58 protein-coding genes (2 of these 58 only partly in view) are annotated in these 55,554 nt (G+C 57.3%); 21 read left to right on the forward strand and 37 right to left on the reverse strand.

The window, feature by feature from the left end:
• On the forward strand, positions 1-572 hold the end of the coding sequence (gene pheS, locus H6G07_RS11300; protein ID WP_073609942.1) for a phenylalanine--tRNA ligase subunit alpha. Its footprint begins 898 nt before the window's first position; only the last 572 of its 1,470 coding nucleotides appear in the window; its start codon lies beyond the left edge, outside the window; it ends in the stop codon at positions 570-572.
• A 23-nt stretch (positions 573-595) separates the two neighbouring features.
• Here pheS and H6G07_RS11305 read toward each other — a convergent pair whose 3' ends face one another.
• The 8 genes from H6G07_RS11305 to H6G07_RS11340 form a co-directional block, all read right to left on the reverse strand.
• Positions 596-907, reverse strand: a complete 312-nt coding sequence (locus tag H6G07_RS11305; RefSeq protein ID WP_073609941.1) for a hypothetical protein — start codon at positions 905-907, stop codon at positions 596-598.
• A 75-nt stretch (positions 908-982) separates the two neighbouring features.
• Entirely contained in the window at positions 983-1,600 is a 618-nt protein-coding gene (locus H6G07_RS11310) for a hypothetical protein (protein WP_244901948.1), read from the reverse strand.
• A 169-nt stretch (positions 1,601-1,769) separates the two neighbouring features.
• The gene (locus tag H6G07_RS11315; protein ID WP_073609939.1) at positions 1,770-2,945 is read right to left on the reverse strand and encodes an MSMEG_0565 family glycosyltransferase; all 1,176 of its coding nucleotides are present in this window, start codon (positions 2,943-2,945) and stop codon (positions 1,770-1,772) included.
• A 2-nt stretch (positions 2,946-2,947) separates the two neighbouring features.
• Positions 2,948-3,940: a sll0787 family AIR synthase-like protein gene (locus H6G07_RS11320; RefSeq protein ID WP_073609938.1), complete on the reverse strand. Its 993-nt coding sequence runs from the start codon at positions 3,938-3,940 to the stop codon at positions 2,948-2,950.
• A 6-nt stretch (positions 3,941-3,946) separates the two neighbouring features.
• Positions 3,947-4,465, reverse strand: coding sequence for an MSMEG_0567/Sll0786 family nitrogen starvation N-acetyltransferase (locus tag H6G07_RS11325; protein ID WP_073609937.1), 519 nt, complete (start codon positions 4,463-4,465; stop codon positions 3,947-3,949).
• 5 nt (positions 4,466-4,470) lie between these two features.
• Positions 4,471-5,559, reverse strand: coding sequence for an MSMEG_0568 family radical SAM protein (locus H6G07_RS11330; protein ID WP_073609936.1), 1,089 nt, complete (start codon positions 5,557-5,559; stop codon positions 4,471-4,473).
• Positions 5,560-5,659: 100 nt separating this feature from the next.
• Positions 5,660-6,709 (reverse strand): Nit6803 family nitrilase, encoded by a 1,050-nt coding sequence (locus tag H6G07_RS11335; RefSeq protein WP_073609935.1) that lies wholly within the window; start codon positions 6,707-6,709, stop codon positions 5,660-5,662.
• Positions 6,710-6,771: 62 nt separating this feature from the next.
• Complete coding sequence (locus H6G07_RS11340) at positions 6,772-7,254, reverse strand: MSMEG_0572/Sll0783 family nitrogen starvation response protein (protein WP_073609934.1); 483 nt, start codon at positions 7,252-7,254, stop codon at positions 6,772-6,774.
• A 369-nt stretch (positions 7,255-7,623) separates the two neighbouring features.
• Between H6G07_RS11340 and H6G07_RS11345 the strand changes: the two genes are divergently transcribed.
• Positions 7,624-8,904 carry an MSMEG_0569 family flavin-dependent oxidoreductase gene (locus H6G07_RS11345; protein ID WP_073609933.1) on the forward strand — a complete coding sequence of 427 codons (1,281 nt, stop codon included), beginning with the start codon at positions 7,624-7,626 and terminating at the stop codon, positions 8,902-8,904.
• A gap of 77 nt (positions 8,905-8,981) precedes the next feature.
• Here H6G07_RS11345 and H6G07_RS11350 read toward each other — a convergent pair whose 3' ends face one another.
• The 10 genes from H6G07_RS11350 to H6G07_RS11395 form a co-directional block, all read right to left on the reverse strand.
• A complete protein-coding gene (locus tag H6G07_RS11350) occupies positions 8,982-9,308 on the reverse strand; it encodes a DUF2442 domain-containing protein (RefSeq protein WP_073609932.1) in 327 nt (108 codons plus the stop codon).
• Entirely contained in the window at positions 9,289-9,525 is a 237-nt protein-coding gene (locus tag H6G07_RS11355) for a DUF4160 domain-containing protein (RefSeq protein WP_073609931.1), read from the reverse strand. The genes H6G07_RS11350 and H6G07_RS11355 overlap by 20 nt, the downstream gene beginning before the upstream one ends.
• Positions 9,526-9,583: 58 nt before the next feature.
• Positions 9,584-10,396 (reverse strand): pyrroline-5-carboxylate reductase, encoded by an 813-nt coding sequence (proC, locus tag H6G07_RS11360; protein ID WP_199312035.1) that lies wholly within the window; start codon positions 10,394-10,396, stop codon positions 9,584-9,586.
• 119 nt (positions 10,397-10,515) lie between these two features.
• Positions 10,516-11,118, reverse strand: coding sequence for a cell division protein SepF (locus H6G07_RS11365; RefSeq protein ID WP_073609929.1), 603 nt, complete (start codon positions 11,116-11,118; stop codon positions 10,516-10,518).
• A 532-nt stretch (positions 11,119-11,650) separates the two neighbouring features.
• Positions 11,651-12,337, reverse strand: coding sequence for a YggS family pyridoxal phosphate-dependent enzyme (locus H6G07_RS11370; protein WP_073609928.1), 687 nt, complete (start codon positions 12,335-12,337; stop codon positions 11,651-11,653).
• On the reverse strand, positions 12,334-12,606 hold the full coding sequence (gene pipX / locus H6G07_RS11375) for a transcriptional coactivator PipX (protein WP_073609927.1): 273 nt from the start codon (positions 12,604-12,606) through the stop codon (positions 12,334-12,336). The genes H6G07_RS11370 and pipX overlap by 4 nt, the downstream gene beginning before the upstream one ends.
• A gap of 137 nt (positions 12,607-12,743) precedes the next feature.
• On the reverse strand, positions 12,744-14,201 hold the full coding sequence (locus tag H6G07_RS11380) for an anthranilate synthase component I (protein ID WP_073609926.1): 1,458 nt from the start codon (positions 14,199-14,201) through the stop codon (positions 12,744-12,746).
• Positions 14,198-15,112: an energy-coupling factor transporter transmembrane component T family protein gene (locus tag H6G07_RS11385; protein WP_073609925.1), complete on the reverse strand. Its 915-nt coding sequence runs from the start codon at positions 15,110-15,112 to the stop codon at positions 14,198-14,200. The genes H6G07_RS11380 and H6G07_RS11385 overlap by 4 nt, the downstream gene beginning before the upstream one ends.
• Before the next feature lie 149 nt (positions 15,113-15,261).
• On the reverse strand, positions 15,262-16,626 hold the full coding sequence (gene der / locus H6G07_RS11390) for a ribosome biogenesis GTPase Der (RefSeq protein ID WP_073609924.1): 1,365 nt from the start codon (positions 16,624-16,626) through the stop codon (positions 15,262-15,264).
• Between the two features lie 355 nt (positions 16,627-16,981).
• The gene (locus H6G07_RS11395; protein WP_073609923.1) at positions 16,982-17,911 is read right to left on the reverse strand and encodes an NAD-dependent epimerase/dehydratase family protein; all 930 of its coding nucleotides are present in this window, start codon (positions 17,909-17,911) and stop codon (positions 16,982-16,984) included.
• Between the two features lie 255 nt (positions 17,912-18,166).
• Between H6G07_RS11395 and H6G07_RS11400 the strand changes: the two genes are divergently transcribed.
• Entirely contained in the window at positions 18,167-19,279 is a 1,113-nt protein-coding gene (locus tag H6G07_RS11400; RefSeq protein ID WP_073609922.1) for a pentapeptide repeat-containing protein, read from the forward strand.
• 84 nt (positions 19,280-19,363) lie between these two features.
• Here the strand turns inward: H6G07_RS11400 and H6G07_RS11405 are convergent, their stop codons facing one another.
• Together H6G07_RS11405 and queA are read right to left on the reverse strand one after the other, a co-directional pair.
• A complete protein-coding gene (locus tag H6G07_RS11405) occupies positions 19,364-20,164 on the reverse strand; it encodes an alpha/beta fold hydrolase (protein ID WP_338420693.1) in 801 nt (266 codons plus the stop codon).
• Between the two features lie 128 nt (positions 20,165-20,292).
• Positions 20,293-21,426 (reverse strand): tRNA preQ1(34) S-adenosylmethionine ribosyltransferase-isomerase QueA, encoded by a 1,134-nt coding sequence (queA, locus tag H6G07_RS11410; RefSeq protein ID WP_073609920.1) that lies wholly within the window; start codon positions 21,424-21,426, stop codon positions 20,293-20,295.
• 119 nt (positions 21,427-21,545) lie between these two features.
• On the opposite strand from queA, the gene H6G07_RS11415 reads away from it, so the two are divergent.
• Positions 21,546-21,935 (forward strand): hypothetical protein, encoded by a 390-nt coding sequence (locus H6G07_RS11415; RefSeq protein WP_073609919.1) that lies wholly within the window; start codon positions 21,546-21,548, stop codon positions 21,933-21,935.
• 93 nt (positions 21,936-22,028) lie between these two features.
• Here the strand turns inward: H6G07_RS11415 and H6G07_RS11420 are convergent, their stop codons facing one another.
• Positions 22,029-22,613 (reverse strand): hypothetical protein, encoded by a 585-nt coding sequence (locus tag H6G07_RS11420; RefSeq protein WP_073609918.1) that lies wholly within the window; start codon positions 22,611-22,613, stop codon positions 22,029-22,031.
• Between the two features lie 227 nt (positions 22,614-22,840).
• Between H6G07_RS11420 and H6G07_RS11425 the strand changes: the two genes are divergently transcribed.
• Both H6G07_RS11425 and H6G07_RS11430 read left to right on the forward strand, forming a co-directional pair.
• Entirely contained in the window at positions 22,841-23,734 is an 894-nt protein-coding gene (locus H6G07_RS11425) for an ABC transporter permease (RefSeq protein WP_073609917.1), read from the forward strand.
• Positions 23,735-23,828: 94 nt separating this feature from the next.
• Positions 23,829-24,461, forward strand: a complete 633-nt coding sequence (locus H6G07_RS11430; RefSeq protein ID WP_139297128.1) for an SH3 domain-containing protein — start codon at positions 23,829-23,831, stop codon at positions 24,459-24,461.
• Here H6G07_RS11430 and rarD read toward each other — a convergent pair.
• The 5 genes from rarD to H6G07_RS11455 form a co-directional block, all read right to left on the reverse strand.
• Positions 24,439-25,359 (reverse strand): EamA family transporter RarD, encoded by a 921-nt coding sequence (gene rarD / locus H6G07_RS11435; RefSeq protein ID WP_073609915.1) that lies wholly within the window; start codon positions 25,357-25,359, stop codon positions 24,439-24,441. The two genes, H6G07_RS11430 and rarD, sit on opposite strands and share 23 nt — an antisense overlap.
• Positions 25,360-25,395: 36 nt before the next feature.
• Positions 25,396-26,898 carry an ATP-binding protein gene (locus tag H6G07_RS11440; protein ID WP_073609995.1) on the reverse strand — a complete coding sequence of 501 codons (1,503 nt, stop codon included), beginning with the start codon at positions 26,896-26,898 and terminating at the stop codon, positions 25,396-25,398.
• Between the two features lie 144 nt (positions 26,899-27,042).
• Positions 27,043-28,548, reverse strand: coding sequence for a UDP-N-acetylmuramoyl-L-alanyl-D-glutamate--2,6-diaminopimelate ligase (locus tag H6G07_RS11445; RefSeq protein ID WP_073609914.1), 1,506 nt, complete (start codon positions 28,546-28,548; stop codon positions 27,043-27,045).
• A 31-nt stretch (positions 28,549-28,579) separates the two neighbouring features.
• Positions 28,580-28,879 carry a glutaredoxin family protein gene (locus H6G07_RS11450; RefSeq protein WP_338420694.1) on the reverse strand — a complete coding sequence of 100 codons (300 nt, stop codon included), beginning with the start codon at positions 28,877-28,879 and terminating at the stop codon, positions 28,580-28,582.
• An 11-nt stretch (positions 28,880-28,890) separates the two neighbouring features.
• Positions 28,891-29,805, reverse strand: a complete 915-nt coding sequence (locus H6G07_RS11455; protein ID WP_242026736.1) for a helix-turn-helix domain-containing protein — start codon at positions 29,803-29,805, stop codon at positions 28,891-28,893.
• A gap of 118 nt (positions 29,806-29,923) precedes the next feature.
• Here H6G07_RS11455 and H6G07_RS11460 point away from each other — a divergent pair, with 118 nt between their 5' ends.
• The 6 genes from H6G07_RS11460 to H6G07_RS11485 all read left to right on the forward strand — a co-directional run bounded on the left by H6G07_RS11460 (position 29,924) and on the right by H6G07_RS11485 (position 34,124).
• Entirely contained in the window at positions 29,924-30,481 is a 558-nt protein-coding gene (locus H6G07_RS11460) for a Uma2 family endonuclease (RefSeq protein ID WP_073609913.1), read from the forward strand.
• A 99-nt stretch (positions 30,482-30,580) separates the two neighbouring features.
• Positions 30,581-31,213 (forward strand): FMN-dependent NADH-azoreductase, encoded by a 633-nt coding sequence (locus H6G07_RS11465; RefSeq protein WP_073609912.1) that lies wholly within the window; start codon positions 30,581-30,583, stop codon positions 31,211-31,213.
• Positions 31,214-31,300: 87 nt separating this feature from the next.
• Positions 31,301-31,777, forward strand: a complete 477-nt coding sequence (locus H6G07_RS11470) for an anthrone oxygenase family protein (RefSeq protein ID WP_073609911.1) — start codon at positions 31,301-31,303, stop codon at positions 31,775-31,777.
• Between the two features lie 206 nt (positions 31,778-31,983).
• Positions 31,984-32,853: a class D beta-lactamase gene (gene blaOXA / locus H6G07_RS11475; RefSeq protein WP_139297127.1), complete on the forward strand. Its 870-nt coding sequence runs from the start codon at positions 31,984-31,986 to the stop codon at positions 32,851-32,853.
• A gap of 46 nt (positions 32,854-32,899) precedes the next feature.
• The gene (locus H6G07_RS11480; RefSeq protein ID WP_073609909.1) at positions 32,900-33,478 is read left to right on the forward strand and encodes a dihydrofolate reductase family protein; all 579 of its coding nucleotides are present in this window, start codon (positions 32,900-32,902) and stop codon (positions 33,476-33,478) included.
• Between the two features lie 100 nt (positions 33,479-33,578).
• The gene (locus H6G07_RS11485; RefSeq protein ID WP_073609908.1) at positions 33,579-34,124 is read left to right on the forward strand and encodes a GNAT family N-acetyltransferase; all 546 of its coding nucleotides are present in this window, start codon (positions 33,579-33,581) and stop codon (positions 34,122-34,124) included.
• A gap of 103 nt (positions 34,125-34,227) precedes the next feature.
• Here the strand turns inward: H6G07_RS11485 and H6G07_RS11490 are convergent, their stop codons facing one another.
• Positions 34,228-35,802, reverse strand: coding sequence for a sensor histidine kinase (locus H6G07_RS11490; protein WP_244901951.1), 1,575 nt, complete (start codon positions 35,800-35,802; stop codon positions 34,228-34,230).
• 151 nt (positions 35,803-35,953) lie between these two features.
• Positions 35,954-36,310 (reverse strand): hypothetical protein, encoded by a 357-nt coding sequence (locus H6G07_RS11495; protein WP_073609906.1) that lies wholly within the window; start codon positions 36,308-36,310, stop codon positions 35,954-35,956.
• A gap of 442 nt (positions 36,311-36,752) precedes the next feature.
• Here H6G07_RS11495 and H6G07_RS11500 point away from each other — a divergent pair, with 442 nt between their 5' ends.
• The 4 genes from H6G07_RS11500 to H6G07_RS11515 all read left to right on the forward strand — a co-directional run bounded on the left by H6G07_RS11500 (position 36,753) and on the right by H6G07_RS11515 (position 42,101).
• A complete protein-coding gene (locus tag H6G07_RS11500) occupies positions 36,753-37,424 on the forward strand; it encodes a hypothetical protein (RefSeq protein ID WP_073609905.1) in 672 nt (223 codons plus the stop codon).
• Positions 37,425-37,648: 224 nt separating this feature from the next.
• The gene (gene ilvB, locus H6G07_RS11505; protein ID WP_073609904.1) at positions 37,649-39,499 is read left to right on the forward strand and encodes a biosynthetic-type acetolactate synthase large subunit; all 1,851 of its coding nucleotides are present in this window, start codon (positions 37,649-37,651) and stop codon (positions 39,497-39,499) included.
• Positions 39,500-39,674: 175 nt separating this feature from the next.
• Entirely contained in the window at positions 39,675-40,202 is a 528-nt protein-coding gene (locus tag H6G07_RS11510) for a hypothetical protein (RefSeq protein WP_073609903.1), read from the forward strand.
• Between the two features lie 33 nt (positions 40,203-40,235).
• Positions 40,236-42,101, forward strand: a complete 1,866-nt coding sequence (locus H6G07_RS11515; protein ID WP_073609902.1) for a peptidoglycan D,D-transpeptidase FtsI family protein — start codon at positions 40,236-40,238, stop codon at positions 42,099-42,101.
• Between the two features lie 10 nt (positions 42,102-42,111).
• On the opposite strand, the gene H6G07_RS11520 is transcribed toward H6G07_RS11515, so the two are convergent.
• A complete protein-coding gene (locus H6G07_RS11520; RefSeq protein WP_199312036.1) occupies positions 42,112-43,083 on the reverse strand; it encodes a metal ABC transporter solute-binding protein, Zn/Mn family in 972 nt (323 codons plus the stop codon).
• 101 nt (positions 43,084-43,184) lie between these two features.
• Here H6G07_RS11520 and H6G07_RS11525 point away from each other — a divergent pair, with 101 nt between their 5' ends.
• Entirely contained in the window at positions 43,185-43,925 is a 741-nt protein-coding gene (locus tag H6G07_RS11525) for a metal ABC transporter ATP-binding protein (protein ID WP_084173385.1), read from the forward strand.
• The gene (locus tag H6G07_RS11530) at positions 43,915-44,820 is read left to right on the forward strand and encodes a metal ABC transporter permease (RefSeq protein ID WP_073609899.1); all 906 of its coding nucleotides are present in this window, start codon (positions 43,915-43,917) and stop codon (positions 44,818-44,820) included. Before H6G07_RS11525 ends, H6G07_RS11530 begins: the two co-directional genes overlap by 11 nt.
• Here the strand turns inward: H6G07_RS11530 and H6G07_RS11535 are convergent, their stop codons facing one another.
• Entirely contained in the window at positions 44,821-45,957 is a 1,137-nt protein-coding gene (locus tag H6G07_RS11535; protein WP_073609898.1) for a HetZ-related protein 2, read from the reverse strand.
• A 430-nt stretch (positions 45,958-46,387) separates the two neighbouring features.
• Between H6G07_RS11535 and H6G07_RS11540 the strand changes: the two genes are divergently transcribed.
• Positions 46,388-47,056 carry a sugar transferase gene (locus tag H6G07_RS11540; protein WP_073609897.1) on the forward strand — a complete coding sequence of 223 codons (669 nt, stop codon included), beginning with the start codon at positions 46,388-46,390 and terminating at the stop codon, positions 47,054-47,056.
• A gap of 11 nt (positions 47,057-47,067) precedes the next feature.
• Here the strand turns inward: H6G07_RS11540 and proB are convergent, their stop codons facing one another.
• From proB to H6G07_RS11570, 6 genes are all read right to left on the reverse strand, one after another.
• Complete coding sequence (proB, locus tag H6G07_RS11545; RefSeq protein WP_073609896.1) at positions 47,068-48,216, reverse strand: glutamate 5-kinase; 1,149 nt, start codon at positions 48,214-48,216, stop codon at positions 47,068-47,070.
• Between the two features lie 338 nt (positions 48,217-48,554).
• Positions 48,555-49,064 (reverse strand): YqeG family HAD IIIA-type phosphatase, encoded by a 510-nt coding sequence (locus H6G07_RS11550; protein WP_073609895.1) that lies wholly within the window; start codon positions 49,062-49,064, stop codon positions 48,555-48,557.
• Positions 49,065-49,198: 134 nt separating this feature from the next.
• The gene (gene mltG, locus H6G07_RS11555; RefSeq protein WP_073609894.1) at positions 49,199-50,260 is read right to left on the reverse strand and encodes an endolytic transglycosylase MltG; all 1,062 of its coding nucleotides are present in this window, start codon (positions 50,258-50,260) and stop codon (positions 49,199-49,201) included.
• A 35-nt stretch (positions 50,261-50,295) separates the two neighbouring features.
• Positions 50,296-50,859 carry a DUF3727 domain-containing protein gene (locus H6G07_RS11560; protein WP_073609893.1) on the reverse strand — a complete coding sequence of 188 codons (564 nt, stop codon included), beginning with the start codon at positions 50,857-50,859 and terminating at the stop codon, positions 50,296-50,298.
• A gap of 103 nt (positions 50,860-50,962) precedes the next feature.
• Entirely contained in the window at positions 50,963-51,388 is a 426-nt protein-coding gene (gene ruvX / locus H6G07_RS11565; protein ID WP_073609892.1) for a Holliday junction resolvase RuvX, read from the reverse strand.
• A gap of 14 nt (positions 51,389-51,402) precedes the next feature.
• Positions 51,403-52,629: a GNAT family N-acetyltransferase gene (locus H6G07_RS11570; RefSeq protein WP_199312037.1), complete on the reverse strand. Its 1,227-nt coding sequence runs from the start codon at positions 52,627-52,629 to the stop codon at positions 51,403-51,405.
• 281 nt (positions 52,630-52,910) lie between these two features.
• On the opposite strand from H6G07_RS11570, the gene cruF reads away from it, so the two are divergent.
• Positions 52,911-53,831, forward strand: coding sequence for a gamma-carotene 1'-hydroxylase CruF (cruF, locus tag H6G07_RS11575; RefSeq protein WP_073609890.1), 921 nt, complete (start codon positions 52,911-52,913; stop codon positions 53,829-53,831).
• Between the two features lie 153 nt (positions 53,832-53,984).
• Complete coding sequence (gene cruG, locus H6G07_RS11580; RefSeq protein WP_338420695.1) at positions 53,985-55,202, forward strand: 2'-O-glycosyltransferase CruG; 1,218 nt, start codon at positions 53,985-53,987, stop codon at positions 55,200-55,202.
• Here the strand turns inward: cruG and H6G07_RS11585 are convergent.
• Positions 55,199-55,554: the 3' portion of a CYTH domain-containing protein gene (locus H6G07_RS11585; protein WP_073609889.1), read on the reverse strand. 115 nt of this gene lie beyond the right edge of the window; the window shows 356 of its 471 coding nt (coding positions 116-471); its start codon lies beyond the right edge, outside the window; it ends in the stop codon at positions 55,199-55,201. The genes cruG and H6G07_RS11585 overlap by 4 nt on opposite strands.

Consider the following 55,554-nt stretch of genomic DNA (forward strand, 5'->3'; position numbering starts at 1 on the left):
TGCCCCTGCCCGACGACCCAGTCCTGGTGCAGCGCGTCAAACAGGTGCACGAAGCCAACTACGGCGGACAGTGGACTGAGGCCGAAGCCAGCCGCGCCATTTTGCGGGCCCACACCACCACTTCTACGGCCCGCCGCCTGCACCAACTCCAGGGCAAAGACGGCAAATATTTCTCCATCGATCGCGTCTTTCGCAACGAAACCGTCGATCGCACCCACCTGGCCGAGTTCCACCAGATCGAAGGCGTGGTGGTGGGCGAATTGCTCAGCGTGCGCACCTTGATGGGCTACCTGACCTATTTCTACGAGCGCTTGGGCTTTAAGGATCTCAAGTTTAAACCCACCTATAACCCCTATACGGAGCCGTCGCTGGAGGTATTTGCCTACCATCCGCCGAGCGATCGCTACATCGAAGTCGGCAACTCAGGCCTGTTTCGCCAAGAAATGCTTGCCCCTCTGGGCTGCGGCGAAAAAGCTACCGTCGCCTGGGGTCTCGGTTTAGAGCGCATCGCCATGCTGCTCTACGGGGTTGAAAAACTCTCTGACCTGATCGGCCCCGATATTCAACTTTGAAAAGCTAGTTTTGAGCGCTTGCCCTAGGCCGCAGACTCTTGGGGCAGGTCATCACCGGGCATGTTGTCGCCGGGCAAGTTATGGACAGTTTCCACCAAAACCTCTAGCTCTAAGGTGAGCTGCTCATCAGGTTCAGGCTCGGCCTCGGTATCTAGCGGCGCTGCGGCTTCATCGGCCACTTCACCGTCGCGCTCTAGCCAAGGGGAATCAAAGTGGTGCCAGGGCAGCACCGGCTCGTTGGGCAAACTCTCGGTGAGCACGGTAATGTTGCTCACATCGGGCTCGGGCAACGCTACGCGCCGCTCTAGAGTCGTTTCTTGCTGTCCATCACTCATACTGGTTTCCCGCTAAATGCGGTCAAAAACGTTAGAGCCAGAGCTTCTAGCTAGAGTCTCTAGACTGGCGCTAGATTACCCAGAAGATGACCCGGTAGCCACGTAAATTACCAGGATATGTACCAGCATGATAACAGTTGTGCTCCAGATGGTGTAGGCCGCATATTTAAGGCTTTGCGAAGTGTCTTCTAGCCGCTGCTTGTTGGCGTTGTAGGTTTCAGACAGGTTGACCAGCATTTGTAGCTGGTAGTCTTGCTCAGGCAAGGCCAGATAGGTTTCTAAAAATTTACGATCTTCTAGGTTGGGGGTGACGGCCACCTGGCGGGGCAAAAACGCCCCCATCAGCAGCGAGAAGCTGGCCAAAAACCCAATGATTTCGGCGATGCTAAACACGCTGCCGCTCACCAGCAGCCGCGAAATGCTGAGGCTAGTCAGCAGCGCCCCGTTGGCCACGAATAAGATATTGAGCTTGGTGGTCAATATTTGGCTTTGCTCATTTTGCTCGCGCAGCACCATACGCACGTCCTGGGCCGCCAGCGCTAGCGTCGCCGGGGGAACGGTCAGCGGCTCTGGAGCTGGCTCTTCGACGGGCAAACTGAGCTGCACCTCATCGAGTGGGTCATCGACTAGAGGCAGCGTATCAACAGCGGGAGGGGCAGGGGTAGAAACAGCATTGACCATGGCAGTAGCCACTCAGACGACCCTTTTGAGGTGAACAGATGGATGGGAACCCGGCTAGGTTCCAGAAACTCGATTTTACAAAACTTGACCGGCTGCCGTGCTCTATTCTGCGGCGGCTGCCCTGCATCTATGGTAGTCAGAATTCTCTCTGCTGAGCGGGGTTTGAGCGCTAAATCTGCCGCTAAATCAAGGTTTGGTAATGGGCTACGTGCAGGCTGGCCGATTTGCCCCAGGTGTAGTTGGGCAGCACCGCCTGGCTATGTTGAACGAGCTGATCAGCCACTTCAAGATCCAGTGCTGCCGCCATGCTGGCAGCGATCGCATCTGCCGACTCAGGGTTGACCAATAAGGCCTGTTTTGAGCTAAGAAATTCGGTGAAGGGCGGCTGGTTAGCGGTGATAACGGGGAGTCCTGAGGCGATCGCCTCTAGCACCACCAATCCCCAGCCTTCTTTAGTTGAGGGAAAGCAAAACACATTGGCGGTGCGATACAGAGCAGGCAGTTCATCATCAGCAATTACTCCCGGCAAAATTACTGACTTACCGATCAGTGGCCCGTGCTGCTGCGCTAGGTTTTTGGCTAGCGCGAGAAATTCTTGCCGGTAGGGTTCGTAGTCAAACAGGGTGGCCCCTCCGGCAATGACTAGCTGAGCCTGGGGGTGGGTAGTTAGCACTTGGGCAAAAGCCTCTAACAAGCGCAGGGAATTTTTGCGCGGCTCAATGCCACCCACCGTAAGGTAGATAGGGGAACCTGTCAGGCTGTAGCGAGCCTTGAGGACATTTTCCTGACCTGAAAGGGTTGAGGAAAATCGGCGTAGGTCTACGCCGTTGAGCACTCTGGGGGCGGTGATGCCGTACTGATTGTAGAGAGCTTGGTGCCAGCGATCGCTCACACACAAACACAAATTCGGGTCGCGAATCGACTTATCTTGGCACTGCTGAAGATAAATACTGGGGTAGTCTTCGATATGGTGAACGGTACGCACCACGTTGGGCACTCGGTCCTGCTGCCGCAGCTGCACCAGAGCGTTGGCCCCGATACAGTCCTGGGCGTGGTAGATGTCGTGACAGTCTTCGGGATGGGCCAAGAAGTAATCGACAAATTCTTGAATGCGCTGGTGAATGAGCGCGTCGATGGCCTGGTCAGGAGGCAGACCAGCCGGGGGCGGCTTAGCAGGTACTAACTGAACGTTAGATGGGATGGCCCGCTCAAAACCTTGACCGTCTTTATCGAGGGCATAAACGCAAACTTGATGACCTAAATCGCTGAGCGCTGTTGCCAGCTCTAGGGTATGCACAACACTACCTCTGAGCTTGGTGGAGTAGGTGAGCAACGCAATCTTGAGAGGTTGAACCATATTTAGACCCCATCGACCTGGCCACTAAATCCGGTGAGGGCTGCAGTGGCAAAGTCCCAAAAGCAAAGAGATGCCTCCCCCAGTTTCAAGGTAAGCGTTTGTCCCTCAGTAATTCTGCCTACGGGTTCACACACTAACCCTCGATCGTGGAACTGGGGCTGTATTTGTTCCACAGCTTTGGGGCGCACGCTGAGCAGATAGCCGTAGCTGGGGAAGCTGAGCAGCCACGGTAGCAAATCTACTTGAGGGGGCGGGGCGATCGCCCCTAAATCCACCACTGCCCCACAATTCGATGTTTCTAGCAGCATCAGTGTGGTGCCGACAATGCCGCCCATGCTGATGTCTTTGCCGGTGTCGCAGAGGCCCGATTCGGCCAGGGTAGGCAGCAAATTTAGGTTGGCTTGCAGGCGATCGCGACTTGCCTGCGTCGCCGCATTCCAAAAGGGATACCGGGGATGCATTTTGCCCTGCCTATCCACTACATGTAGCAGCACATCCCCCGGCTGAGCGCTGAAGCTGGTGATTAGGCGTTGGGCGCGACCTAGGATGGCGACCGATAGAGCAGCGTAAGGGCTATGGCAGCTGGTATGCCCCCCGACAATAGGGACGTTGAAGGCCTGGGAGGCGGCGACCATGCCTTGCCAGAGTGGATCCACTGCCTTGGGGGACTGGCTCCAGATCGTATCAACTACAGCGATCGGGTGGCCCCCCATCGCGTAGATGTCGCTGACGTTGACCATCACGGCGCACCATCCGGCAAACCACGGGTCGGTCTCTACCAGGGTAGGCAACATGCCCTCTGCGGCTAGCAGCAGATAGCCCTCGCCGTCAGGAATGGCGGCGCAGTCATCCCCCAGCAAAATCGGCTCTTGGTGGGTTGAGTGGACGTGCTTCCCCAGCTGAGCTGCCGCTGTCTGGATGTCGCGCTTATGGAGAATGCCGAGCGATCGCCGCAGTTCAGCGGCCAGTTCCAAGAGCTGTAACTCGTCTGACATAAAAGCCTAAGACACCTGCTGAGTCGGCCAGGACAGCGCTGGGCGCGCCTCAGTGCCAGGGGGATAGTGGGCCAGATCGGCTTCCATCAGGTGGTGATTGCGATCGCACAGCACCATCTCCTCTAGCGAGTCCCAGTGGAGACGCTGAAAGAACCGGACGTTTTGCTCTTGCACGGTGGCAAGGAAGCGATCGCAGCCCCAGGCATTCGCCGTCGTCACTGCTTTGTGAATCAGTCCTTTGCCGATGCGACCCACCCGGCGATAGTTAGGATGCACCCCCAACCGTCCGCCATACCAAAGTCGAGGTGACTTTTCGTAAATGCGCACCACACCCACCACGCGATTTTCTAGGGATGCCTCGTGGTCAATGGCAACGATGGGATAGGCGACGCCATCCAAGTTGTCGGCGTCATCGTGGTCAAACAGCCCCTGTTCTTCGCAGAAAATGGCCTGACGAAGGGCGAAATAGCCTTCTAGATCATGGAAAGTCGTAGCCAGTTCAAAGCTATAGCGATGGAGAGCCATAATCGTTAACCCTCAAAGGTAGACAACGCCGAACAAGCGCCACACTTGGCGCAGCCTGCCTTCATATCTGCCGAAGCCATGCCCGACTGCTTTAGCAGTGCCCCCACCCGCTGATAAAGCGTGAACATAAACTCGCTGCTGGGGGAAGGATAGTGAGCTAGCGGCGTTTCACCGATAGGGACAAAGGGCACCACGAAGGGGTACACGCCCATTTGAATGAGGCGATCGCTGGCTTCCACCAGGGTTTCTAAACTGTCGCCCAGGCCCGCCAGCAGGTAGGTGCTCACCTGACCCCAGCCAAACACGTTTACTGCGGCCTCAAAGGCTTGGTAATAGACCGTTAGGGGAACTTCGGCCTTGCCCGGCATGATTCTGGCTCGCACTTCGGGATCCACTGCTTCCAGGTGCATGCCCAAACTGTCGATGCCCGCTGCCTTCATGCGCTCAAACCAGACGAAATCGTCGGGCGGTTCGCACTGAGCCTGAATGGGCAGGTTTGGCACCCGCTGGCGAATGGCAGCGGCGCATTCAGTTAGGTAGGCAGCGCCGCGATCGCTCGTATTCGGCGTCCCCGTCGTCATGATTAGGTTGGTTACCCCGTCGAGCCGCACGGCAGCTTCGGCTACCTCCGCTAGTTGTTGCGGCGTTTTGCGGGCAATGGTGCGCCCCGCGTCTAGGGATTTTTCAATAGCGCAGAATTGACAAGCCGTAGCTGGGTCACGGTAGCGCATACAGGTCTGCTGCACGGTGGTGGCCAGCACATCGCGCCCGTGGAGCAGGGCAATCTTCGAGTAAGGAATACCATCGGCGGTGGTCAGACCGTAGAATTTGGGGGCATTGGGCACGTCGATGGGGGTGATGGCTTCTCCCGAGGCCTCTATGTGCAAGGGGCTGGCGGCGGTAGCCCTGAGGGTGTAGGGAGAGTGGGCGGCGCTATCGGTGTAAACGGGCACCATGACAGTTGTGCCGTCGATGGTGATAGCGCGGTGGTCAGAGGGGCCTGCTCCACCTCGCCGCCCCGCTGCCCCAGGGGTAGATTCCACCAGCCGCAGCCCGTGGGTTTGTAACTCTGTAATCAACCGCTGCTTGTTCATGGCCTGATGTTCAATACCCAATAAAAATCTGCGTCGATCAGTGCCGCTAAAGACTGGTTAGCGAGCACATTCAAACCTATTGAGCTGCGAAAGTTTTGACCTATGAGGCTGGCAGACCAAGGCTGTTGGGGGGTAGGCCAACGGCTGCTTCGTCTACCAATACTGGGGCAGTCTGAGAAGCTCCGTTCATGCCGGAGGAAACCTGGGCCGCCGCCTGAGCAGGCGTTTCTACCACCGACCAGGGTTCAGCATTCAACCGCAGGCGCAGCAGGTCGGGGCGGGCGTAATGGCCCACCGAGTCCATCATGCGCTTGCGCTTGGTAATTAGGGAGAAGTCGAGATCGGCGATCGCCAACCCCTCCCCCTCACTAATCGGCTCCGTCAAGGGCACTCCCTCAGGGCTAATAATGGCGGTGTAGCAGCCCCCCGACAGCACCCGCTGCATCCCCTCATCAGCAGTAATCTGCTGCTTTTGCTCTGGCGTGAGCCAGCCGGTGGCGTTAACCACAAAGCAGCCCGACTCTAGAGCATGGTGGCGCATGGTGACCTCCATCTGGTCGCCAAAAATTTGGCCCACCATCGACCCCGGAAACTGACCGCAGTGAATTTGCTCGTTCTGGGTCATCAGCGCGTAGCGAGCGAGGGGATTGTAGTGCTCCCAGCAGGCCAGCGCCCCGACGCGCCCCACCACCGTTTCTACCACCCGCAGCCCAGCCCCATCTCCCTGCCCCCACACCATGCGTTCATGGTAAGTGGGGGTAATTTTGCGCCGCTTCAGCACCAAGGTACCGTCAGCATCAAAGATTAGCTGGGTGTTATAAATCGAGCCGGCCTCCCGCTCGTTTACCCCCAGCACCACCACCATGCCGTAAGATCGGGCCGCTCGACCCACCGCATCGGTCACCGGCCCCGGCACTACCACGGCCTCTTCGTACAGCCGCATGTGCTCTTTACCCATCAGCACCGGCGGCTGCACAAATGAGAAATAGGGATAGTAAGGGATAAAGGTTTCTGGAAAGACGATGAGCTTCACCCCGGCCTGGGCGGCCTGGGCGATCGTCTCCAGCACCTTTTCGGTGGTACCGTCGCAGCTAAACAGCACAGGGCTGATCTGCGCAGCAGCGGCTCGAATGGTTTTGGTGTAATCCATAGGATTCGGTGGTGGGAGGAGGAGTGGGAGGCAGTGCCTACCCGAAGCAGGCTAACGAGTCTCTACATAGTCCAGGTGTCGAGAATGAAGGCCCCTTCTTTGCGGTGCATGAGCACGAGGTCGAGCACGTCGAGGGGATTGATGGGGCGAATGCCGGGGATAAGAGAGGGCTCGCCGTGGCCGTAGAGGGCTTGAAGGGCAAAGCGGCAGGCGTAGACCTTCCCGCCCAGTTCCATTACCTTGACGATCTGGTTGTTCATCGCCATGTGGCCAGGGAAAGCTTCATCGCCTAGCTTGGGGAAGCCACGCTGCACGCCCAGGGTGACGCCAGGGCCGTAGAGCAGTACCGAGGTGTCAAATCCCTTGCGAATCAGGCGAGTGGCCTGAAGCAAGTTCACCAGGCCAATGGATCCTTCAAAGGCCACCGTGTGGAAGGTGATCAGGGCTTTTTCGCCGGGATCGGCCTGCACATCGGGAAATACTTTCTCTTCGTAATCAACCAAAAAATCCCCAGCCTGGTGGGCTGGCAAAGTTACTTCAGGCATAGATTCAGTTCCTTGCAAAGTGGCTGGCAGCGCGGCATGTCTGGCTGCATGTCTCAGCACCTTACGGGCGATCGCAAGCGCCTCCCGTATCAGCAACTACAAACTTTGGCGGTCTGACCTAATCAACAGGGGCGCAGGTACAAATCGTTAGTTCGGGGTTCCAGTCACAGGGATACCCCTATCACTTTCGATAGGTAGGCTGGTCAAATTTACGCTGGACGAGGGTAGGACAGAGCGATCGCCCCTACCCTCCCTGCCACTAGCGCTAGATCAAGACTTTCGGTAGCCGGGGTTACAAGCATCCCCTGAGCAACGGCCTAGGGTACGAAAAAGAACCTCGCTCATCCCACACTTTTCAGGACGTACGGTATGACCATGCACTACGGCGTAATTGTGATCGGCGGCGGCCAGGCAGGGCTGTCAATGAGCTACTGCCTCAGTCGCCTGGGCATTGACCACATCATTTTTGAGCAACACCAGGTCGCCCACTCCTGGCGCACCAAACGGTGGGATTCGTTCTGCCTAGTCACTCCCAATTGGCAGTGCCAGCTACCCGGCTTTCCCTACCCCGGCGAAGACCCTGAGGGTTTTATGGGGCGCGATGCGATCGTGGAGTATATCGAGCGCTACGCCAACCACTTTGACCTACCGCTCAAAACCGGAGTCAAGGTAGAACGGGTGCGCCAGCCCAAGGGCGGAGGTTTTGAGGTGATCACTAATCAGGGCATCTTCACCGCTGATCAGGTCGTGGTGGCCACGGGCGGCTACCACACCCCCAAAATTCCCCGGTTGGCCGAGCGTCTGGCCCCCGACCTTGTGCAACTGCACTCGGCAGAATATCGCAACCCTGAGTCGTTGCCCGAGGGAGCGGTACTGGTAGTGGGCACCGGGCAGTCGGGCTGTCAGATTGCCGAAGACTTGCATCTGGCGGGTCGGAAGGTGCATCTATGCGTGGGGGGTGCGCCGCGATCGCCCCGCCGCTACCGAGGCAAAGACGTAGTGGAATGGCTCGACCAGATGGGCTACTACGACCTGGCGATCGACGACCACCCCCAAAAAGACACCGTGCGCCACAAGACTAACCATTACGTCACTGGGCGCGGCGGCGGGCGCGAAATCGACCTGCGCCACTTTGCCTTACAGGGCATGGGGCTGCATGGGCGACTCACAGATATTCAGGGCACCCAGCTCACCTTCAGCGACGACCTGAAGGCAAATCTCGACCAAGCTGACGCCGTTGCCGAAAGCATCAAGCGCACCATCGACACCTACCTTGAGAAAAATGGCATTGACGCGCCCATCGACCCGCCCTACCAGCCCGTGTGGGAGCCGGAGATCGTGGATACTGGCATCGACTATCGCGCCGCCAATATCACCTCGGTGATTTGGTGCATCGGCTACGGTCTCGACTTTCGCTGGGTCGAGCTACCCGTGTTTGACGGTCAGGGCTATCCCGGCCACCGCCGAGGAGTTACTACCGTGCCGGGGCTATATTTCCTTGGCCTGCCGTGGCTCTACACCTGGGGCTCTGCTCGGTTCTCCGGCATTGCCCGCGACGCTGAGTATTTGGCAGAGCAGGTTGCTGCTCGATCTGGAGTCAGCTCTCTCCGATCGCTACAGACCGTCAACGAAGTAGCAATGGGTTCATAGACAATCTCTGAGATATTGCATGGCTGAGCGTTTAGCGTTCGTGGCAAGAATACTCCTCTTTCAGCCACACTTCAGCACTAGGCGTGCTGCGAGCTTCGTGCTTGAGGATTTCGGTTTTCGAGCCACCGTTGCAGCGAGGTTTGACTTTCTCCCGAAGGTTGCCCCAACAAAATATTCTTCAAGCTAATGTCTTCATCAAGTTCTGGCCAGTGGATGCCTGCTTGACTGCCGGTTAATTGCCAGTTGTCACGTTCTGCCGAGGTGCCATGGAGCAGTCGAGGATACCAGGCCAGCGGTACAGCGATAACGCGCCCATCCGATAGATCAACTGTGAGCAGGTCGGCAGAGATAGAAACCTGCTGAATTTCAGGAATGTTGAGGATTTCAACCATTGAAGAAGTCATGCCAAGCTTCCAATAACTGCTGCTGATTGTCCTCGGTCAACGCTTGAAGGCGGTTTATCTCGTTAGACGAAAACCCCTTATTGAACTGAAGCCTTACTGGAGTCAGCCAAAACTTGGCCTCACTACTGTCGCGCTCGATATGAACGTGGGCTGGCTCATCGCGATCGCCCGCATAACAGAAGAAGCGGTAGGGGCCAACGCGAAGTAACGTGGGCATCGTGGCTATATACACTCCCAAACACTTCAATTGTATGCTTGCATCGCCTGAAGCTTGATCAAGACTGCCCTAGTTCCTTAGACCGCAGGTAGGCCGATCGCACCGCTTCGATCAGGGCCGATCGCAGCCCGCCCGCCTCTAGGGCCGCAATGCCCGCAATGGTGGTACCGCCGGGGCTGGTAACGCGGTCTTTGAGCACGGCGGGGTGAAGATCGCCCTGGTGCAGCAACTCACCGGTGCCGCGTACGGTGGCGATCGCCAGCTCTAGCGCGATCGCTCTCGGCAGCCCCACCGCCACACCACCATCGGCCAGGGCCTCCACCACTAAGGCGATATAGCCTGGCCCAGAACCTGAAAGCGCCGTGACCGCATCCATCTGCGATTCGGGCACCTCGACTACGGTACCGACGCTGGCAAAGATGGCGCAAGCCTGTTCTCGCTGGGCAGTGCTCACCGCCTCTCCTGCCGCCAGGGCCGTCACCCCAGCCCCTACCGTAGCGGGCGTATTGGGCATGGCTCGCACCACTGCCCAGCCCAAGAATTCCTGTTCTAGCCGGGCCAGCGTCACGCCGGCCAAAATCGACAGCAGCAGCGGTGGCTTCTCTCGCTCTGGGAACCTGAGATTTTCGGCTACAGCCTCCAGCATTTGGGGCTTAATCGCCAGCAAGACTGTCTCAGCGGCATCGATTACAGCTTGATTCTCTGCGGTAGTCTGCACGCCGTAGGTATGGTGCAAAATCTCTCGCCGCGCTGCCTGGGGGTCACTCACGATCACCGCTTCAGGAACAAAAACCCCTTGATCAAGAAGGCGGGTGATGAGAGCTTCTCCCATCATCCCGCCGCCGATAACCCCAAATGTTGCCTCAGGCATAACCATCCTCACCGACGACTCGATCAGTTGCGATCGCTAGTGAAGACAATAACCTAAGGTAGCCCCCGGTACTAGACCGGGAGCGGTGATAGTCACGTGTTGATCAAGCGTGGATAACGCTAGGCCATGCGAGCAATAGACTCGGAACCCCAAGCGGGAGCGGGGGGCATTTGGCCGGGCATGGGCATACCCTGGGGCTGACCCATGAAGACTTCTTCTTCGTACTCGGTGGGAGTGCTCACCTGTACGCAGTTGGGCGTAAACAGGAAGATGCTTTCGCCGATGCGCTCTTGGTGCCCGTCAATGGCGTAGGTGCCGCCCGCCACAAAGTCAACAGCACGCTGAGCCTGGTCGGGATCCATAATGGTGAGGTTCAGGACGACCGACTTGCGCTCGCGCAGCGCCTGAATGGCCTGGGGCATTTCTTCAAAGGAGCGGGGTTCCATCACCACCACTTCGGAGGTGCCGTTCATGGCACCGGGCATACCAATTACGTTGCTGGCCATCGGGGTCATTCCTGCATCAGTGGGCATCATTCGTTCGCGACGGGGGCGGCTCCGGCGAATTTCTTCGGGCTGGGGCGGCTGCACTATCGGCTGGGTGTTTTCTTCTTGGTAGAGGTTCTGGTACTCCTCTCCATCCATTTCTTCGTATTCGTAGTCGTAATCTGCTGGGTCGTTAAGGCCAACGAAGTCCCGCAGTTTAGAAAACATATTGCTCACAACTTACACTCCACGATGACTATCACTCTGGTAGACCAACCCCGTGGCCGTTGACCAATAGGGGGCATCATGCTCCGGTTATCCGAGGGCCATGATAGCGCCAATTTTCCATTTGCAACGGCTGTTGTGAAAATTAATGGGGCTAGCCTGGGGTTTTTGGGGTAGTCAGCCCCTCTAGGAGGGCTGCTGACCGACTAAACCTAGTCTCAAAAACTCAGTGGATAGAACAACACCGTGGGGTGACGCTTCTCTCTGAGCTAGGCAGGCTTAGGGTTTGAGTTAATATCCTGTACTCAGAATATTGAGTCAACAGTATACACGAAACCCAAAAAAGGAAGAGTCAATTCACAATTAGTTAAAGTTTTTCTAATCGTGTTTTGGTTTTGCGTCAGAACGTGATTTTCTGACTGGAAGAATAACAGGCGCTCAAGGCGGTCAGCGATCGCCCCAACCCATTGCCCCACCGCTATCTCTGCCGCTGATTCGAGTTGACAACCGAGGGCAAAAATGACTGCATCCCTCCCTAACGGAGTCAGGTAGACGACGGTCGAGCGCCAAACAGAATGGTACCGAGGCGCACCATGGTAGCTCCACAGGCGATCGCCGCGCCATAGTCCCCTGACATGCCCATAGAAAGCTGGTCAATGTGCAATCGCTTAAAGCTGGTTTTGTTGATGGTATCAGCCAGGGATTTGGCCCCCGCAAACACCTCGCGCACCGTATCTGGGCTAGACCCTTGAGGAGGAATGGTCATTAGGCCGCAAATTTGAAGGTGCGCTAGCTGGTCGAACTGGGGCAACAGATCAGGCAATTCAGCCGCTTCAAGGCCAGCCTTGGGCGGGTCGGGTACCAGTTTAACCTGGAGACAACAGTGGGGCACTTTCCCGAGTTCTTGAGCCGCTTGGTCGAGGCGTTCGGCCAGCTTTAAGCTGTCCACCGAGTGAATCCAGTCGAAGTGCTCGACGGCTTTGCGGGCTTTGTTGGTTTGCAGGTGGCCGATCAGGTGCCAGGTGATGTCGGGCAGGTCGCTGAGGTCGGCTTGTTTAGCGATCGCCTCCTGCACCCGGCTTTCGCCAAAATGGCGGATCCCTTTGTCGTAGGCAGAGCGGATGGTTGCTACCGGCAAAAACTTGGTCACCGCAATCAGGGTTACCGTGGGGGGAATGCTTTGGCGAATCCGCTCAAATTGCTCAGGCAGGGCACCGGGGGCAGCGGTCATTGAAAGGTTTGCTTATAGGTGTGCTGGAGGCGATCGAAGTCGGCCTGCTGGCCTGCCCGCCGCAAAATCCGTAGGCGACTTTCGAGCATCATGCGAGCGTTGCTCCGGCCCAGGGGTTGAAACACTAGCCCCTCTGTGGGGGAATTGGTGACCAAAAAAAACAGCCGCTGGGCATATAGCGTGGCATACAGCTCTTGACCGTCGTCTACTATACACACTCTAAAGAGCAGGCCAAAATTGGGGTGATTTAGATAGGTTTCTGTGCTCATTCAGGTATGAGAGAAGCTCTTCCTTACGGCAGGATGATGGTCATGTCTGTTCAATTCGCCACATGCATTCTAGAACCTGGCGTGCTGTCTGCATGCATTCTCAAACAGATCGCCCTGAGTTGCGGGGAATAGCGGAATTAACCCAACCCCAGCGCCAGCAGTTGTGCCCTGGCTTTTTGCAGGGATTCTTGCCACTCTTTAGCCGGATCGCTGTCGGCTACAATGCCAGCCCCGACCTGACCCCACACGGTAGATGCGGTCATTAAGCTATCAGTATGCCCAACCAACAGCGTGCGAATCAGAATGTTGAGATCGAGGTGGCCACGGCGATCGAGATAGCCACAGGATCCGTAGAACAAGCTGCGGCGCACGGGTTCTAGATCTTCGATAATTTCCATGCAGCGCACCTTCGGGCAGCCGGTGATGGTACCACCAGGAAAAGTAGCCTGGATCAGGTCAATAGCAGTGTATTGATGCCCTCCCCCAAAACGGCGATCGCGCCCCAGCTCACCCACTACATTACTGACTAGGTGCATCACATGGCTGTAGTACTCCACGGTCAGCAGCTCATTGACCTGCACGGTGCCCCACCGACACACCCGGCCCAGATCGTTGCGTTCCAGATCGACCAGCATGATGTGCTCAGCCCGCTCTTTGGGGTTGCTGAGCAAGGTTTTGGCCAGCTCTGCATCCTGTTCTGGCGTTGATCCCCGAGGACGGGTACCGGCAATGGGTCGAGTCTGGGCAATGCCATCCTGTAATTTCACCAGTCGTTCTGGTGAACAGCTAATGACATCGCCCCAGGGAGTGCGCCAGTAGCAGGCAAAGGGCGACGGGTTGATCTGGTGCAGCTGGCGGTACAGCGCCCAGCTATGGGTTGTAGTAACCGTCGAGAAGCGCAGAGAAAGATTGACCTGAAATACATCCCCCGCCTGAATATGCTGTTTGGCTTGCACAACGGCCCGCTGGTACTCTGCCGCCGTCATGCTTAGCGTTACAGCGCGGGGATCGCCCGTCACTAGGGCGATTGGGGCCTCTTGCTCCGCCGGTAGACTGAGCTGTTTCCCCAGATCATCCAGCGCGTCTTGGGAAGGTGCAAACAGCCACAGCCGCTGCGCCTGATGGTCGAGGACAGCGAAGGTTGCAGGCTTGTACCAGAGCGCCACGGGAAAGGGTAAGGGATCGGTATTTGATGTGGGCAGCCGCTCGATTTCCCACGCCAGATCGTAGCCCAACCAACCCAACCAGCCCCCGGTAAATGGCAGCGTTTGCTCAGCGATCGCGGCTTCGTCGCCAACTAGCTGGAGCTGTCCTCCCTCAGCTAACCGTTCGCTCAGCGTAGATAAAACACTTCCCACCGCTGGAGTCCACACCTGGGAAAGCGATCCGATGGGGCTAGGTGGCCCAGCACAGATGGAGTAGCGACTGTGCTGAGCGTGGGGCTGGGCAGCAACCGGTAAAGGATAGGGGCTCTCTAACAGAGCCACCAGGGTTGAGGGGCTGGGGGGCTGCCGCAACAGATCGCCGTAGAGGGCCTCGAAGATGTCGCTGCCGGTGCGGTGATTGAGGGGCTGCGATCGCACCCACCAGTTCAAATCTCGCCTCCCCAAACCCACCGCGCCCACCAAAACACGATTAATAGCCCCAGAGCAAACCAGTCCCACGACCGCAGCACCATCTGATACCAGCGCACCCGGTGCTCATTGGGGCCGGTGAAACCGCGCACCTCCATGGCTGCCGCGATCTGCTCGGCCCGCAGCAGCAGATTTTGCAGCAGGCGCTCCATCACCGATAGCCACACTTGGGCTGAGCCGCGAAAGCCCAGTTTCTTCCAGTTGATGGCGCGGGTCTGCACCGATCGCACCAAATTCTGCACCTCCTCCAGCACCAGGGGAATAAACCGCAGGGAGAGCGTCACCGTCAGGGCAATCTCGGTCACCGGCAAGCGAAACCACCGCAGCGGAGCCATTAGTGCCTCTAGGGCCACGGTAATTTCTTCGGGCGCGGTGGTGAGCAGGTACAGATTGGTGCCGTAGATCAGCGTGAACAGCAGGGTGCCAATGCGAATGCCCAGATCGAGCGATCGCCGCGTTACCTTAACTGGCCCCCAGTCAAACACCACATAGCGATACGCTGTGGGCTGCGGCAGCTCCGGCAGTACCTCCGGCGGATTCTCTAGGGTAATCATATCGGCTGGGGTGGGCAGCCGGGGCGTCTGCGCCACTTGCAGCCCATCGGGCATAACAAAAGTCAGCAGCATCACAAAGCCGCTCAGCACCACCAGCCAGCCCATCTGCTGTCGCCACACCCGCAGCGGAATCAGCGCCACTAGAGTCAGCAGCACCAGCAGCGCCACCAGCCCAAACCGCCAGTAGGCATTCGCCAAAATGGGCGTCACCAAAATGCTCATCAGCCAGGCCATCTTGACCCTGGGATCAAGCCGGTGCAGCCAGGTTACTGGCTGCTCTAGATAAAGGCCAATGGGAAGAGAGCGAAGTAGATCCATGGAGTTGTGGGTTGGTTGCTGACTACCTTGACCGATTTCGGCTTTTGGATTTGCGATTTTGAGCTATAGCTATCTCGACAGAGAAAGCTTGCAGACTCAAGTCGCAAGGATTTTAACCAACACGCCTAACTAATCCTAAATCCAAAATTTCACTTCACCTTTGTCGCTCGGTTGGGGTTGTTGCGCTCCAGGTCGCGCATGGCCTTGCCTCGCCAGAAGATGCGAATCGGTGTGCCCTCAAAGCCCAGATTTTCGCGGAACTGCCGCTCCACATAGCGACGGTAGTTGTCCTTCAGCAGGTGGGGATCATTGACAAACAGCGTGAAGGACGGTGGCCGCACGGTGACTTGAGTGCCGTAGTAGATGCGGCCTTGGCGACCCTGGCGGGTGGTGGGTGGCGTGTGCCACTTGACTGCATCTTCCAGCACTTCGTTGACGACTGAGGTGCTGACCCGACGACGGTGCTGCTCGACCGCCTGATCGACCAGCTCTAGAATTTTGGGCACCCGCTGGCCGGTTTTAGCGCTAACAAAAATGCGCTTGGCCCAATCGAGAAAGTTGAGTCGAGCAGAAATTTGGTGGTCGAAGTCGTAGATGGTGTGGCTGTCTTTTTCCACCGCATCCCACTTGTTGACGACGATGATGCAGGCGCGGCCATCTTCTTCGATGCGGCCCGCCAGCTTTTGGTCTTGCTCGGTCACACCGTCGAGGGCATCGATCACCAGCAGCACCACATCGGCACGGCGAATGGCTTTAAAGGCGCGGTTGATGCCAAAGAATTCTGGCCCGTACTCCACGCTTTTTTTCTTGCGAATGCCAGCGGTGTCAATCAGGCGATAGATCTTGTCGCCGTGCTGCACCTGCATGTCGATCGCATCCCGAGTCGTCCCAGAAATCGGACTGACTATGGCGCGGGTTTCGCCCACAAAGGCATTCAGCAGGCTCGATTTACCCACGTTGGGCCGCCCGACAATGGCGACTTTGACTTCTTCTTCGGCGGCTTCTTCAACGGTTTCGGGCAGGAACTCTACTAAAGCATCGAGCAGTTCCCCCGTGCCGTTGCCGTGGATGCCGGAGACGGCGTAGGGCTCACCCAACCCCAGCTCCCAAAACTCAGCCGCCTGCACTAGCCCGTAATCCAGCGATTCGCACTTGTTGACTGCTAGCAGCACCGGCACCGACTGCTGCCTGAGCCAGGAGGCGATTTCACGGTCTGACTCGGTGGGGCCAATTTTGCCATCAACCACAAATACCGCCGCGCTGGCTTCAGTAAGAGCTAGCTGGGCCTGTTCGCGAATGTAGGGCAAAAATTCGGTGTCGTCGTCAAAGACTAGGCCGCCGGTATCGACGACTAGGTAGTCGCGATCGCGCCAAAAGGCGGGCTGGTAGGTGCGATCGCGTGTCACCCCCGGCTGGTCGTAGACAATGGCGTCTTGAGCCCCGGCCAGGCGGTTCACCAAAGTAGATTTGCCCACATTTGGGCGTCCGATAACCGCAACAACAGGCAGTGGCATAGCTTGGGCCTTTTAGGCAGATGAATGGTTCAGCAGACCTGGAAGCCACACATTGCTAGACGCCCAGATCATCAATGGGAAAATCTTCCCAATCTTTCCATTGTAGTCAAGAGATCACGGTCTGGGAAAGTTAGGTGATTAAAGGATGACCTATAGAAGGCAACTGAGACTAAGGCTGTAATGCGATCGCGGCGATTGTCAGCTGACGGTCGTAGCACGTGAGATAGCTATCCCGCGATTAGCGCTAGACCAAAAGGTAGGCAATGCTCACCCTAGAGCAAGCTCTTTTACCAGAAAGCTGTCAGTTGTTTTCTCGGTTTGAGGGTGGGCAATGCCCACCCTACCTGGAGGTTTTTTAGGCCGCTAAAATTTTGTCATCAAGGGCAAAATCGATCGCGGCTTTGTCGGCGCCAGAAGCAAGATAGTCGTTCTGGAACGAATCTTTTAGGCCCGCAACCAAGTCGTAAGTGGGTGCCCAGCCCAGTTCTGCCTGGGCCTTGTCGATCGCGGTAAAGAAGTGCTGCACCCGCATCGGGAAAGCCTTCGCCTTGCCAAAATCAAAAGCCTTGGGGTCGTAGTGAACAATCTTGAGGCTATCAGGATCCTTACCAGCTGCTGTTGCGCAGGCGCGAGCTAGGCCGTCGAAGGTGACGGCTTTTTCGCCGGAGATATTGTAGATTTGGCCGATCGCCGTCTCGTTCCCCAGCACCGCTGCCATAGCGGCCGCCAGGTCTTGCACATGGCCCAGCTGGGTGAGGTGCATGCCGTTGCCGGGGATGGGAATGGGGCGATCGCGCACCACCCGATCAAAGAACCAGGCTTCTAGCGGGTTGTAGTTCTGCGGGCCATAAATGTAGACCGGGCGCACCGAGGTAAACGGCACCCCCTGGGCTTGCAGGTAGGCTTCGGTTTCAAACTTGCCCTTGTGGCGGCTCTTCGGATCCACTGCATCGCCTTCGATGTGGGGCATTTGGTCAGATTTAAGATATACCCCGGCGGAGCTGACGTAGACAAAGTGTTGGAGCTTGTCGCCAAACAGCTCAACCAGCGGCTGGGTATCGCTCAGCTCGCGCCCGTTGTTGTCGAAAATGGCGTCGAAGGTTTCGCCCGCGAGCTGGTTGAGGCTGTTGGGGTCGGTGCGATCGCCCACAATGGTCGGCACCCCCTCTACGGGCGCGGGATGGTTGCCTCGGTTAAACAGCACCACCTCGTGGCCCTGCTCAATCAATAGTTTGGTTAGATACACCCCAATAAACCGGGTGCCACCGATGACCAGTACACGCATTGCCCTCTCCTTCCTGCTAACCAGCCGCCTAGAACATGCTGAAAGCAACATGCTGGAAGACGCACTGAACTTAATGTATGTATATTAAGCTGCGCCGATCCCCCAAATTCTGTCGAAGAATCAAGGGATTTAGGTTCAAAGCCGTTAAGCAAACCAGTAGATAACGGCCTAGATCTTACGCTAGGGGGGGAACCCGCCTAAAATGTTATGAGTTGAGCACCGGCCTTGACACCCTAAGCGCGAGATTGTCTCTACATGCGAGAGCTGGACAACGCCTATAGAATTTTGGAGCTAGAGCCCGGTGCCTCGATCGAGGATGTCAACCAGGCGTATAAAGATCTAGTGTTCGTCTGGCACCCCGATCGCATTCCCCAAGACAACGAGCGCCTCTATCAAAAAGCCCAAGACAAGATCAAAGCGCTGAACCACGCCCGAGATTTGCTGCGATCGCACAACCGCAATAGTCGCAGCAGCTCCAGCTCGGCCAGCAGTCGCTACGGTACCGCCAGCAGCAGCTATCGTCCCTCGACAGCCAGCAACTACGGCACCAGCGACTATCGCTCTGCTTACAGCAATGGCTACAATAACAACGGCTACGGTAGCGCCAAGTCTCAAGATGCCGACAGCGAAGAACAGCGATCGAGCTCCCACAATCGTTACTATCGCTACCAGCGCAACACCTACGGCGGCAGTTACTACGGGGCCAGCCAGAGCGACGGCAACCCATCCTCAGGCTCTAGCACGTCCAGCAGCGGTTCCTCTTCCTCAAGCTCTAGCACCAGCCAGTCGCAAACCTACCGTGAGCGGCGCGATGCCGCAGCAGGGGTAGGGGGCGATAAGGCTGCCAGCGCCAAGGGCAGTTCGAGTAGCCAGAGTCAGGCCAGTACCAACGGCAAAACACCTAGCTCCCCCCCCAGCAGCCAGGCCAGCTCCAAACCTCCTAGCGATTCTTACAACAGCTACAACGCCCACACTCGTAGCGGAGCCGCGCGATCGCGCCAGAGCCCCGACCTCAGCGGCACCGACATGAGCGGAGCCAACCTACGCGAAAAAGACTTCGGGGGACGGAACCTCAGCGAGGCCAACCTCAGTGGGGCCGACCTCAGCGACGCCTTTTTGCACAAGGTTAATCTCAACCGCGCCAACCTCAGCAAGGCCAAACTGTTTCGCGCCAACCTGCTCCAGGCCGACCTCAGCCACGCCAACCTGCGCGAAGCCGACCTGATCGGGGCCGACTTCAGCGGGGCTGACCTCAGCGGGGCTGACCTCAGCGGCGCAAAGGTAGCCGTGGGGGGCCGCACCATGGTGAAGCTCACCGGGGCCATTCTCACTGGGGCAATTATGCCCGATGGATCCATTCACGATTAATTTGTGATGGGTTGAAATAACGGTTCAAGGTTCGAGACGCTGCCTAAAACCTTGAACCCTACACCTGATAACCCTTCTCTCCAGTCACCCTCCCAAGTAATCGGTCACGCTTTGATTAAACGCCTCTGGCTCTACCAGGTGGGGCCAGTGGTTGCCGGGGATGGCCTGTATTTGCAGGTTGGGCAGGTGGGTACGGTAGGGTTTGAGCTGCCAAGCCGTGCGATTGAGCCCGGCTTGGGGCAGCAGCAGTAGGGTCGGCACCGTCAGATTTGTGGTTAGGCCAGCCCGATGGAGCGTGTCGTGAAACACGCCGTTGCGGGCGGCGATCGCAAACTTGCTCCCCCAGCGGCCATCGGGCTTCTGCTCCATACCAGCTTGAAATACGGCGGCTTGCAGCGGACTCCAGCCCCGGTACTGCTTCAGGGTGCGGGCAACAGATTCTGCCGCCCCATAGCTCTCAAACGGCCCCATCACCTTCAAAAAGGGCAGGGTGCGATAGAACAGCGGCAACGTAGGTTGCAACCAGCTCGGCAACTGATTCACAAAAAACGGATCCACCAATACCAAACGGCGAACGCGCTGGGGTTGCCGCTTGGCCCACAGCAAGGCCAGTTTGGCGGCCCACGAATGGGCCACAACGGTGATTCGATCAGCGTGACAGGCGATCGCCAGCGCTTCTAAATCGTCAACCAGTTCAAGCGCATCATAAGCGGCGACATCGTCAGGCTTGCCGCTGTCGCCATGACCGCGCAGGTCAGGGGCCAGACAGCGATAGCGCGGCCCCAAGCTTTCGGCCAGGCTCTGCCACACCAACCCGTGGTCGGCTAGCCCGTGGAACAGCATCAGTGGTTCTCCGTCTCCCCACTGTTGGTAGGCTAGAGGCACGGACGCGCTAGATAATGTGTGGCGAGAAAACGACATCGTTTGATCAGCTTTTGCCAAAGAACAGGCAGGGTTGACACCCAAGTAGAGTACCGGAGCGCGATCGCCCGACCACCAGCCTCATCAATCCCCTACCGCTCAATGTTTTCACCTTGGACGGCCTCAGGCAAAATTAGCATGGCGTCGCCAAAGGAATAGAAGCGGTAGTCGTGCTGAATAGCGGTTTCATACAGCCCCAGCAATCGCTCTCGGCCAATCAACGCGCTCACCAGCATCAGCAGACTAGAGCCCGGCAGGTGAAAGTTGGTGATCAACCCATCGATCGCTCGGTACTCGTAGCCGGGGTAAATAAACAGGTTGACCTTGCCCTGGTAGGGTTGTAGCTCGCCGCCCTGGGCAGCCCCTTCTAGAGCCCGCACCACCGTTGTACCGACAGCAATCACCCGTCTTCCGCGAGCCCTGGTGGCGTTGATCTGCGCCACGGTTTCCGCCGAGACATCGATCCACTCACCGTGCATTTTGTGGTCGAGAATGTTTTCGGCCTCCACCGGGCGAAAGGTGCCCACACCGACGTGGAGGGTGATGTGCGATCGCCCTATCCCCTTCTCTTCTAACCGCTCAAACAGCTCAGGCGTAAAGTGCAGTCCCGCCGTCGGAGCCGCCACCGCCCCAGGAGTCTCAGCATAGACCGTCTGGTATTGCTCAGCAGAAGCCGCCGTGTCGGTAATGTAGGGCGGCAGGGGGACTTCCCCCAGGCGCTCAAACAGGGCCAAGAGGGACTCACTGCCCTGGGGCGCAAACTTCAGCAGGCGACCGTTGGTCTCAGGGTCGGTGGCGAGCACCTGGGCCACCAGGTCAGGCTGGTTGGGATTGGGGCCAAAATGCACCGTCGCCCCTGGCTTGAGGCGGCGACCCGGACGCACCAGAGCCAGCCACTGATTGTCCCCCCGATCCTCCAGCAAAAACACTTCGACCTGAGCACCACTGGGTTTATACCCAGGTAGCCGGGCCGGGATCACCCGGGTGTCGTTGAGAACGAGCAAGTCACCCGGGTGCAGCAGGGCAGGCAGGTCGCGGAAGTGATAGTGGCCGTGAGTAGTGGGGCCATCGACCACCAGCAAACGCGATGAATCCCTTGGCGTGACTGGGGTTTGGGCAATTTTTTCTGACGGAAGAGAATATTGGTAGGCTGCCAGGGAATACTCATCGGAAGGGAGCTGAGCCCTTGAATCCGTCTCTGGGGCAAGTTGTGAACTATCGCGCATCGTCTAGCAGGTTGGGTGGATACACCCAGGTGGAGTAGGGGGACTTAACCCTAACAACCTCAGGGCTGATCCCAGACAATAAGGACATAAGAACTCTAGCACCTGCCTAAAGGTCAATGATGGAATACACCTACTATCTCGCCAATGCCAGTTTGACCCTCCGTGTGGTCGAACACCTGCTGGGCACCCCGAGATTGCCCCTAGAATTTATGACGGTGATTCATCAGATCGACGGATGGGTCATTCGGGTCAAAATGAACGACAACATTGGCGTTCCCGATGCCGAAGATTTTCGCGCTTACATGAACGAGCTGGGCGTAGCCTACGACCCCGGCATTCGCGTACGCATGGCGCTGTGGGGCCTGGAAACCGGGCAATCGCCCATCGATGTGATGCGCCGCTACCAGGTGGCGATCGTCTCCCACGGCAAGCCCGATCGCGAAGAGATTGAAGCCTTCCGCCGTCAGTTTGTGATGGGCCTGGGCTACTGCCCCGAAACCCTAGCCTGAGCGGCTTTGCGGGGCATCCTTACCGATGGCTCTGCTGATATCAAGACATGTCCCTATGGGGTGGGGTAACCTGCCCCAATTTTTTTGCCCTTCTTATTTTTTGACCCATAGGGCCAGCCCACCGCTGCGCCCCCGAGCAGCCACATAGCCTTCCTCAGTCAAAAAGAACGAGAAAAACGGCAGCTTAGCCACCGAAGTAGCCGCAAAATCGCCTGCTTTAGCGGCTTTGCTGCGTAGAGGTAGATTAACCAGCGTCAAATCACCCACCAGCACCTGAAGACGCACAAAATCGAAGGCCAGCAGGTTTTTCTTCGGCAAAAACTTGGCTGGCCCCGTGAACCGCAGTTTAGCTGGTCCCACCTGGAGCTGGTTTTGAATGGTTAGCTGGTCATGGTCGTCTCGGTTGAAGCGAATGGTCGCGATCGCAATCCCCGGCATGTAAAACCCACTGCCCTGGGGTTTCCCAGCTTTGTAGGCGGGCTTTTTAGGGGCCGTGAACCGCAGCCGCCAGGTACCCAACAGCGCCTCTGGGGTAAACTGCCGCCGTTCGGCCTTGGTTTGCCGCTCGGCCTCTAGCAGGGCCGCTGTCACCTGCGGAGCACTGGGGTTTGCCCCGGAGGCAGCGGCCTCTAAAACCTGGGGCGTAGGTAGAGCGGTGGCGCTATTGGTGACGGTCATGGGGGCTCCAGAAAACAGGTAGGGCGATGCAGGATGAACGGGTCTTGCCATGCTGAGCAAGATTTGACCCGGCGATCGGTTGCAGTCTGACTCAATTCATTATGACAACGCCTGCGGGTGGACTGGGCGATGGCAGAGCCTCCCCTGGGGGAATCGCCCCCAGTCCCGGTCTTTGGCCCTGGCTCTGGCATAATAAGAGCCTATTCACTACTGCCCGGTGCGCTGCTATGGCTACCACTCCGCGATTGCCCCTGCTGCGCAACCCAGCCGCCAAACCAGCGGCCAATGTGTCGATGGTGCTGATGGGGGTAGGCTTGGCCATCACCCTGGCGTTTATTTTGATTGCCCTGCTAGCGCCGCTGATGCAGAGCTGGGGCTGGCTGCTTGACCCCACCACCGCCCTGCAAAATCCTACCCATGAGCCTCCCGGCAGCAACCACTGGTTTGGCACCACGCGGCAGGGCTACGACGTGTTTTCGCGCACGCTGTTTGGCACTCGCGCCGCCTGGCAGGTGGTGCTGCTGGCCACGCTGCTCAGCGTAGCGATCGGGGTGCCCCTGGGTATGCTCAGCGGCTACCTGGGTGGCTGGCTCGATCGCGCCCTGCTGTTCTTTATGGATACGATCTACACCCTGCCGGGGCTGCTGCTCTCGGTCACCCTGGCTTTTGTGGTGGGTCGGGGGGTGGTCAATGCGGCGATCGCCCTCAGTATTGCCTACATTCCCCAGTATTACCGGGTGGTGCGCAACCACACCGTCAGCGTCAAGACCGAGCTGTTTATCGAAGCCGCTCAGGCGATGGGGGCCTCGACCTGGACGGTGCTGACCCGCTACCTGTTTCTCAACGTGATTCAAAGCGTGCCGGTGCTGTTTACCCTCAACGCCGCCGACGCCATTTTGGTGCTGGGTGGCCTGGGCTTTTTAGGGCTGGGTCTGCCCGAACAGATACCCGAGTGGGGGGCCGACATTCGCCAGGCCCTCGATGCGCTGCCCACGGGCATCTGGTGGACGGCGCTATTTCCGGGGCTGGCCCTGACCCTGATGGTGACGGGGCTGTCTCTCGTAGGTGAGGGGCTGAACGAATTTATGAACCCCCTGCTGCGCCGCGAAAACTGGCGGTAGGGCAGCCCGATTACGTCCTAGCCCAGCAGGCCCAGCAGGATGTTTTTTGAGTCGGGATACTTTTGACTGGCAAAACCTATAGTGAGGAGATGGTATGGCAGTAAGCATGAACCCCTTGAGACCGCTGGCGATTGGGCTGGCAACAACGGCGGCGATCGCCTATGGCTTCACCCCAACAGCCCTAGCCCAGGGGTCTAGAATCGTCGTTCAAGACCTGCAAGAAAACCAGAGTCTCATTCGCCAGTGCCGACGGCTCAACCAAACCGTCGAGGTTTTTGACAACACCAGGCTGGGGCCGATCGCCAACCGCCTGGGTACTCTGCCAGCCGGTACTCAGGTACTTTTAACTGGGGTTGTAGCCGAAGGCCGGGCTCAAATCTTTTTAGGGAATAACTTCAACGGTTTGTCGTCTGTACAGCCTATGGGCTGGATCAGCGCCTCGGTTTTATCGCCCTGCAGCGACAGGCCACCATCGACGGCACGGGCCTGTTTTCGGGCCAATGTGCGGCTTTCGGTAAGGGCTACGCCTGCCACAAACGCCAGTATTATTGCTGACTACAATGCCGGAGATACCATTTACGCCTCTCGCAATCCACCCTGGCGGCAGAACTCCGGCGATGGCCGCGCTTGGCTAGAAGTCACCATCTTTGATGGCAGCACTGGCTGGGTGACCGAAACCAGCTCCTACGGACAAGTTATAGACATCAGCGCAGTTCCCTGCCCCTAGCCCGCAGCGCCGTGACGGAATACAGCAGCAGAGCTGTCCAAATACAGGCAAAGGTGACCACGTGAACTGGGGTGAAGGGCTCGCCATACACAAACACCCCCAGCAGCAGCGATAGCGACGGAGCGAGATACTGAAAGAAGCCGAGGGTTGCTAAGGTCAGCCGTTTGGCCGCTTTGTTGAACCACAGCAGCGGCATCGACGTCGCCACCCCAGCCCCAATAAATAGCAGAGTGATTGGCAGGCTTTCCCCAAAGTGCCCCTGCCCGTTGGCCGCGAGCCAGCTTACAAACAGCAGCACTAAAGGGGTAATCAGTAGGGTTTCGACCGCCAGGCCCACTAGCGGCCCCACTGCCACCACTTTGCGCAACAGGCCGTAAAACGCGAAGGAAATTGCCAGGGCCAAAGCAATCCACGGCACGGTGCCCAATTGCCAGATGAAGTAGCCCACCCCCACTACCGCCAGCGCTACGGCTACCTGCTGCCCCCGATACAGGCGCTCTTTGAGAAAGATAAATCCCAGCAGCACGGTCACCAGCGGGTTGATGTAGTAGCCCAGGCTGGCTTCGACGACGCGATCGCTGTTCACTCCATAGATATACAGCCCCCAGTTAAAGGTCAGCAGACTGGCGGTGAGCAGCAGCACCAGCACTTTGCGGGGCGATCGCAGTAGCGTTTGCAAATCTCCCAGCCGCCGCTGCACCAGCAAGATACCGACTAAAAACACCGCCGACCAGATCATGCGGTGGCTGAGCACCTCCACGGCAGAAGCGACGCCCAATAGCTTCCAATAGATAGGCAGCAGCCCCCAGGTGCTGTAGGCCAGCAGGGCATAAACCGCCCCAGCCCTGGCATCGGAGCGATCGCCGGGGGCCGCCGATGCAGATTTAGGTAAGGTCAAAGAACAAATCGCCGCTCAAACCACACATTCTAACGGTCAGGGCCGCCGGTGGTGAATGGGTAGCCGCACCACCATCGTCGTCCCTTCGCCAGGCTGGCTGCGAGCTACTACAGTGCCGCCGCAGTACAACAACAGCTGCCGCACAATCGACAGCCCTAGACCTGCCCCCTCGGTTTCGGCAGGTGGCAAGTTGCGGCCCCGATAGAATTGCTCAAAAATGTGGGGCAAATCGCTAGCCGAAATGCCGGTGCCGGTATCGCGCACTTCGATCTCGGCGTAGTCTGCGGTGCTCGTCGCCGTCACCCAGACCTGGCCGCCGCTGGGGGTATATTTCAGACTGTTGTTTAGCAGGTGAATCATCACCTGTCGCAGCCAGCTGTCGGGGCAGAGCACCGGCGGCAACTGGCTGGGGATGGTGTAGGCCAGCATAACGCCCTTTTCTGCGGCCAGGGGCTGGTAGGTGCTGACCACCGGAGGCACGGTTTCTGACAAATTTAGCGGGTCGAGCTGAGCCTGGCTAACGCTGGTCTCCATCTGCAGCAGGTTGAGTACGCCGCTAATCAGCGCACTCTGGCGATCGCACTCATGGCTGATCATCTCCATATACCGCTGCCGCTGGGGGGGCTTGAGGTGGGGCGAATCAAGCAGAGTCAGAGCAGTTTTGATGGTGGTGAGGGGAGTGCGCAGCTCCTGGCCCACCGTATTGAGAAAGTCATCCTTAAGGCGCAGCGTGTTGATCAACACCTCATTTTGGGATGACAGACTCGACATGTTTAGCGCCTGACGGCGGTAGGTCGAGGCCGACTGGCGCAGGTGTTCCTGGCGCGTGAGCTGCCAGTTGAGCCAGCGATCGACCAGAGTCAGGTAAGCCGGGGTGAGTGACGGAGTGGGCCTTAGCTGGGGCCACTGCTGAATCAGGGTAGCCAGATCGAGCCCGACAGCGGCGGTGCCCAGGCCTTGATCAATCTGGCGGCGAATGGCGCTGACCACTGTCGCCACCAGGTCGGGGTTGATGGAACAGCACACCGATAGATACGATGATCGCGCCGCTGTTGCTTCTTCTAGGGGCGGTGAGGCCTCGTCGTCATCCTCGGGGTCGCGTCGGCCCTCGGGGGTTCGCTGACTCTGCCCTGGGGGAGTAGCCGACAGGGGCTGCAGCCGATGGGCAATCAGCATGGCCGCAAAGGACTCAGATTGCACCACCACAAAGTAGTCGCCGCGCCAGGTGTGGCTATCGGGCAAGGGCACCACCACCTCGTTGCCCAGGTTGGGCGACTCTGCGTCAGGGCGAGCAAACCGCAGCACCCGATGGGGCAGCAGCAGCCCTTGACTGTAGCGCAGCACATCCTCATTCCAGGGGTCGCCCACCGGCAGCTTGACTAGCAGGTGGGCCTGAATGTCGTGGGCTTCAAGGAACTCTACCGTTGACTGTAGAATCGCCTTAAACCCCTTGGGTTTTACCTGGACATAGTCTGGGGCTGCCGCACTGAGCTGTAGAAGCCGGTGCAGCGACACCTCTTGTTCTTGGTAAGACTGCATAGTGCTCCAACGGGCCGGGGCCAGGCTAGCGCCTACCCAAAACAAGATCAGCACTAACACCTATTAGGGTATCTTTAACCACTGAAAATGGCCGCGAGAATGTTGCGTGTATTCACATAACGCCGCCATTTCAGGGCAAAAATGTTAGCTCATATACCGTTTTTCGAGAAAATAGCGCGCCTGTTCGCGGTCGTCAAAGTGAATTTTTTCGGTGCCAAGAATCTGGTAGTCTTCGTGGCCCTTGCCCGCGATGAGAATGCCATCCCCCGGCTGGGCCAGGTTAATGGCGGACTGAATGGCGGTGGCGCGATCGCCCACCACCTGATCACTCCCTAGCTCTGCCGGAATGCCCGCCACCACATCCCGCAAAATCTGCTCAGGGTCTTCGGTGCGGGGGTTGTCGGAGGTGACGACCACCACATCGGCCAGCTCGTAGGCAATACGGCCCATCTGGGGGCGCTTGGTGCGATCGCGATCGCCGCCGCAGCCAAACACGCAGATCAACCGCCCCGGCACAAAAGGCCGCGCCGCCTGAAGGGAATTCTTTAGGCTATCTGGCGTGTGGGCGTAGTCCACAATCACGCTGATGTCTTGGGCCTCAGAAATCTTCACCTGCTCCATGCGCCCCGGCACGCCGCCAAAGCCCGGCAGGGCCGCTGCGATCGTGTCTAGAGCCACGCCTAGGTGCAGGGCTGCCCCCACCGCCGCCAGCAAATTCTCCAGGTTAAACTGCCCTACCAGCGGTGAGCTAAAGGGCACGGTGCCCACTGGGGTCTTCAGGGTTCCGGTGACGCCGTTTGCCTGGTAGGTGAGATCTCCGGTGTACAAGTCGGCGGCGGGATTTTGGGTGCTGTAGGTCCAAACGCGATCGCAGGGCAACTGGGAGACGAGGCGATCGCCGTAGGGTGTATCGATATTCACCACCGCACGACCCGCCAAATACCCCTCGCTAAACAGCAGCGCCTTGGCCTGGAAGTAGTCCTCCATATCGCGGTGGTAGTCGAGATGATCCTGGGTCAGGTTAGTGAACACTGCCACCTCAAAGGGGCAGCCCCAAACTCGCTTTTGAGCCAGGGCGTGGGAGCTGACCTCCAGCACGGCGTAGCGACAGCCTGCATCCCTTGCCGTGGCCAACTCAGCCTGAAGCTCGACCGCAAAGGGTGTGGTGTAGAGAGCGGTTTTCTGATGCCCGGGCCAGCGGGTGTAGAGCGTTCCCAGCAGCGCGGTGGGCTGCTCCGCCGCATTCAACAAATGCTCGATCAGGTGGGTGGTTGTCGTTTTGCCGTTGGTGCCCGTGACCCCTACCAGCCCCATCTGTCGGGCCGGGTAGTTGTAGAACCGCGCGGCCACTTCGGCACAGGCCACTGACATATCGGTCATGGGCACTACGCAAGCATCGTCCTCTGCGGGACGAGTCTGCAAAGCCTGGGCAGACACCAGCGCCGCCGCTGCGCCAGATTCCATAGCATTGGGCCAAAATTCACCGCCATCGACCCGCGTGCCCGGCATGCCAATGAACACATCCCCCGGCTGGCAGGCGTGGGAATTGGTGCACAGACCCTTGATGTCAGGATCGTTCCCTTCCGCCAGTGTGAATTCGGCGTCGATCAATCCAGCGGGCAGGCCCTCAAGCAGTTGGCGCAGCTTCATGTCAGCAACTCCTCACATCATTGAAGTTGCCCTATTCTGCCTTACTCTGGCCCATATAAGTCTGTATCAATTGCTCCACCTTGGCCTGGGGTGCCCGAGGCGACAGGCGCGGCAAAGGAATTTCTTGGCTACCCGATTCTCCCTGGATCACCTGGCACAGCACCGGAATCTCGTACTGGTAGCGCTGAAACCAGTCGTCGCGAGTGGTGATGTCGCGCACCTCTAGCTCAAAGGCTAGGTGGGCGGCGGCCACGAGTTTTTCTTCGAGCCCTTCGCACAGGTGGCAACCGGGCTTGCTGTAGAGCACAAATTTGGTCACGGGGTCAGTCACGGGAAGGACGCTCACTGCACGATCGCTCGGTAGGTGCTGGGGGTGGTGCCGGTGGTCTGGCGAAACTGTTTGCTCAGGTGGCTATGGCTGTTAAACCCGCACAGCAGGGCGATTTCTACAATAGAGTGGTTGGTTTGTTTCAACAACTGCTTGGCCCGCTCGACCCGCTGTTGCAGCACGTATTGGTGGGGGGCCACCCCCATCGCCTGTTTAAACTGATGACTGAAATGGAAGGGGCTGACACCGGCGATCGCCGCCAAATCCGCCAATTTCAGGTCAGCATCCAGGGCGTTGTGAATGTGGTCTAACACGGGCAAAAGCTGACGTTGGGGGAGTCCCCCAGGGTGAATTTGTAATTGCGGCCTGGTCACGGCGTACTGCCGCAGCAGATGCACCGCCAGCAGGTTGGTCAACGACTCGACGTAGAGCCTGCCGCCGGGGTTGGCCTGGTTAAGTTCGTCGAGCAGCATCAGGGCGATCGCCTCTAGCCGTCCATCCCGCAGGCGAAACTCGGGAATGAGTTCGATGCGATCGGGGTTCAGCCCCAGAGCTTCTTGCGCGACGGTGGCCACAAAGCCAGAGTCAACCCGCAGCTCGACGTAGTGGTCGTCGTCATCCCAGCGGGCAAAAAACGCGGTCTGGGCCGGAGTAATGGAAATATCGCCTTTGCCGTAGAGACTGCTGTGGGTTTTGCCGTCTTTAATCTGCAAAAACCGCACCGGACGCGCCGCCAGCGAGAGGCAAATTGTATGTTCCGATTTTGAGGCAATTCGGCACTCCCCCGGCGGATGCTGAAATTGCCCCACCTGAAGATGCTCCCAGGCCAAGTCTTGACTCGACAGAGTGGGTAGGCAGGTAAACTCAGCGCTATCCATCCCTAGGCGGTTTTGCAAACCCTTGGCATGCCTGGTTTTAGCTGCATTCATAGCTAAATTCTCCATCGGAGATAGCTTACGCCAGGCCCGGCTGCCCAGCCCCTCAAGTCTATCTGGCAGAATGGAACAATAGGCGAGTTTTCACTCTCAATAGCGGCAGAGAAAAGCGATGACCCCCCACGTTGCGATCGCAAAATGGACCCTTGAGGACTACCACCAAATGATTGCGGCGGGCATTCTCAGCGATCGCCGGGTGGAGCTTTTGAACGGAGAGATCATTGAAATGCCCCCCGAAGGAGAACCCCACGCCTACTACAGCCGCACCAGCGCGAAATATCTAGAGCAATTGCTGGGCGATCGGGCTGAGGTGCTGCAAGGCAAACCAATTACGATCCCAACCACCCAGTCAGAACCTGAGCCTGACATCGCTGTGGTACAGCCCTTGGGTCGGGAGTACCTCAGACACCATCCCTACCCAGAAAACGTCTTTTGGCTAATTGAGTTTTCTAACACCAGTTTGAGAAAAGATTCAGACCCCAAGGCCAATGCCTACGCTGCCGCAGGGATTCTTGAATATTGGATCGTCAACCTCCAGACAATGGGGTTAATTGTCATGCGTGACCCGGTTGAGGGCACCTATCGATCGCAAGCCACGCTAACGGAAGGCACTATTTCTCCCCCCACATTTCCTGATATCTCCCTATCTGTGAAGCGATTGCTGGACTAGCGGCTAGCTCACCGCAAGATTTTGACAGCCCCCCAAGAATCAAATAGCGCCCAACCAGTAAGGTTTCCTAGGCTAAACGGGTACTGACCTGGAGGCCCTATGGCACACCTTTTACATATTGACTCAAGCCCGCGAGGGGAAAGATCGCACTCCCGTCGCATGACCCGCGAATTTGTCGAAGCCTGGAAACAGACCCATCCCGCCGACACCGTCACTTACCGCGATGTTGGTCGCCAGCCCGTGCCCCATGTGGATGAGCCCTGGATTGTTGCCGCCTATACCCCGGAGGAGCAGCGCACGCCGGAACTGCAAGAGGCTCTGAAGGTGAGCGATCGCCTGATCGACGAACTGATCGCCGCCGATGTTGTAGTCGTGGGGTGCCCCATGTACAACTTCAGTGTCCCCAGCACCTTCAAAGCCTACATTGATCAAATTGTGCGCACTGGCCGCACCTTCGCCATTGATCCCGAAGATACCGAAGACCCCTACAAACCACTGCTCCACAGCAAAAAAATGTTCGTCATCACCGCCCGAGGCGCGTCAGGCTTTGGCCCCGGCGATCGATACGGCCACATGAACCACCAAGACCCTTACTTGCGGGTAGCCTTCGGCTTCATCGGCATCACCGATATCACTTTCGTGCATGTAGAAAACGACGAGCACAGCAGCGAAAGCCTGGCTACCTCCATTGCCGCAGCCCGCAAGCAGATTATGGATCTAGCAGCAGCATAGGCAAGAAAATTTTGAGTGTTTAGTTTTGAATTTTGAATTGAGATCCCCAACTCAGCACTTAAAACGCTCCCCTCTCTCCCCCTCCCCATGACTCCCGACTCCTGGCTCTTTCCCCTCAAACTCTGCACCGCCCTTGGCTGCGGATTGGTTGCAGGCGTCTTCTTCGCCTTTTCTACCTTTGTGATGCAAGCCTTGGGCCAGCAACCGCCCGCCCAGGGCATTGCCACTATGCAGTCGATCAACATCACCGTGATCAATCCCTGGTTTATGGGCGTGCTGTTTGGCACAGCGGCAGGCTGTCTCGCCCTCGTCGTTGCTTCGCTCATCAAGGGGCTACCCAGCGCTAAGTATCTGCTCATTGGCAGCCTGCTCTACCTGCTCGGCACTATTCTTGTCACCATCGCCTTTAATGTGCCGCTCAACGATGCGCTGGCGACGGTAAATCCAGACAGTGCCGAGGGCGCGACCCTCTGGGCCAAATACCTGACTAACTGGACGCTGTGGAACCACGTTCGCACCGCAGCCGCTCTCGGGGCCGCTGCCTGCCTAACTCTGTCGCTCTAGCGAATTGCCAGCGCCCATAACACTCGATCATGGCCATAGCTCTGGTCTCAGCAATGGCCAGCGGTGATCAATCACGACCTTGGCATTCAATTCATAGGTCTTATAGCACTGACAGCCCTAGCCGTCTTCAACCCTGCGTGAGCTAGACAAGTACCCAGGTACTATGTACAGTTGACTCCGTCCATCAATTTTGCCCTAATCAGGAGATCAATCTTGTGGATCGTGCCTATCCGTGGTTCTTGGGGTTAGCCGTCAGCAGCTTGGTGGCTCTCTCGACATCGCCTGCCGTTGCTCAACCCAGCGCAGCGCCGATCGCACCGCCAGTCGCCCAGCAATCTACCGATGTAGAAGCCCAATTTGCCCAGCACTTTCAAGCCCTAGGGGTAGAAGGGTCGATCATCATTCACGATGTGAATCAGAACGTGACCTATGAGCACAATCGCGATCGCAACCGCCAAGCCTTTCTGCCCGCCTCCACCTTCAAAATTCTCAACTCGCTAATTGCGCTTGAAACTGGAGTAATCGCCAACGATCTGGCTATCTTGACCTGGGATGGCGTTGAGCGCATGGTGCCCGCCTGGAATCGAGATCAAAACATGCGAACAGCGTTTAACCTATCCGCCGTCTGGTTTTACCAGGTGCTATCGCGGCGGGTGGGGCACGATCGCATGCAGCAGTGGGTCAGCGAGGCAGGCTACGGCAACCAAACCATTGGTGGCCCTGATGCGATCGACAGTTTCTGGCTAGAGGGCGATCTGCGGATTACGCCCCAGCAGCAAATCGAGTTCTTGCAGCGTCTGCACCGCAACGAACTGCCATTTTCTGAGCAGACCATAGCTACGGTCAAAGACATTATGATCACCGAGCGCACCCCTGACTACACGCTGCGGGCCAAGACCGGCTGGGCTGGCTTGGGCGAGGCCGATCAACCCCAAATTGGCTGGTATGTCGGCTATCTAGAGCAGGGGGAAAACGTCTACTTGTTTGCCACCAACATCGACATGCGCAGTGATGCCGATGCCCCAGTCCGCCTTGAGCTAACGCGTCGCTGCTTTGAGACCCTAAATCTTTTGTAGCCGTCCCTAAATCCTGACTCAACACCATGAGGGAGCACAATCTACCATGGCCACCATTTATTACACAGCGACTAGCTTAGATGGCTTTATCGCCGACCCAAACAATTCTCTCGACTGGTTGTTTCAGTTTGGCGAATTAGAGCCGAATACGTTTGATGCCTTTTTGGAGGGAGTAGGGGCGATCGCCATGGGCTCCACCACTTACCAGTGGATCTACGACCACGATTTTTCTGCTGAGGCTGACAACCCCCAGCCCTGGCCCTACAAAGTACCAGCCTGGGTCTTCACCTCGCGCCAGCTGCCGACGATTGAGCATGCCGATGTTCGCTTTGTCAGTGGCGACGTCCAGCCCTTTCACCAGGAGATGGCGATCGCGGCTGGCGACAAAAACGTGTGGATCGTCGGTGGCGGCGATCTGGCCGGTCAGTTCTACGACGCTGGGCTGCTGAATGAAATTGTGGTGCAAATTGCCTCGGTCACCCTCGGCGGCGGTGCTCCCCTGTTTCCGCTGCGGGTCGATCCGCCCTTGAAGCTGCTGTCAGCCAAAACCTACGGCCAAAACTTTGTGGAATTGCACTACCAGGTTCCAGCTCAAAAAAGACCAGGTAATTTCACGGTTGCCTAACTTGACACCGTTGCAGATTTCTATCGTGTCTTGGCAAAAGAGTACGCAAAACCTATAGTGGTCAGGCGGCTAGCCAACATTGAATCAGCAGGTGACAACCATGCCTGAGTCAAGCACCATTACCCTGCGGCCCGCTACCTTGAGCGACCTAGGCCTACTGCGCCACTGGGATGAACAACCTCAGGTGATCGCCGCCGACCCCAACGACGACTGGGGCTGGGAGGTAGAGCTAGCCCGCACCCCCACCTGGCGCGAGCAGCTCATGGCTGAACTCAACGGTCGCCCCATCGGCTTCATTCAAATTATTGATCCTGCCCAGGAAGACAGCCACTACTGGGGCGACGTACCGGCCAATTTGCGGGCGATCGACATTTGGATTGGCGAACCCACCGAGTTAGGCAAAGGCTATGGCACCACCATGATGCGGCTGGCCCTGGCTCGCTGTTTTGAGAATCCATTGGTGACAGCGGTGCTGATTGACCCGCTGACTAGCAACACCCGCGCCCACCGATTCTATGAGCGCCTCGGGTTCAAATTTGTAGAGCACCGCCGCTTTGGCGACGATGACTGCTCGGTCTATCGCCTAGACCGGGCTGATTGGGCCGACGCAACACCAAATCTGGACATAGCCATTGCCGATGGTTAAGCAACGCGTCATCCCAGCTATAGCTCGCGGTGGGATTGCTCTTAACTCTCTAAAAGCCCTCCCTAGAGAGTCTCTGAAGTTCACAGCGGTCACCATGAGCGGCTTACAGCGTTTTAGTCTCTAGGGGTAAAAATACCGTCAGCACTTCGCCAGCCTGGGGACGATGCCGCACGATCAGCTTGCCGCCTAAGGCTTGAAACAGATTCTTGGTGGCGTTGAGGTTAAGGCTGAGGCCCCCGGTTTCGGGCTGAAACATAAGCAACTGCCCCAGAGCCTTGAAGGGCGACGAGAAGGGATCAGGCTTGGGCTGGTCATCACAGCCCGTGGGGGGCAGCGACTGAAACTGAAGCTTAAGCTGGTGCCCAGCCAGGGTGACCGCTAGCTCGATGTGGCTGTAAGGAGGCAAGCTGTGGGTAAAGCGGTCGATCAGCCCGGTCAGCACCTGGGTCAGCATAGCTGGGTCACTATTTACCATGGGCAGACAGGGGGGTACGTTCACCGTCAGGCTGAGGTTGCGGCGACTGGCCTGCTGCTGCCAGCGAGGAATGGCATCGTCAAATAGCTGGTTGAGGGAGATCGCCGACAGGGGCGATCGCGGTCTGGCCGTCCGATCGGTCTCTAGCTCTACAGCTCGAAAAATCAGGCTAAAGCGATCGATCTGCTGGGTGCATTCGCGATCGATCAGCCGCAGCCGCTTACCCACTTCATCGCTGATATCTTTGCGCTTGAGCAGCGATCGCGTCAGCGTGCGAATTGTCGTCAAGGGCGTACGAATTTCGTGGGCCATTGCCTTGAGCAGCTCAGTATCGGGGCTGCCCTCCTCGGCGGGTTCAGGGGTTGCCTCAGCAGCACTGCCGAATACAGATTGAAAGTGAGGGGGCGAGTCAGTCTGAAAGGCCGCCACACTAGGGCGAGCGGGCAGGGCTAAGGTCGGCATAGCCACAGCCGATCCATGCCCCTCAGCCTCGACTGACCCAGGGGGCAGATGGCGCAGTTGGGCCATGAGCAAATGGCTGTAGCGAGTCACCAGGCGATAGTCGGGCTCAACGGGAGGAAACTGATCGATCAGGCGATCGAGGGCCTGCACCAGGGGGGGACGGGTAGCCACAACGCGATCGCGCAAACGCTGCCAGCCCTGCTGCACCACCTCAGGAGCAAAGGAAAACTGAAACTGGGGTAGTCCCTGAGCATCATAGCCCAGCACCAACAGCAGGCTGATGCGCCGGGTCAGCAGCAGACAAAACCGTTCTCCCACTAGTGGGTCACTGCTGGTTAGAGGCACCATCTGCAAATCACAGGCGGGAGCTGTGGCCGATCCTTTCCCCTGACCTGGCAGCAGAGGGCGGGTTACGGCCAGAATCTGCTCTAGCTGTTCGGGCACCAAAAGCCAGTGAGCCAACCGCCGCCCCATAAGGCGATCGGGCAACACTGGAAATGGCCCCGACAACACCCCGCCCATCAGCGGCAGCGGCCCATCCGCCTCCGCTAGGACAGAGTCTGGAGGAAGTTCGAGTAGTAGCCTAATCAGGGCTGTAAGACCACTTAACCACTCTTGCTCAGCCTGAATGTGAGCCTGGGGCGTACTAGCACCAGGCCGCCAATGAACTTCCTCTAGCCGGGGGCCAGACGAAACCTGCTGCTCACTGAGCAATGGACTAAGGGGTAGAAACTGCTGCACCAAGGCGTCACCTGTCTCTGCGATCGGCCAACTACGGCACTTAAGCCGCAGTCAGCAGGTTGCCCACTCCAGACAACCCACCGTCTATTACGAGACTACGCCCTTAATCACAATTGAGGTATGGGTAGAACCGAACGGAAACCCGGCCAATCTATCCGAACCAGCTCGACGGAATGGGATCAGCCTCAACCCGCTCGGTGCTAGGGCGACGCTGGGAAACTTCGGGCCGTCCCAGCAAAGCCTCAATTCCTTGGTGAATCAGCTGATTGATCTGATTGTGCTGCTCAGAGGAGTAGCAATGCCCCGTCGGTGCCATATCACAGGCCGTACTGCTGTCCATCGCGACATACACCACCGGCAGCCGAGCGAGAACGTAGGCCGTCAGTTTCTGCCGCAGTTCAGGCACTGCAAAAACCTGGCGGTATTCGTAGAGCGGATAGGCCGCCAGAATAGCGTCAATCTTATCCGTTACGATCGGTAAAGTTAGGTTGACAATGGTTTGAGGCATTTGAATTAAACTCCAGGGGTATTAGGCGGCAAGATTAGGGGTTAGGTACTTCACTCACAGACTGGGGATCAGTCTAAACAAGCTAAAAAGAGCCTGGGAGCAAGATTAAAGGTTGAAAACTAGTTCACCGGATAGACCAGCTCAGCCTAGAAATTAACTTGAAGCGACGGCTAGAGCCGGTTAATAGAAATGTTCTAAAGCTTTGAAGTGAAGCACCTCCTAACTGACCTTAGATATTCCCTATATATGTGTGCCGATGGCGATCCCCTTACCTAAGTTTTAGAAAAAAATCATTTTTCTCTTTCGAACGATTATAAAAACTACGTAAACTGACTCGTTTCTCAATCGTTGTTGTTTTTAGCAGGAGTGTTATTCTCCTAGCTATTACAATGCGTGTCTATTGATCAAATCTCGACCCAATCAACAAAGAATGTGGTAGACAGTGGCACTGCGGCAAATTGTTTTACTGATCTGTGGCGGCATACACCCGCCTAGCTTCACGGGGCAGATTTTGGCTACGATCGCCAGAGAAAAGGCCCTAAGCCAACACAGCCAGATTGTCTATGCGCCCCGCGCCCCGCTGGGCGTGCTTTCACCGTTTGCCCTGCGCCAAGCTCTTGAGGCCAGGGCTGAGTTGAGCGAAGAGCTAACAAGAGCGTCACGCTTTGCAACTCCTGAAGGAAATGACCTAGACCACACTGGCTCTACAGGTGCACCGCCAGCACTTGTGATTTGGGCCTTTAGCGCAGGCTGTGTCGGGGCCGCTGCCCTGGCTACTCACTGGCACCGTTACCAAGGGCCAGTACTGGCCCTCTTGATGGTGGATGGCTGGGGAGTTCCCCGCGACCCCGAGGTGCCAACCTATCGGCTCAGCCACGATCGCACCACCCACCACACCTCTCGCTGTTTGGGATCGGGAGATATCGATTTTTACGCAGACCCAGCCGTGCCCCATCTCCACCTGTGGCAACAGCCTCAGTCGGTAGAGGGTTGGGCCACAGCACCAGGGAAAGCTAGGGAACGCCTGACTGCCACCGATTTTCTTTGCCTGCGATCGCGCCAGGCCATCGACCGCTACACCGCCGGTTCACGGTTGAATATCAACGCCCCATAACCAGGCGGCCCAAAGTATGCCCTGTGGCAACAATGACCCTAGCCTCTGCTGCTAATATGAGAGGAAATGTTCTTCATTTAACAGCATTTAGCACCACGATTCCTGTAAAGCAGCGGCGGTGAGCCTGTTCACTGCCCGTGTGGCCTGAGGGAGAAAATGTTCTGACTTTATTTTCTTCTTAACTAATGCAATCTAGCCCTAGCCCAACTCAAGCACCCGCCGCTATGACAACTCCCATTGCCGCTCCTAACAGTGTTCTTGTGCGCCGCGCCTCTGGCGCTTTTGCCCTGATCGATAGTCTCAGACGGCACGGGGTAGAACATATTTTTGGCTATCCGGGTGGGGCTATTTTGCCAATCTATGACGAGCTATACCGCGCCGAAGCCGCCGGGGGGATCAGTCATATCTTAGTGCGCCATGAGCAGGGCGGAGCCCATGCCGCTGATGGCTATGCCCGCGCCACGGGGAAAGTGGGCGTTTGCTTTGGCACCTCTGGCCCTGGAGCCACCAACCTGGTGACCGGCATTGCCACCGCCCAAATGGACTCCATTCCCATGGTGGTGATTACGGGTCAGGTGCCCAGCCATGCGATCGGCAGCGACGCCTTCCAAGAGACCGACATCTTCGGTATCACGCTGCCCTTGGTCAAGCATTCCTACGTCGCTCGTACCCCTGAGCAGATTCCGCGCATGGTGGCGGAGGCTTTTTACATTGCTCAGACCGGTCGCCCTGGCCCGGTGCTGATCGACATTCCCAAAGATATCGGTCTAGCAGAATTCGACTACGTGCCTGTGGAGCCCGGCAAGGTGAGTCTGCCCGGTTACAAACCTACCGTCAAGGGCAACCCCCGCCAGGTCAATCCGGCTCTGCGCCTGCTGCGCCAGAGTGAGCGCCCCCTGCTCTATGTGGGTGGCGGTGCCATTACCGCTGGTGCCCATGCCGAAATTCGCCGACTGGCAGAATATTTTCAAATTCCCGTGACCACCACGCTGATGGGTAAAGGGTCTTTTGATGAGCATCACCCCCTAGCTCTCGGCATGCTCGGCATGCATGGCACTGCCTACGCCAACTTTGCCGTCAGCGAATGTGATCTGCTGATTGCCGTTGGCGCTCGCTTTGACGATCGCGTTACCGGCAAGCTAGACGAGTTTGCCTCTCGCGCCCAGGTCATCCATATCGATATTGACCCAGCTGAGGTGGGCAAAAATCGCGCTCCCCAGGTGCCCATCGTGGGCGATGTGAAGCACGTACTGACCACTATGCTCAGCCGCCTAGAGGAAGAGAATCAGCTGCCGCCCCCCAACCAAACGGCGGCCTGGCGCGATCGCATCGATCGCTGGAAGCGCGATTATCCCCTGGTGGTGCCCACCTATCCCGACGAGCTGTCGCCCCAGGAAGTGATCCACGAGCTGGCCATTCAGGCTCCCCACGCCTACTTCACCACCGATGTGGGTCAGCACCAGATGTGGTCAGCTCAGTTCCTCAAGAATGGCCCCCGCCAGTGGGTATCCAGCGCAGGGCTAGGCACCATGGGTTTCGGCATGCCCGCAGCCCTAGGGGTGCAGGTGGCGCTGCCCAACGAAACGGTGATCTGCATCAGCGGCGACGCCAGCTTTCAGATGAACCTGCAAGAGCTAGGCACCCTGGCTCAGTACAACATTCCCGTCAAGACGGTGATTGTGAACAACGGCTGGCAGGGCATGGTGCGTCAGTGGCAGCAAGCCTTCCACGGCGAGCGTTACTCCTCTTCTAATATGGAAGTGGGGATGCCCAACTTTGAGGTGCTGGCTCAGGCCTATGGCATCAAGGGCATGGTGGTGCGCGATCGCGACCAGCTCACCCCAACCGTGGCGGCAATGCTGGCCCACGACGGCCCCGTCCTGCTCGACGTGCGCGTGCGCCGCAACGAAAATTGCTACCCCATGGTGGCCCCTGGTAAAGGCAATCACCAAATGATCGGTCTGCCCGAGGTGCATGGCACTGGCAGCAGTACAGGTCTGACCCCCTGCGTGAGCTGTGGGCACCAAAATATCTCAACCAGCAATTTCTGCTCAGAGTGCGGTACAAAGCTGTAGACGCATAAAAACGTCATTTATTGCTGTAGAACGGTTCAAGATTTAAGGAATTGATCCTACTTTTTGGCCCTTAAACTTCAGACTTTAAATGCCGCGTTCATTTTGCCGGTTGATAGCTCAATTTTTTCAGAATGCAGTATCCTGACTTCAGTTTCATTACTGGTGTGGGTCATCTATGTCTGCTGCGCTGAAATCCTATGTGCCCCGTCCGGTGCCGTCTCGGTCTACGGCAGCGACAGCACATGCCCAAGGCTACGCCACGCAACCAGCAGAAACCAGGCCAGAAATTTCTGCGCCAGTGGTGCTGCCCCAGGCTCCAGGCTTAGACTCTTCTAGCCCCGTGGTGCGGCGACTGGCCCAGCTACACCTGGTGTCGTCAGCGCTGGCCACATCGCTGGTAGCGCTGACCTTGTTGAGCTATGGCACGTCGGTTTATATCAATCGCCAGCTCAACCAGGCCAGTCAGCAGCTCAATCGCTTGCAGCGCAACGAGCAGCAGCTCACCACCGCCAATGAGGTGCTTAAAAACCATCTAGCCCAGCAGGTAGAAGGGAGTGAAATGGGGTTTCAGCCACCTCAGCCAGGCAGCGTCATCTTTCTCAAGCCAGCGCAGCAGGCTGCGGTGGCAATGCCGGTTCCCGCATCAACATCGCTCTTGGGACGATTAGCACTACCCAAGGTAGATGTCCCTTTAGGTTATTAGACCCTAGCCTCACCGTTTACCTGCGTTGCACCCATGGCTAGCTCTACCTACTCTACCCGTCGCCGCCGTCGCCGCAAACAGCCTCGCCTACCGGCAGTGGTTCCCTTCAACCCATCAGCCAACCGGGTCAGAATACTTCTGGTGTGGGGTTTGCTGGTGCTGTCGCTGGTCGCGATCGCGGGGCGGTTAGCCTGGCTACAGCTAGCCCAGGGCGACAGCCTATCGAGTTTGGCACAGCAGCAGCGGCTCACCTCGCCCGTGCAGCGGCAGGTGCGGCACTCCATTGTCGATCGCCAGGGCAACGTGATTGCCGTCGATCGCGTGGTCTATACGCTCTATGCCCATCCTCAGCTCTTTGATCTATCAATTCCAGAGATGGCAGCGACCCTCAGCCCGCTGCTAGAAAGCCCAAAATCTAGTCTAATTGGCCAGTTTAGCCAGCAGCCGACCGGCATTCGGCTAGCCGACGGGCTACCCGAAGCGACGGTCGATCGCCTGCGTGCCCTACGTCTCAACGGTCTCGAACTACATCCCCAGCAGCAGCGCTTTTATCCTCAGCAGCAGCTATTTGCCCCCATTGTCGGCTTTGTCAATTTTGACGGGCAGCCCCAGGCAGGCTTAGAAATTGCCTATCAAGACCAGCTGGCGCTCACCCCAGTCGAAGCGGTCTCTCCCGCTGAGACAGAAACTCCTTTAGACACCTATGGGCCACCAGCGCCTGGTGCCAGCGCAGAGACTGCTACTCGCCCCGATCAGCTTGATGCTGATATAGCTACTGAAAGTGACGCCGCTGGATTGGAGCCACCAGACAGCACCGCCAGCCTGCGCCTCACCCTCGACAGTCGACTGCAACGGACTGCCCAGCAGGAGCTACAGGCGGTGGTCGATCGCCACAACGCCAAACGCGGCACCGTTATGGTGATGGAGGCCCAAACTGGTGAAATGCTGGCTCTGGCCAGTGTGCCTACCTACGACCCCAACCAGTATTTCAAAACCGACCCCGAAGCCCTCAAGACTTGGGCTGTAAGCGATCTCTACGAACCCGGCTCCACCTTTAAACCAATTAACATTGCGATCGCCCTAGAAGCTGGACTCATCAGACCCGACGAAGTCGTCAACGACAGCGGCCAAATGCAGTTTGGCGAATGGAAGATCAGAAACCACGACTACGCCACCGCTGGCGGTCGGGGGCCGATCTCCATCACCGACGTGCTGAAGTATTCCAGCAACGTAGGCATGGTACGCATCATGCAGAAAATGCCCGCCGCCGACTACTTTAGCTGGCTTCAGCGCCTCAGCCTCGATCGCCCCACCGGCATCGATTTACCCGCAGAAGCCACCGCTCAGCTAAAAGACCGTGAGCAATTTGTTCGCAGCCGAGTCGAGTCCGCTACTACGGCCTTTGGCCAGGGCTTTTCGCTGTCACCGATTAAGATGGTGCAACTGCTGGGCACCTTGGCCAATGGTGGCAAGCTGGTCACTCCCCACGTGGTCAGCGGGATGGTTGCCGCCGATGGCAACGAGGTGTGGGCTCCAGACCGTGCCCAGCCTAAGACGGTCTTTTCGCCCCAGACTACCCAGCAGGTGCTCACCATGATGGAGGCCGTCGTCAGCGAGGGCACTGGCGATGCGGCTAAGCTGTCCGGCTACCGCATTGGGGGCAAAACCGGGACAGCCCAAAAGGCCACCGCGTCGGGAGGCTATGGCCGAGGCCGAATCACCAGCTTTGTGGGCATTCTACCCATTGATGCACCCAAATATGTAGTGCTAGCTGTGATCGACGAACCCCAAGGAGATGACGCCTACGGCTCAACGGTCGCCGCTCCCCTGGTAAAAAAGGTGATCGAAGCCCTGGTAGTGCTTGAAGGGTTACCCCCGAGTGCCGCCGCTACCCCTTAGCGGGCGATCGCTAAAAGGGAGCCTCTGACACTGTGCCGCCGAGGTTTTCAACAATCAATCGCGTATTAGCGGCCATCATCTTGAGATAGCTATCCCCATCACTGCCAAGAGCACCAATCGAGTCAGAGTAGAGGGCTTGGGGTGCCAGAGCCACCCCAGATTCGTTAGCCACGGTCGTAATCAGCTGGGGATTAATAGTGGTTTCGGCAAAAATGGCGGGTACTCCCAACCCCTGAATGGAGGCGACTAGCTGCTGCACGGTGCGGGCACTGGGTTGCTCCTCAGTGCTTAGACCAATTAGGGTGCCCACCACGGTGAGTCCGTAGGCGCTGGCATAGTACTGAAAAGCATCGTGGGTGGTGACCAACTGCCGCTGCGTTGGGGGAATGGTAGCCGTTTGGATCTCAATCCAACCGTGAAGCTGCTCCAGTTCGGCAATGTAGGCCGCGGCGTTAGCGGTAAACAAGTCGGCCTGGTCGGGGGCTAGCTCAATCAGCTGATCTCGAATCGTTTCGACCATGGGCACCGCATTGCTCACATCACCCCACACATGGGGATCGGGTACAGTGGTTGTGCCTTTTTGCAGATCTAGGGGCGGCACCACCTCACCGACAGCTACCCGCTGGGCGTCTACTCCCGCCGCATTGAGCAGCCGCACCAGATTGGGTTCTAGGTTGTAGCCGTTGTAGAAAATTAGGTCGGCGTCTTCAAAGGCAATGGTGTCAGCGGGCACAGGCTCATAGACATGGGGGTCGGTGCCGGGCTGCAAAATGCTGGTCAGCGCAACATGATCGCCACCTACTTCCGCTACCCAGTCGGCAATGACAGTACTGGTAGCCACCACGGCAGGACGTGAGTCATCGGCCTCACCGGGCACAAGTTCTGACTGTTGAGCAGAGTCACAGCCTACTAATCCCAGTCCTAGGAGTAATACCGCTGCGGCGGTTTTTCCATACCGTGGATATAGATTCATGCACTGCATAGACCGCTTTTCATAATCATTTCATTTTTACGATACAATACATTTCATAATCATTTCATTTTTCAATTTTACCTTCTCCTCCCCGCGCTAGAGAGACTTGTATGGCTCCTGCTCCTCACATCACTATCGACCACCTGAGCGTCAATTACCGTGACGTGCAGGCCCTGCGCAATATCAACCTCACCCTGCGCCCCGGCAAGCTAGTGGGGGTTTTTGGCCCCAACGGTGCGGGCAAAAGTACGCTGATTAAAGCCATGTTAGGCCTGATGCCCTTGGTCACCGGACGCGTCACCTACGGCGACGATGCCCTGGCTCACCAGCTAGCTCGGGTGGCCTACGTGCCCCAGCGATCGCAGATTGACTGGACTTTTCCTGCCACGGTTTGGGATGTGGTGATGATGGGCCGGGTGCAAAAAACCGGTTGGTTTAACCGGTTTTCGACCGCTAGCCGCCAAATCGCCAAAGAGGCCCTAGAACGGGTGGGCATGGCTGACTTTCGCGATCGCCCCATTGGTGCTCTCTCTGGCGGGCAGCAGCAGCGGGTGTTTTTAGCTCGCGCCCTGGCCCAGGAAGCCGACATTTTTTGCTTTGACGAGCCCTTTGTCGGGGTCGATCAAAAAACTGAGGATGTGATCTACACAATTTTCCGCGAGCTGGCCGCAGCGGGCAAAATCGTTCTGGTGGTCAACCACGACCTGGGCGAGTCGATTATGAACTTTGACCAGCTCATCCTCCTCAATAAAGAATTGATTGCCACTGGCCCCCGCGACTGGGTGCTCACCCGCGAAAACATGACCCGCGCCTATGGCGGCCACGTAGGCTTCTTTGGCCATGTCGCCTGATCTGGCACTGCTGAACGGGCTGACTGAGCCATTGCAGTACGCCTTTATGCAGCGATCCCTAGCGGTGGCGATCATGGTGGGGATCATTTGCTCGGTGGTGGGTAGCTACCTGATGGTGCAGCGCTTGGCACTGCTGGGCGATGCCATTAGCCACTCAGTGCTGCCGGGGCTGGCGATCGCATTCCTGCTGGGCGTCAACATTTTTATCGGTGCCTTCATTGCGGGAGTGCTCAGCACCGTGATCATTGGCTGGATTCACACGCGATCGCCCATTAAAGAAGATGCCGCCATGGGCATTGTCTTCTCGGCCTTTTTTGCCCTGGGCATCACGCTAATCACTGTTATCCAAAAAGACAACAAGATCGACCTCAACCATTTTCTCTTTGGCAACATTCTGGGCGTCACGGCTGGAGAAGTGCGCGATACGGCGATTATTGCTGCCTTAGTACTCCTGATCGTGGTTGCGCTCTACAAAGAGCTGCTGTTCTATAGCTTTGACCCCCTTGGCGCTAAGGCCGGTGGTCTACCCACGGGGCTGCTCCACGCCGGGCTGATGGTGTTGATTGCCCTCACCGTAGTGGCCAGCATGAAGGTGGTGGGAGTGATTCTGGTGCTGTCGCTGCTGATTGCGCCTGGGGCCACGGCCTACCTGCTGGTTCCTCGTCTGCACCAGGTTATGCTGCTGGGCGCGGGGGTAGGGGTGTTTGCGAGCGTCAGCGGCATGTACTTGAGCTATTACCTCAACCTGCCCTCCGGCCCGGCCATTGTAATGGTGGTATCGACCCTGTTTGCCCTGGCGTTTTTGTTTAGCCCCCGCTATGGAGTACTGATGAGTCGTGGACGATGGCCTTTTAGGGCCAGTCGCCAACCATCACAGTCACGGGAAAAGCTATAGCTACCCCTCTGACTGGGTACGCAACTCCTGGGCCCGTAGGTAAAGCTGCACCCACTGAGCTTGAATTTGCCTGCTCTTTAGCCCTAGACGGCGGGCTAAGTCGTCGGAGGAATGTTCTGCCTTGTAGGCTGTCAAGATCGCCTGTTCTTCCGGTGAGAGATCTTGCCAGAAGCCCTCCCACTGCGCCGGGGTGAGACCAAAGTTATGCTCTTGCAGTGAGGTTTTTAGCCAGCCCAGCACCATGGCTGGCTGTTCTCTCAGGGCAAAAATTCGAATTGCGTGGTAACTAATTTTTTCGCGCAGGCGATAGACCTGCTGCACGGGCATGCCCAGCACCTGGGCAATTTGATCTTGGGAAAGACCGTTGAGGTGCAGCTCTAGCCATCGAGCCGCCGTGTCGTCAAGGTTGCGGCTGAGGTAGTTAACAAAGGAGTTTTTGACCTGCTGGCGCATACTCTGCTGCTCCAGTTCGGTTTGCTCGTCCTGGTACTGGTTCCAGGCTTCTACGTCGAGCAGGCTGAGCGAGTCTTCGCTGTCGTTGGGGGCAATTTCGTCAGAGACCAGGCGAATTAGTTCTCCCGTGGGCACCTGGGTCATGCCGCCTTTTTGGCTGCGGCGCAGATAGTTGACGAAGCGATAGATGATTAAGGGCTGGTTGCGAATGGGGCGCAAGCAATATTCTTCGAGGCTGGCCAGCATCAGCAGATTGCGCAGTCGTGAGTTTTGGGTGCAGGTCGAGATCCACTTGAGCTGCTGGGCTAGGTGGCGATCGCTGCGCATCATCTCTTGAATCACTTCCTGGATCACATCGACCACGGTGCGGCGGCGATCGCGGCTGAGGGAAATCCAGGTCTTAATCTTGTTGCGAATCAACAACAGACTGCTGAGCCGCTTGATTAGCCGCTGATAGCCTTGCTCTGGGCTCACGTCCCAATAGCGCTGCTGCAAAATGCGGTAACGATACTCAATGGCTCGACGGGCGATCGCGAGATCAGCCTCAGCCAGAGTCGCCAACCGCTCTGGCGATTCTCCTAGCAGCCAGCTAACAACGCTTTGGCAAACCGACTGGGGCTGATTGGGAAAGTCCTCCCGCAAACGGGATAACCAAACCTCGGCTATATTGTCTGCCGCGACCATGCAATCAATCCTTTTCGGGTGTGCCCAAGCTGGCTGTAGGCTTTATCTTAATATCTGTTCTCTTCAGACTCACGATTTAGAACGTGTTTTTTAGCCTGCGCAGACTGCGCTCGCTATCACCGAGTCAAAAGCTTTACACAAAATTTATGTTTGGTGCCGCTCTGGCAAGATCTTGCGAAGGGTATTCTCTACCGTCAGATTTGCCTTGCCCAAATTGATAGTGTGCACGTGGGCCTATATGTACTTACACGGTAACTGTCCTGTGACAAAGGTCACATTAATTACCCCATAGTTCCATTACGATTGCGGTTAAGGCAGTATTCACGTCAAAAAAAGCACAATCTTAGCTAGCTTTTAAGTGTATCTGCGTACAGGCTGGTATAAATTATTTAAGCTTCTCAACACACGCATACCGTCAACAGGGTCTACCATGCTATCCCTCCATTCAGATAGCTCTGGAAGTGTTTCTCCAGAGACTTCTATATCTATTATTCACCCATCCGCCCGGTGCCTAATCAAGCGTTCCATCGACATTTTGGGTGCCCTGGTAGGACTGGCCATACTGGTTTTAGTAGCGCTGCCAGTGGCCCTAGCCATCAGGCTAGACAGCCCTGGCCCGATTTTTTATGCTCAAACCCGTTACGGCCTCAAGGGCAAACCTTTCACCATCTGGAAGTTTCGTTCCATGGTGGCCAATGCTGATGCCCTCAAGCAAACCGTATCAAACCAAGCCCAGGGGCTGATCTTCAAAAACGAAAACGACCCTCGCATTACCCGAATCGGACGTGTTTTGCGAAAAACGAGCCTGGACGAGTTTCCACAGTTTTGGAACGTGCTCAAAGGCGATATGAGCCTGGTGGGCACTCGCCCCCCCACTGCAGATGAGGTCTCTCGCTACAGCCCTCACCACTGGCGGCGACTCGACGTTAAGCCGGGCATCACCGGACAGTGGCAAGTCAGCGGCCGCTCAGCCATCAAAGACTTTGAAGAAATTGTGCACCTAGATTTGCAGTACCAGGCGATCTGGTCGCCCTGGTACGATCTTCAAGTCATTTTCAAGACCGTCACCGTGCTACTCGATCGCAGAGGTGCCTACTAAAATCACTAGCCCTACAGATCACTGCCGTCCTCGGCCTCAGCATCGGTGGCGATCACCAGGTTATCGCGATGGATCACCGTATCGGCTCCAGCGTAACCCAGGATAGCTGGAATATCTTCTGACCGCCGACCCAGAATTTGGCTCAGGTCTGGGGCGCTATAGTTAATGATGCCTCTAGCAATATCTTCGCCGCTGGCAGCACAGACCAAGACGGCATCCTGGGCTTCAAAGTCTCCCTCTAAACGGGTGATGCCGGCAGCTAAGAGCGACTTTCCCCCCTGCAAAATCGCCTGGGTTGCCCCCTGATCTAAGTAAAGGCGGCCTGCGGGCGCAAGACCAGCGGCAATCCAGCGCTTGCGAGCACGGCTGGGGCGGGGTGACGGAGCAAATTGTGTGCCTATCGGCTCTCCCGCGATCGCCTTAATCACATTCTGGGGCTGACGACCATCGGTAATGACGGTGCGCACCCCTGCCGTAGTCGCGATTTGGGCAGCTTCTAGCTTAGTTAGCATACCGCCTGTGCCCCAGGCCGATCCCTGGCCTCCCGCTACTGCTTTGAGCGCCTGAATGTCTGCCAACCGATCGATCGCAATAATCGGTTGCGCCTCAGGGTTAGAGCGGGGATCCGCAGAATATAGGCGATCGACATCGGTGAGTAGAAACAGCCATTGAGCACCAATTAAGCTGGCGACCAAAGCCGAGAGAGTGTCATTGTCGCCAAACTTGAGTTCTTCCACGGCAACGGTGTCGTTCTCGTTGACGATGGGAATTATGCCCATCGCCAACAGTTGACGAAAGGTGCGGTAGCTGTTGACATAGCGCGATCGCTGGGCCAGATCGCTGCGGGTCAGCAATACCTGAGCAATAGGCTGATTTAGAGCCGAAAACAGGTCATCGTAGATGCGCATCAGACGTCCTTGCCCCACTGCGGCTACGGCCTGCTTCATCGCCAGAGTTTTGGGGCGCTCAGCGAGGTTGAGGCGACGGCAGCCAATGCCCACGGCCCCTGAGGATACTAAAACAACCTGGTGCCCCTGCTGACGCAAAGTGCAGAGGGTTTCGACCAGGCCAGCCAGGGTAGAGAGGGCAAACTGACCCGGGCTCGTGCCAGTCAGGCTGGAGGTACCGATTTTGACCACTAGGGTTTGAACTGAGCTCACGGGCGGGCAGTGTCAGTAGAGATAGCCCTGGCAGTATAACAATCGACCTAGACGTAGAGCATAGTAGTGTTGGCCAAAGAGTGGCCTGGATGGACATTGGAGCCCGCCAAAAACTTTGGGTGCCAACCCGAAAGCCGACACCCAAAAATGGCTTATTAAATTTAAGAGCCTATATAAAACCGGCCCCTGTTTATGTAGTACTACTATGGCAGCCGCCCTAAAGTTTCAACTTAACTCTAATGTTTTCTTTATATTTAGCCCTGCAAAGTTTCTCGCCTAAAAGATTGCGCTGCGTAAACGTTTTCCACCGATGTAAACCAGTGTTTGAGCCACTAGTCTTAAAACGTAACTCCAAAATACTGGGAGATCATCACCTCAAGCGTCCGTAGGGGTGAGGTGCGTGCCACCTGGTTAAGCCCTGGCATAGGGTTGACCAAAATGGTAAACAAACCCACTCGGTTACCCGCTAAAACATCGGTGAACAGGCGATCGCCAACCATTGCCACCTGATCCACGGGAAGATCCATAGCCGCCAAGGCCAGCTTTAGCTTGCGTCCTGAGGGCTTGCCGGCACTAGTTAGGTAAGGCACATCAAACAGCGCGGCAATACGACTGATGCGGTGGGCGTTGACGTTATTGCTCACAAGCCACACCGTTGCAATGGCCTTCATCTGATGCATCCAGTGGGCTAGGTCAGGGTTAGTTTCCGCCTGACGCAGAGGCACTAGAGTATCGTCCACATCCAGAATTAGCCCCTTCAGGTTGTGCTGAGCTAGCAGCTCAGGGGAAATTGCTAAGACGTTGCCATCCAGCACTAAATCGGGTTGCAGTAGGCGAGAAAACGACATAAAAAAACCATAGTCCCAAACGTAGCATAGTCTAGATCGACAGCCTAAAGCTGCCTAAAAAGACAGCCGCAACTTCGTGCCAGCGGTTGAAGCACGGCGATCGCCCAGAGGACTCTGACACAAACGAACTGGGGCTAGTTGTCGATGGTGGCGCGAATTGCGTCGCGGGCAGCTTCGTGCTCGGCTAACGTGCGGCTAAACACATGGGTACCGTCGTAGCGAGCCACAAAAAATAGATAAGCGGTAGACTCGGGGGCTAGGGTCGCTTCTAAGCTGGCTTTGCCTGCACTGGCGATCGGTGTCGGTGGTAATCCTGGGTTGATGTAGGTGTTGTAGGGGGACGGGGTGCCCACTTGAGTCCAGGTGAGGGGCTGCTCGGGTGTCTGCACAATGCCCAACCCATACTCGACCGTGGGATCGGCCCCTAGAGGCATGTTCTGCTTGAGCCGGTTGGTAAAGACTCCAGCAATGGTGCCGCGCTCATCGGCAATCACGGCTTCTTTCTCAACGATGCTGGCTAGGGTTGCCCACTCCAAAAGCGTGAGGTCGGTCGTTGCCTGTTGGTAGACTGGTAGCGCTGCCGTCTCAAAACGACTCAGCATCGCCTTGACCACCGCCTCTGGGGTAACCCCTTCAGCCGGAAGCTGATAGGTATCAGGGAATAAAAAGCCCTCGACGTGGGGAAGGCCATCGGGCAACCAAGGGTACGCATCTTTCGACACTTGCTCAGTAGCCGCTAAAAAGGCATCAGCAGAAAAGAACCCCTCTTCCTGAAAGTAGGTTGCCATTTGGCGGCGGTTCCAGCCCTCAGGAACCGTAAACGAGGTTTGCACTACTTGACCATTGCGAATCACCTCAGCGATCGCAGTCATCGAGTCAGTTGGGTTTAGAGCGTAGGTGCCCGCCTGAAACCCGCCCGCGGCGTTTTGCCAGGTTTGCCAGCGTGACCACAGCTTCCAGGCCAAGGCTGAGCGAATCAGACCAGCCGCTTCTAGATCTTGGCCGATCTGCTGACCTGGAGTGCCCGGCGGAATTTGAATTTGCACCGTTTGAGGCGCAGTTTCGGCAGCGGTTTCGCTGACCGGTTGATTAGCCCAGCTCCACCAGGCCCAGCCCTGCCAAGCTGCCACCCCCGCAGCCACAGGCACCAACAGCCCTAAAAAACTCCACCGAACCCAGCGTGAACCTTTAGCCATGATTGCACTATCGATAATCGCCGTTACGGACGTCTCTAATCTAATAGATCAAACAGTTTTTCCTCTAGACCACCGCGAATGGTTTGAAATTCTTCTGGGGTCACTACTTCTAGCGAGCCATCGCTGGTGCGGTGAGCAAAAATCAGCAGTGGGTCGAGGGGCGTACACAGCGTATATTCTTCATCGTCGTAGAAGCAGGTTGCCAAAATCTGAAATTCTTCAGTGACGGGGTTACCGGCGTCATCAAGGTCGTCTAGCTCCAGGGTCAGGCAGTTGTCTTCCTCAGCCTCAGGAACCTCTCCCGAGGCCGTCAGGGTAATGGCCGTACGCTGAAGGGTCAAATTTTGTTCGGCCAGCACGGCCTTGGCGGTAAGAAAGACTTGATCGATTTCCTCTTCTTCCACATCCATTAAGACGTCGTCGTCGTTATCGTCTTGCTGCCAAACAAAAATTTCGATGGGGGCATCGATGGGCAGCAGCAGCAGGTATTCGCGATCGTTGAGCTGAAAGCTCTGCTCTACCTGACAGGGCAAAAACCGCCCGGCATCGTCGGTGAGAACTACGGCTGACTCGTCAATGGGTTGGGTGTTATCCGCCATGGAGGCTACTCTTCTCTCGGTAACCGGGCGCAGTGGGTCAACACCGCAGCCCAGTATGAACACTGAACAGTGTTATCAGAATATCCCATTCGGTCACGTCTGATTATGATGAGCGCCGTTCATCTAGCCAGCGCTGCAAGATGATGGCAGCCGCTTTACGGTCAATTAGGGCTTTTTCCTGAGCTACAGAATGACCGGCGGCACGCATTAGATGTTCAGCCTCTACAGAACTCAGACGCTCGTCGACATAGACCACGGGCAGCGCCAGGGCCTGACTGAGGCCCTCGGCCACCTTCCGCACTTGACGAGCCTGAAAACCCTCTTCCCCATCCATAGTGAGGGGCAAACCCACCACCAACACCTGGGCCTGTCGAGCGGTGACAAAGTGCTGCAAATCGGCCACTAGGTCTTGAAACGATCGCCGCTGTAGCGTCGTCAGACCCGTGGCAATCAGACCCGTGCCATCGCAGCCCGCGACCCCAATGCGCCGCCGACCAATATCTAATCCCAGGGCTGAAACCAGCACCATAGCCTTGCAGAACCTCAGCGATCGCCTTCAGCAGGCCCATCGGCATCAGCATCAGGCTTTTGCCCTAGCACCGCCTGCCAACGTTCTGCCGACCAGGTCATGCGCCCCGGCACCGGCTTGCCCACAGGCTGTAGCCCCGTTAACACGTCCGATAGCTGTAGCCCCTCTAGGGAAAGATGGCGAGCTTCACGCACTTTGTGCCACACCGATCGCGACATCAACAGCGCGTGGGACTCAGGCGTTGCTTGAATTTGGGTAAAGCACTCCTCCCGCTCGGGTTGGTAGTCGAGGGAGGTCAGCCGTAGGGACTGAGCTGGGAAGGGCTGCAAAATTTTGGCCATCTGTGTCATCAGCTCGGGGTAGAGCCAGGTGTAGGCCGGGTGCACCGTTAAACCCGCCTCGTGGGGCTGCTGCCCATCGCGGGAAATAGCCAGCTTAAATTGGCCGATCGCCGCTTTGCGCTGCTGCTCAAATACGTAGGCGCTGACGGTTTCTACCTGGTTGACCAGGCGATCGGCGGTGGCAGAAACACTGCCCAACAGCCCGGTCTTAAAGTCTTGGATTTGGTGATCAAACACCTGACGCACCAGCGGCGGCATCGAAGCTGTGTCTAGCTGGTACAAAAGCTGCGAGTCGGCGTTGCTAATCGGCAGCAGATTCGGTAAGTCGGCCTCACGCTGAGCCAGGGCTTCGATCTGCTCAGCCGCCATTTTCCAATAGGTCATCTGGGCGAGCGGCTGAAACCCGTTGAAGCGATAGAGCGCCAGGGCTGAGGTGTGGTTGACATCCACTTCGAGCATCCAGGTTCTAGCTTCCCAAAGCACCTCAAAGCAGTGGCGCAGTAGCCTTGAACCAACATCCATATAACCCGAGGCCGCCACATACCCAGAGGTTGCCGTATCGGCTAAAGCGCGACGGTTGATGACCACCTGCTCCACTCGCCACGTGCTGCGAGTTTGATTGAACGGCGACACCTGAATAAACCCCACCAGACATTTTTGGCGCTCGGCTACGAAGGTGGTCTGATTTTGCTGCTGCACAGAGCGAGGCAGCCAGCTTAATACTTTAAGGGGGCCATACCAGCGGCGCTGGTAATCGAGCCATGTCACGATGGCTTCAGCAGCGTCAAGATCACCGCCAGCTTCCAGATCCTCTGGCTGCCACTGCTTTAGGTCGTCCAAATCGCGATATTGCAGCGGCCTTACTGTTAGGGTAGGGCCAGGGGTCGTCATAGGTGCCATAGGATCTCAAAGATCTGACCTGTATGCCGTCATCCTAGCCGATTTTCCTGATTTCCACACCGCCCCTGGGCAAGGCGAGAGCCGCGTTGGCAAACTGTTAAGCAGGTATAGCTTCTGTTGTAGACAAACGAATTCAGCGTGGGCGAGGCTGAAAAATTCACCATTTACAAAACTTATGATTTAAGCGACGATTGCAACTATGGCTGTTGCTCAGCCCTCATTTATGAAGAACGGTTAGAGGTCGAGCTACACAGCCCGACCAGCGGTATCTAGGAATTACCATGAGAAATCTTTTAGCCATCGAGCGGTTTTGCCTATACGGTCACATTGTTGCCATGGCCTTTGGCTTGGCCGGGCTGCTGTGGGTGGTGCCTCACCCTGGCATCCTAGAATACTTGCCGGCAGGGCCCACCCTCTTCCGGTGGAGCATGGCTGGCGGCGGCGTTAGCTACATTTTGCTGGGAACGGTGGCAGTGGCCCTGTACGCCTATCGCACTCTAGGACTGGGGAGCTTGATTACGTTTGCGATCGCAGCCGTCGGCGTTTCGCTCACAAGTGAGCTGCTAGGCACTAGCACTGGTTTTCCCTTCGGCCACTACAGCTATCTCAACGGGCTAGGCTACAAAGTAGCTGGTCTCGTGCCTTTTACCATTCCGCTGTCGTGGTTTTATTTGGGACTGGCGTCGTTTTTGCTAGCTCGCAGCGGTTTGGCCGCTGGGGGCGGTGCTGGCCGCTACAACTGGGCGCGATCGCTGGCTGCCATATTTCTAGGATCTGTTCTTCTCACCTCCTGGGATTTTGTGCTCGATCCAGCCATGAGCCAGACCGCTTTACCCTTCTGGTACTGGCACGAACCCGGCGCATTCTTTGGTATGCCCTACCAAAACTTTGCAGGTTGGCTCGGTACTGGAGTCGTCTTTATCGGCTTAGCCCTGGGTCTCTGGAAAACCTTCAAATTCTCGCCTGAGCTAGACCAGGGGCAGCTCACCCTACCCCTAGTTGTGTATCTGTCCAACTTTGGCTTCGCCCTGGTGATGAGCTTGGCCGCTGGCTTCTACGTCCCCATTGCTTTGGGAATTTTGACCGGAGCCCTGCCTGCGGTGCTCTGTTGGCGAGCCACTGCCCAAGAAGATTTGTCACAGGTCTTCGTTGAACCCACCCCGGTCATTGAAGCTCCGATAGCAGCGACTAAGAGTTCTTGAGTAGCGCATTCTAATCTCTGCCTAGTTTTTGGAGATTAGCCCCTTGGCCTCGGATAGTATCCACTATCCGAGGCCAAATATTCTGAAATTGAGCTGTGTAAATCTACAGTCAGCAGGCTCAATCGTTTTAACGTCCGTTTTTGAGGTACTCCCTTGCTCACTGATGCGGCCACCCTATTTCCCTGGCCAAGTTTTGTAGCGGTCGTGCTGCTGGCAATGCAGTTGCCGATGGTGGCGGTGCTGCTGTCGCGGTTGATGCAGGGTCCCTTTCGCAAGCCGCCCCTGGCCCCAGCAGCCCCCAACCTCGACCTGCTGGGTACGGTTTCGGTGGTGGTGCCGACGCTCAACGAAGCGGATCGCATCCGCCCCTGCCTGGAGGGTCTGACTCGTCAGGGCTACGAAGTGCGGGAAATTTTAGTCGTCGATAGCCGGTCTACCGACGGCACCCAGTCGGTAGTCAGTGCTTACCAGGCTCACGACCCACGGTTGCGCCTGCTAGAGGATGACCCCTTGCCCCAGGGCTGGGTGGGGCGTCCCTGGGCACTAGACTACGGCTTTCGCCAGACCTCAACCGCTAGCACATGGGTGTTGGGCATCGATGCCGATACCCAGCCTCAGCCTGGCCTAGTGGCGGCTTTAGCTAAAGCCATGAATAGCGAGGGCTATGACCTGGTGTCCCTTGCGCCTCGGTTCATTCTCAAGCACCCCGGCGAATTTTGGCTACAGCCCGCTTTGCTGATGACGCTGGTGTACCGGTTTGGCCCGGCGGGCAGCCCCAGTGGCTCGTCGCAGCGGGTGATGGCCAACGGCCAGTGCTTTATGGTGCGGCGATCGCTGCTCGAAAAACTCGACGGCTACCAGGCCGCCGCCACCTCTTTTTGTGACGATGTCACTCTGGCTCGCCACGCCGCCACCCAGGGGGCCAAGGTGGGCTTCTGGGATGGCACTCGCCTGCTGAAAGTGCGCATGTACGAGGGCATGGCCGAAACCTGGCGCGAGTGGGGCCGCTCCCTCGACCTCAAAGATGCCGCTCCAGCCGCGCAGATCTGGTGGGATTGGGCATTTCTTGCCCTGGTGCAGGGGTTGCCCTGGGTGCTCGTACCGGGGCTAGGGGCGCTTCAGCACTTTGCGCCCACCTGGTGGTCGCTGGCGCTCAAGATCTTGCTTGGCGTGAATACGGGCTTGCTATTGATGCGATTGGGTATGCAGGCGGCGGTGGCAACAGCCTACGACCTCAAAGGGGCACCAGGAGCCTGGGCTTTCTGGCTGTCGCCCCTGGCCGACTTGACAGCAGTAGCGCGCATCGGTCTCTCTTCTCTGCGGCGGCCTACCCAATGGCGGGGGCGGCAGTATCCACCTAGCGAATCCTAAACATTCCAGCTCCTAAAGGGATAGCGGGCTAGGTTGGAGTTGTGATAACGAGGGTCATAACTCACCTCTGCCCCGACCCAGGCGGGCAGGCTGATGACTTGGTCGGCACTGGTAAGCTCGACCTCTGCCACAATTAATCCCTGGTTTTCGCCTAAAAACTCGTCTATTTCCCACACCACCTCCCCTAGCGGAAGGCGATAGCGCGTTTTTTCGATTAAGGGAGGCTGACAGAGGGTTGCCAATATGGTCTGAGCATCGGCAACGGGAATGGGATACTCAAATTCAGGGCGCACTAGGCCCACCGCTGGGCCTTTGAGGGTGAGGTAGGCGCGATCGCCCACTCGCCGCACCC

This window comes from Phormidium tenue FACHB-1052 (genome assembly GCF_014696675.1).
In the GTDB taxonomy this organism is placed as follows: domain Bacteria; phylum Cyanobacteriota; class Cyanobacteriia; order Phormidesmidales; family Phormidesmidaceae; genus Nodosilinea; species Nodosilinea tenuis_A.

Excerpts from the sequence above, each read along its gene's own strand:
- mltG (WP_073609894.1), bottom strand. The coding sequence starts at position 50,260 with ATGGCTAAAGGTTCACGCTGGGTTCGGTGGAGTTTTTTAGGGCTGTTG.
- H6G07_RS11400 (WP_073609922.1), top strand. The coding sequence starts at position 18,167 with ATGCGAGAGCTGGACAACGCCTATAGAATTTTGGAGCTAGAGCCCGGT.
- H6G07_RS11325 (WP_073609937.1), bottom strand. The coding sequence starts at position 4,465 with ATGGCTCTCCATCGCTATAGCTTTGAACTGGCTACGACTTTCCATGAT.
- H6G07_RS11345 (WP_073609933.1), top strand. The coding sequence starts at position 7,624 with ATGACCATGCACTACGGCGTAATTGTGATCGGCGGCGGCCAGGCAGGG.
- H6G07_RS11370 (WP_073609928.1), bottom strand. The coding sequence starts at position 12,337 with ATGACCGCTGCCCCCGGTGCCCTGCCTGAGCAATTTGAGCGGATTCGC.
- H6G07_RS11460 (WP_073609913.1), top strand. The coding sequence starts at position 29,924 with ATGACCCCCCACGTTGCGATCGCAAAATGGACCCTTGAGGACTACCAC.
- H6G07_RS11305 (WP_073609941.1), bottom strand. The coding sequence starts at position 907 with ATGAGTGATGGACAGCAAGAAACGACTCTAGAGCGGCGCGTAGCGTTG.
- cruF (WP_073609890.1), top strand. The coding sequence starts at position 52,911 with ATGAGAAATCTTTTAGCCATCGAGCGGTTTTGCCTATACGGTCACATT.
- H6G07_RS11495 (WP_073609906.1), bottom strand. The coding sequence starts at position 36,310 with ATGCCTCAAACCATTGTCAACCTAACTTTACCGATCGTAACGGATAAG.
- H6G07_RS11330 (WP_073609936.1), bottom strand. The coding sequence starts at position 5,559 with ATGAACAAGCAGCGGTTGATTACAGAGTTACAAACCCACGGGCTGCGG.
- ruvX (WP_073609892.1), bottom strand. The coding sequence starts at position 51,388 with ATGGTGCTGGTTTCAGCCCTGGGATTAGATATTGGTCGGCGGCGCATT.
- pipX (WP_073609927.1), bottom strand. The coding sequence starts at position 12,606 with ATGAGCACAGAAACCTATCTAAATCACCCCAATTTTGGCCTGCTCTTT.
- H6G07_RS11455 (WP_242026736.1), bottom strand. The coding sequence starts at position 29,805 with ATGAATGCAGCTAAAACCAGGCATGCCAAGGGTTTGCAAAACCGCCTA.
- queA (WP_073609920.1), bottom strand. The coding sequence starts at position 21,426 with ATGCGCGATAGTTCACAACTTGCCCCAGAGACGGATTCAAGGGCTCAG.
- H6G07_RS11515 (WP_073609902.1), top strand. The coding sequence starts at position 40,236 with ATGGCTAGCTCTACCTACTCTACCCGTCGCCGCCGTCGCCGCAAACAG.
- H6G07_RS11340 (WP_073609934.1), bottom strand. The coding sequence starts at position 7,254 with ATGCCTGAAGTAACTTTGCCAGCCCACCAGGCTGGGGATTTTTTGGTT.
- H6G07_RS11470 (WP_073609911.1), top strand. The coding sequence starts at position 31,301 with ATGACTCCCGACTCCTGGCTCTTTCCCCTCAAACTCTGCACCGCCCTT.
- ilvB (WP_073609904.1), top strand. The coding sequence starts at position 37,649 with ATGACAACTCCCATTGCCGCTCCTAACAGTGTTCTTGTGCGCCGCGCC.
- H6G07_RS11520 (WP_199312036.1), bottom strand. The coding sequence starts at position 43,083 with ATGCAGTGCATGAATCTATATCCACGGTATGGAAAAACCGCCGCAGCG.
- H6G07_RS11335 (WP_073609935.1), bottom strand. The coding sequence starts at position 6,709 with ATGGATTACACCAAAACCATTCGAGCCGCTGCTGCGCAGATCAGCCCT.
- H6G07_RS11420 (WP_073609918.1), bottom strand. The coding sequence starts at position 22,613 with ATGACCGTCACCAATAGCGCCACCGCTCTACCTACGCCCCAGGTTTTA.
- H6G07_RS11480 (WP_073609909.1), top strand. The coding sequence starts at position 32,900 with ATGGCCACCATTTATTACACAGCGACTAGCTTAGATGGCTTTATCGCC.
- H6G07_RS11445 (WP_073609914.1), bottom strand. The coding sequence starts at position 28,548 with ATGAAGCTGCGCCAACTGCTTGAGGGCCTGCCCGCTGGATTGATCGAC.
- H6G07_RS11415 (WP_073609919.1), top strand. The coding sequence starts at position 21,546 with ATGGAATACACCTACTATCTCGCCAATGCCAGTTTGACCCTCCGTGTG.
- H6G07_RS11320 (WP_073609938.1), bottom strand. The coding sequence starts at position 3,940 with ATGTCAGACGAGTTACAGCTCTTGGAACTGGCCGCTGAACTGCGGCGA.
- H6G07_RS11465 (WP_073609912.1), top strand. The coding sequence starts at position 30,581 with ATGGCACACCTTTTACATATTGACTCAAGCCCGCGAGGGGAAAGATCG.
- H6G07_RS11395 (WP_073609923.1), bottom strand. The coding sequence starts at position 17,911 with ATGCGTGTACTGGTCATCGGTGGCACCCGGTTTATTGGGGTGTATCTA.
- H6G07_RS11350 (WP_073609932.1), bottom strand. The coding sequence starts at position 9,308 with ATGACTTCTTCAATGGTTGAAATCCTCAACATTCCTGAAATTCAGCAG.
- H6G07_RS11510 (WP_073609903.1), top strand. The coding sequence starts at position 39,675 with ATGTCTGCTGCGCTGAAATCCTATGTGCCCCGTCCGGTGCCGTCTCGG.
- H6G07_RS11430 (WP_139297128.1), top strand. The coding sequence starts at position 23,829 with ATGGCAGTAAGCATGAACCCCTTGAGACCGCTGGCGATTGGGCTGGCA.
- H6G07_RS11570 (WP_199312037.1), bottom strand. The coding sequence starts at position 52,629 with ATGGCACCTATGACGACCCCTGGCCCTACCCTAACAGTAAGGCCGCTG.
- H6G07_RS11355 (WP_073609931.1), bottom strand. The coding sequence starts at position 9,525 with ATGCCCACGTTACTTCGCGTTGGCCCCTACCGCTTCTTCTGTTATGCG.
- H6G07_RS11525 (WP_084173385.1), top strand. The coding sequence starts at position 43,185 with ATGGCTCCTGCTCCTCACATCACTATCGACCACCTGAGCGTCAATTAC.
- H6G07_RS11440 (WP_073609995.1), bottom strand. The coding sequence starts at position 26,898 with ATGCAGTCTTACCAAGAACAAGAGGTGTCGCTGCACCGGCTTCTACAG.
- H6G07_RS11385 (WP_073609925.1), bottom strand. The coding sequence starts at position 15,112 with ATGGATCTACTTCGCTCTCTTCCCATTGGCCTTTATCTAGAGCAGCCA.
- H6G07_RS11530 (WP_073609899.1), top strand. The coding sequence starts at position 43,915 with ATGTCGCCTGATCTGGCACTGCTGAACGGGCTGACTGAGCCATTGCAG.
- H6G07_RS11535 (WP_073609898.1), bottom strand. The coding sequence starts at position 45,957 with ATGGTCGCGGCAGACAATATAGCCGAGGTTTGGTTATCCCGTTTGCGG.
- H6G07_RS11485 (WP_073609908.1), top strand. The coding sequence starts at position 33,579 with ATGCCTGAGTCAAGCACCATTACCCTGCGGCCCGCTACCTTGAGCGAC.
- H6G07_RS11425 (WP_073609917.1), top strand. The coding sequence starts at position 22,841 with ATGGCTACCACTCCGCGATTGCCCCTGCTGCGCAACCCAGCCGCCAAA.
- H6G07_RS11540 (WP_073609897.1), top strand. The coding sequence starts at position 46,388 with ATGCTATCCCTCCATTCAGATAGCTCTGGAAGTGTTTCTCCAGAGACT.
- H6G07_RS11315 (WP_073609939.1), bottom strand. The coding sequence starts at position 2,945 with ATGGTTCAACCTCTCAAGATTGCGTTGCTCACCTACTCCACCAAGCTC.
- der (WP_073609924.1), bottom strand. The coding sequence starts at position 16,626 with ATGCCACTGCCTGTTGTTGCGGTTATCGGACGCCCAAATGTGGGCAAA.
- H6G07_RS11550 (WP_073609895.1), bottom strand. The coding sequence starts at position 49,064 with ATGTCGTTTTCTCGCCTACTGCAACCCGATTTAGTGCTGGATGGCAAC.
- H6G07_RS11560 (WP_073609893.1), bottom strand. The coding sequence starts at position 50,859 with ATGGCGGATAACACCCAACCCATTGACGAGTCAGCCGTAGTTCTCACC.
- proC (WP_199312035.1), bottom strand. The coding sequence starts at position 10,396 with ATGCCTGAGGCAACATTTGGGGTTATCGGCGGCGGGATGATGGGAGAA.